The 57671-nt window shown below is 73.5% G+C and carries 46 protein-coding genes (2 of these 46 only partly in view); 12 read left to right on the forward strand and 34 right to left on the reverse strand.

Annotation, left to right across the window (positions count from 1 at the left end; translation table 11 throughout):
* The 7 genes from manA to ACIF6L_RS24080 all read right to left on the reverse strand — a co-directional run.
* A protein-coding gene (manA, locus tag ACIF6L_RS24050) for a mannose-6-phosphate isomerase, class I (RefSeq protein WP_396486603.1) crosses the window boundary here: on the reverse strand, window positions 1-566 show its start. Its footprint begins 691 nt before the window's first position; the window shows 566 of its 1257 coding nt (coding positions 1-566); the start codon lies at window positions 564-566; its stop codon lies beyond the left edge, outside the window.
* Window positions 567-599: 33 nt separating this feature from the next.
* The gene (locus tag ACIF6L_RS24055; RefSeq protein WP_396486602.1) at window positions 600-1589 is read right to left on the reverse strand and encodes an ROK family protein; all 990 of its coding nucleotides are present in this window, start codon (window positions 1587-1589) and stop codon (window positions 600-602) included.
* Between the two features lie 140 nt (window positions 1590-1729).
* Complete coding sequence (locus ACIF6L_RS24060) at window positions 1730-4780, reverse strand: glycoside hydrolase family 38 C-terminal domain-containing protein (protein ID WP_329486392.1); 3051 nt, start codon at window positions 4778-4780, stop codon at window positions 1730-1732.
* An 81-nt stretch (window positions 4781-4861) separates the two neighbouring features.
* A complete protein-coding gene (locus tag ACIF6L_RS24065) occupies window positions 4862-6175 on the reverse strand; it encodes a glycosyl hydrolase (protein ID WP_396486601.1) in 1314 nt (437 codons plus the stop codon).
* 67 nt (window positions 6176-6242) lie between these two features.
* Window positions 6243-7184, reverse strand: coding sequence for a carbohydrate ABC transporter permease (locus ACIF6L_RS24070; RefSeq protein WP_329486390.1), 942 nt, complete (start codon window positions 7182-7184; stop codon window positions 6243-6245).
* A gap of 4 nt (window positions 7185-7188) precedes the next feature.
* A complete protein-coding gene (locus ACIF6L_RS24075; RefSeq protein WP_359803926.1) occupies window positions 7189-8061 on the reverse strand; it encodes a sugar ABC transporter permease in 873 nt (290 codons plus the stop codon).
* A 248-nt stretch (window positions 8062-8309) separates the two neighbouring features.
* Window positions 8310-9596, reverse strand: coding sequence for a sugar ABC transporter substrate-binding protein (locus ACIF6L_RS24080; RefSeq protein ID WP_352295524.1), 1287 nt, complete (start codon window positions 9594-9596; stop codon window positions 8310-8312).
* A 132-nt stretch (window positions 9597-9728) separates the two neighbouring features.
* Between ACIF6L_RS24080 and ACIF6L_RS24085 the strand changes: the two genes are divergently transcribed.
* The 4 genes from ACIF6L_RS24085 to ACIF6L_RS24100 all read left to right on the forward strand — a co-directional run bounded on the left by ACIF6L_RS24085 (window position 9729) and on the right by ACIF6L_RS24100 (window position 18680).
* Window positions 9729-10805 (forward strand): LacI family DNA-binding transcriptional regulator, encoded by a 1077-nt coding sequence (locus tag ACIF6L_RS24085; RefSeq protein ID WP_396486600.1) that lies wholly within the window; start codon window positions 9729-9731, stop codon window positions 10803-10805.
* 378 nt (window positions 10806-11183) lie between these two features.
* Entirely contained in the window at window positions 11184-13631 is a 2448-nt protein-coding gene (locus ACIF6L_RS24090) for a discoidin domain-containing protein (RefSeq protein ID WP_396486599.1), read from the forward strand.
* 103 nt (window positions 13632-13734) lie between these two features.
* Complete coding sequence (locus ACIF6L_RS24095; protein ID WP_396486598.1) at window positions 13735-17955, forward strand: NEW3 domain-containing protein; 4221 nt, start codon at window positions 13735-13737, stop codon at window positions 17953-17955.
* Window positions 17952-18680: a hypothetical protein gene (locus tag ACIF6L_RS24100; RefSeq protein ID WP_396486597.1), complete on the forward strand. Its 729-nt coding sequence runs from the start codon at window positions 17952-17954 to the stop codon at window positions 18678-18680. Before ACIF6L_RS24095 ends, ACIF6L_RS24100 begins: the two co-directional genes overlap by 4 nt.
* A gap of 15 nt (window positions 18681-18695) precedes the next feature.
* Here ACIF6L_RS24100 and ACIF6L_RS24105 read toward each other — a convergent pair whose 3' ends face one another.
* Both ACIF6L_RS24105 and ACIF6L_RS24110 read right to left on the reverse strand, forming a co-directional pair.
* Entirely contained in the window at window positions 18696-19055 is a 360-nt protein-coding gene (locus ACIF6L_RS24105) for an SgcJ/EcaC family oxidoreductase (protein ID WP_359803931.1), read from the reverse strand.
* Window positions 19052-19354 carry a muconolactone Delta-isomerase family protein gene (locus ACIF6L_RS24110; RefSeq protein WP_329486382.1) on the reverse strand — a complete coding sequence of 101 codons (303 nt, stop codon included), beginning with the start codon at window positions 19352-19354 and terminating at the stop codon, window positions 19052-19054. Before ACIF6L_RS24110 ends, ACIF6L_RS24105 begins: the two co-directional genes overlap by 4 nt.
* A gap of 305 nt (window positions 19355-19659) precedes the next feature.
* Here ACIF6L_RS24110 and ACIF6L_RS24115 point away from each other — a divergent pair, with 305 nt between their 5' ends.
* Together ACIF6L_RS24115 and ACIF6L_RS24120 are read left to right on the forward strand one after the other, a co-directional pair.
* Window positions 19660-21228 (forward strand): APC family permease, encoded by a 1569-nt coding sequence (locus ACIF6L_RS24115; RefSeq protein ID WP_396486596.1) that lies wholly within the window; start codon window positions 19660-19662, stop codon window positions 21226-21228.
* A 118-nt stretch (window positions 21229-21346) separates the two neighbouring features.
* A complete protein-coding gene (locus ACIF6L_RS24120) occupies window positions 21347-21607 on the forward strand; it encodes a GlsB/YeaQ/YmgE family stress response membrane protein (RefSeq protein WP_329486380.1) in 261 nt (86 codons plus the stop codon).
* Between the two features lie 82 nt (window positions 21608-21689).
* Here ACIF6L_RS24120 and ACIF6L_RS24125 read toward each other — a convergent pair whose 3' ends face one another.
* From ACIF6L_RS24125 to ACIF6L_RS24140, 4 genes are read right to left on the reverse strand one after another with little or no spacing between them, the layout of a single operon-like run.
* On the reverse strand, window positions 21690-23030 hold the full coding sequence (locus ACIF6L_RS24125) for a GH1 family beta-glucosidase (RefSeq protein ID WP_396486750.1): 1341 nt from the start codon (window positions 23028-23030) through the stop codon (window positions 21690-21692).
* A 35-nt stretch (window positions 23031-23065) separates the two neighbouring features.
* Window positions 23066-23908, reverse strand: a complete 843-nt coding sequence (locus ACIF6L_RS24130) for a carbohydrate ABC transporter permease (protein ID WP_329486379.1) — start codon at window positions 23906-23908, stop codon at window positions 23066-23068.
* The gene (locus ACIF6L_RS24135) at window positions 23905-24825 is read right to left on the reverse strand and encodes a sugar ABC transporter permease (protein WP_329486378.1); all 921 of its coding nucleotides are present in this window, start codon (window positions 24823-24825) and stop codon (window positions 23905-23907) included. The genes ACIF6L_RS24130 and ACIF6L_RS24135 overlap by 4 nt, the downstream gene beginning before the upstream one ends.
* A 1-nt stretch (window position 24826) precedes the next feature.
* Window positions 24827-26140, reverse strand: a complete 1314-nt coding sequence (locus ACIF6L_RS24140; RefSeq protein ID WP_329486377.1) for an extracellular solute-binding protein — start codon at window positions 26138-26140, stop codon at window positions 24827-24829.
* Between the two features lie 145 nt (window positions 26141-26285).
* Between ACIF6L_RS24140 and ACIF6L_RS24145 the strand changes: the two genes are divergently transcribed.
* Together ACIF6L_RS24145 and ACIF6L_RS24150 are read left to right on the forward strand one after the other, a co-directional pair.
* Window positions 26286-27542 carry an ROK family protein gene (locus ACIF6L_RS24145; protein ID WP_396486595.1) on the forward strand — a complete coding sequence of 419 codons (1257 nt, stop codon included), beginning with the start codon at window positions 26286-26288 and terminating at the stop codon, window positions 27540-27542.
* Window positions 27543-27878: 336 nt separating this feature from the next.
* Window positions 27879-30446, forward strand: a complete 2568-nt coding sequence (locus ACIF6L_RS24150; protein ID WP_396486594.1) for a discoidin domain-containing protein — start codon at window positions 27879-27881, stop codon at window positions 30444-30446.
* Between the two features lie 113 nt (window positions 30447-30559).
* Here ACIF6L_RS24150 and ACIF6L_RS24155 read toward each other — a convergent pair whose 3' ends face one another.
* Window positions 30560-31876, reverse strand: coding sequence for a cytochrome P450 (locus ACIF6L_RS24155; protein WP_359803935.1), 1317 nt, complete (start codon window positions 31874-31876; stop codon window positions 30560-30562).
* Between the two features lie 312 nt (window positions 31877-32188).
* Window positions 32189-35383: a M28 family peptidase gene (locus ACIF6L_RS24160; protein WP_396486593.1), complete on the reverse strand. Its 3195-nt coding sequence runs from the start codon at window positions 35381-35383 to the stop codon at window positions 32189-32191.
* 308 nt (window positions 35384-35691) lie between these two features.
* On the opposite strand from ACIF6L_RS24160, the gene ACIF6L_RS24165 reads away from it, so the two are divergent.
* From ACIF6L_RS24165 to ACIF6L_RS24175, 3 genes are all read left to right on the forward strand, one after another.
* On the forward strand, window positions 35692-37107 hold the full coding sequence (locus ACIF6L_RS24165) for a helix-turn-helix domain-containing protein (RefSeq protein WP_396486592.1): 1416 nt from the start codon (window positions 35692-35694) through the stop codon (window positions 37105-37107).
* A gap of 104 nt (window positions 37108-37211) precedes the next feature.
* Entirely contained in the window at window positions 37212-37676 is a 465-nt protein-coding gene (locus tag ACIF6L_RS24170; protein ID WP_396486591.1) for a rhodanese-like domain-containing protein, read from the forward strand.
* A 314-nt stretch (window positions 37677-37990) separates the two neighbouring features.
* Window positions 37991-38398 carry a nuclear transport factor 2 family protein gene (locus ACIF6L_RS24175; protein WP_359803939.1) on the forward strand — a complete coding sequence of 136 codons (408 nt, stop codon included), beginning with the start codon at window positions 37991-37993 and terminating at the stop codon, window positions 38396-38398.
* Window positions 38399-38425: 27 nt separating this feature from the next.
* Here the strand turns inward: ACIF6L_RS24175 and ACIF6L_RS24180 are convergent, their stop codons facing one another.
* Window positions 38426-39457: a saccharopine dehydrogenase NADP-binding domain-containing protein gene (locus tag ACIF6L_RS24180; RefSeq protein ID WP_359833741.1), complete on the reverse strand. Its 1032-nt coding sequence runs from the start codon at window positions 39455-39457 to the stop codon at window positions 38426-38428.
* A 100-nt stretch (window positions 39458-39557) separates the two neighbouring features.
* On the opposite strand from ACIF6L_RS24180, the gene ACIF6L_RS24185 reads away from it, so the two are divergent.
* A complete protein-coding gene (locus tag ACIF6L_RS24185; RefSeq protein ID WP_359833739.1) occupies window positions 39558-40505 on the forward strand; it encodes a helix-turn-helix domain-containing protein in 948 nt (315 codons plus the stop codon).
* 39 nt (window positions 40506-40544) lie between these two features.
* Here ACIF6L_RS24185 and ACIF6L_RS24190 read toward each other — a convergent pair whose 3' ends face one another.
* From ACIF6L_RS24190 to ACIF6L_RS24275, 18 genes are all read right to left on the reverse strand, one after another.
* Entirely contained in the window at window positions 40545-42725 is a 2181-nt protein-coding gene (locus ACIF6L_RS24190; protein ID WP_396486590.1) for a molybdopterin-dependent oxidoreductase, read from the reverse strand.
* A gap of 48 nt (window positions 42726-42773) precedes the next feature.
* Window positions 42774-43562 carry a DNA alkylation repair protein gene (locus tag ACIF6L_RS24195; protein ID WP_329486364.1) on the reverse strand — a complete coding sequence of 263 codons (789 nt, stop codon included), beginning with the start codon at window positions 43560-43562 and terminating at the stop codon, window positions 42774-42776.
* Window positions 43563-43655: 93 nt separating this feature from the next.
* Entirely contained in the window at window positions 43656-44357 is a 702-nt protein-coding gene (locus tag ACIF6L_RS24200) for a hypothetical protein (RefSeq protein ID WP_352297866.1), read from the reverse strand.
* 129 nt (window positions 44358-44486) lie between these two features.
* Window positions 44487-46118 (reverse strand): MFS transporter, encoded by a 1632-nt coding sequence (locus ACIF6L_RS24205; RefSeq protein WP_396486589.1) that lies wholly within the window; start codon window positions 46116-46118, stop codon window positions 44487-44489.
* Between the two features lie 200 nt (window positions 46119-46318).
* Entirely contained in the window at window positions 46319-46918 is a 600-nt protein-coding gene (locus ACIF6L_RS24210) for a methyltransferase domain-containing protein (RefSeq protein ID WP_329486360.1), read from the reverse strand.
* Complete coding sequence (locus tag ACIF6L_RS24215; protein WP_329486359.1) at window positions 46915-47475, reverse strand: hypothetical protein; 561 nt, start codon at window positions 47473-47475, stop codon at window positions 46915-46917. Before ACIF6L_RS24215 ends, ACIF6L_RS24210 begins: the two co-directional genes overlap by 4 nt.
* 99 nt (window positions 47476-47574) lie before the next feature.
* A complete protein-coding gene (locus tag ACIF6L_RS24220) occupies window positions 47575-48231 on the reverse strand; it encodes an NADPH-dependent FMN reductase (RefSeq protein WP_329486358.1) in 657 nt (218 codons plus the stop codon).
* A complete protein-coding gene (locus tag ACIF6L_RS24225) occupies window positions 48228-48464 on the reverse strand; it encodes a ferredoxin (protein ID WP_329486357.1) in 237 nt (78 codons plus the stop codon). The genes ACIF6L_RS24220 and ACIF6L_RS24225 overlap by 4 nt, the downstream gene beginning before the upstream one ends.
* Before the next feature lie 150 nt (window positions 48465-48614).
* Window positions 48615-49238 (reverse strand): hypothetical protein, encoded by a 624-nt coding sequence (locus ACIF6L_RS24230; RefSeq protein ID WP_329486356.1) that lies wholly within the window; start codon window positions 49236-49238, stop codon window positions 48615-48617.
* Window positions 49239-49244: 6 nt separating this feature from the next.
* On the reverse strand, window positions 49245-50177 hold the full coding sequence (locus ACIF6L_RS24235) for a carbon-nitrogen hydrolase family protein (protein WP_359803945.1): 933 nt from the start codon (window positions 50175-50177) through the stop codon (window positions 49245-49247).
* Between the two features lie 4 nt (window positions 50178-50181).
* Window positions 50182-51210 (reverse strand): carbon-nitrogen hydrolase family protein, encoded by a 1029-nt coding sequence (locus ACIF6L_RS24240; protein ID WP_396486588.1) that lies wholly within the window; start codon window positions 51208-51210, stop codon window positions 50182-50184.
* Between the two features lie 126 nt (window positions 51211-51336).
* Window positions 51337-52101: a class I SAM-dependent methyltransferase gene (locus ACIF6L_RS24245; protein WP_329486352.1), complete on the reverse strand. Its 765-nt coding sequence runs from the start codon at window positions 52099-52101 to the stop codon at window positions 51337-51339.
* A complete protein-coding gene (locus tag ACIF6L_RS24250) occupies window positions 52088-53587 on the reverse strand; it encodes a coproporphyrinogen-III oxidase family protein (RefSeq protein WP_352291421.1) in 1500 nt (499 codons plus the stop codon). Before ACIF6L_RS24250 ends, ACIF6L_RS24245 begins: the two co-directional genes overlap by 14 nt.
* Window positions 53588-53602: 15 nt before the next feature.
* Window positions 53603-54292 carry a class I SAM-dependent methyltransferase gene (locus ACIF6L_RS24255; protein ID WP_396492572.1) on the reverse strand — a complete coding sequence of 230 codons (690 nt, stop codon included), beginning with the start codon at window positions 54290-54292 and terminating at the stop codon, window positions 53603-53605.
* Window positions 54289-55428, reverse strand: coding sequence for a BtrH N-terminal domain-containing protein (locus tag ACIF6L_RS24260; RefSeq protein WP_359803948.1), 1140 nt, complete (start codon window positions 55426-55428; stop codon window positions 54289-54291). The genes ACIF6L_RS24255 and ACIF6L_RS24260 overlap by 4 nt, the downstream gene beginning before the upstream one ends.
* Window positions 55425-56315 (reverse strand): NAD(P)-binding domain-containing protein, encoded by an 891-nt coding sequence (locus ACIF6L_RS24265; RefSeq protein WP_396486587.1) that lies wholly within the window; start codon window positions 56313-56315, stop codon window positions 55425-55427. The genes ACIF6L_RS24260 and ACIF6L_RS24265 overlap by 4 nt, the downstream gene beginning before the upstream one ends.
* The gene (locus tag ACIF6L_RS24270; protein ID WP_359803950.1) at window positions 56312-57646 is read right to left on the reverse strand and encodes an AMP-binding protein; all 1335 of its coding nucleotides are present in this window, start codon (window positions 57644-57646) and stop codon (window positions 56312-56314) included. Before ACIF6L_RS24270 ends, ACIF6L_RS24265 begins: the two co-directional genes overlap by 4 nt.
* On the reverse strand, window positions 57643-57671 hold the final stretch of the coding sequence (locus ACIF6L_RS24275) for a zinc-binding dehydrogenase (protein WP_396486586.1). Its footprint extends 1024 nt past the window's final position; only the last 29 of its 1053 coding nucleotides appear in the window; the start codon falls outside the window, past its right edge; it ends in the stop codon at window positions 57643-57645. The genes ACIF6L_RS24270 and ACIF6L_RS24275 overlap by 4 nt, the downstream gene beginning before the upstream one ends.

Below are 57671 nucleotides of genomic sequence, written 5' to 3' on the forward strand. Positions count from 1 at the left end.
TCCTCGGCCGGCCGGTGGCGCAGCGCGGTGACCCAGGGGGTGAGCAGCGGGACGGCCAGCGCGTCCAGCAGCCCGGCCGTGGCGGGCGCCGGTCGGAACCCGCAGAGTGCCTCGAAGTCGCCGAGGGCGCAGATCAGTTCGGGCTTGTGACCGCGGTCCCGGAAGATCCGCCGCGGGGCGTCCCGGGGGATGCCGCGGGCCTCCTCGGCGGCGAAGCCGGCCTCGGCCTGCGCCCGGGTCGGGTGCACCTGGAGCGAGAGCGCCCGGTCGGCGGCCAGCACCTTGAACAGGAAGGGGAGTCGCGGCCCGAACCGCTTCACGGTGTCCGGCCCGAGCTCGCCGTCCGGGTCCTCGGCGATCAGCCGGTCCAGCGGGCGGGGGCCCGCGTCCGCGCCGTCGTCCCGCAGCGAGGGCGCGGACGGGTGGGCACCCATCCAGAGCTCGGCCTGCGGTTCGCCGGTGGGCGGGGCGCCGGTGAGCGCGGGGATGGCGGTGACGGACCCCCACGCGTAGCCGCGGACGGGGTTGAGGAGCGGGGCGAACGGGGGACGGGTGGGTGTGGGCATGCGGGGCCTCTCCTGAGGGGGCCGACGGGGCGGCTACAGCGGGCCCGGGAGTGCCTGACACCCCGCCGGCGCCGGTCGGCAGAGCGCCGCCGCGCCGATCAGGCCCGCGTCGGTGCCGAGTTCGGCGCGGCGGACGTCGAGGCCCCGGACGTAGGGCAGCGCGGCGTACCGGTCGAGGTGGCGGGCGAGCGGGTCGAACAGCGGGGCGCCGGCGGCGGCGACCCCGCCGCCGATCACCACCCGGTCGAGGTCGACCAGGGCGGCGGTGGCGGCGATCCCGGCGGCCAGCGCCTGGGCGGCCCGGTCGAAGGAGGCGAGCGCGACCGGATCGCCGGCCAGCGCGTCGGCGGCGACGGCGCGTGCCGAGCGGTCCTCGCCCCCGTCCGACGGGCGCCAGCCCCGGGCCACGGCCCGCCGGGCGATCGCCGGACCGGAGGCGATCCCCTCCAGGCAGCCGCGCGAGCCGCAGGGGCACGGGTCGCCGTCCAGGTCGACGCTGATGTGACCGAGGTGGCCCGCGTTGCCGCTGGGGCCGGGCCGCACCGCGCCGTCCAGGACCAGCCCGGCGCCGACCCCGGTGGAGACCACCAGGCAGAGCGCGTTGGCGGCGTCGCGCGCGGCGCCGCGCCACTGCTCGGCGGCCGCCATCGCGACGCCGTCCCCGGCCAGCGCCACCGGGACGGCGGCCCCGGCCACGGCGGGGTGCGCGGCGACTTCGGCGACCAGCGGGAACGCCCGCCAACCGGGGATGTTGACCGGGCTGACGGTGCCGTGCCGGAGGTCCACCGGCCCGGCGCTGCCGATGCCGACGGCGGTCACCGCGGCCCAGCCGGGCGCGGTGGCGAGCCGGTCGAGCACCTGGTGCACCACGGCCAGCACGGCCGCGCCGGACTGCGCGGCGGGAGTGGGCAGTTGGAGTCGGTGGGAGAGCTCCCCGCGTTCGTCGACGAGCGCCCCGGCGATCTTCGTCCCGCCGATGTCGAGGGCGGCGAACAGCGGGTGGGCGGGCGGGGCGGCGGTCATCGCAGGGGCTCCAGAACCGGGGACGGGGCCCCCGCCCGGGCGGGCGGGGGCACAGGGGCAGGGTAGGTCCGGCCCGGGCGGCCCGCGGGACGCCCGGACGGACGGCGTCGGGCGGGCACCCGCCGGGCCGGACCGGGGCGTCAGCCCGCGGCGGCCGTCAGGCGCAGCGTGACCAGCTCGAACGGCCGCAGGGCCAGCTCGACGCCGTCGCCGCTCACCGTCACCGAGCCGCGGGTGCCGTCCCACGGCCGCTCCAGCAGGTCGCAGGGCACCGCCCCGGCCAGCGGGAACGAGGTCGTGAGCCGGCCCCGGGCGCGTCCGCCGTTGGCCTCGTAGACGCGGACGACCACGTCCCCGCTGCCGTCGTCGGCCAGCTTGACGGCGCTGACCACCAGGGCGTCCTCGTCCAGCTCCACCAGCGGCCGGACGGCGTCGGCGGTGCCGGTCACCCGCCGCTCGGGCAGGCTGATCAGGTAGCCCTCGCGGACGGCGTCGGCGATCCCGGCGCCCGGCACCAGGGCGTGCCGGAACCGGTGCAGGCCCTGGTCGGTCTGCGGGTCGGGGAAGCGCGGGGCGCGCAGCAGCGAGAACCGCACCGTGGTCGTGGTGCCGCCGTCCGCAGCGCGGACCGTGCGGGTGACGTCGTGGCCGTAGGTGGAGGCGGTGACCAGCGCGACGCCCCAGCCCGGCTCGTCCAGGTGGACGAAGCGGTGGTTGCAGGCCTCGAACTTGGCCGCCTCCCAGCTGGTGTTGGTGTGGGTGGGCCGGTAGAGGTGGCCGAACTGGGTCTCGGCGGCGTACCGCTCGGTGTGCACGTCCAGCGGGAAGGCCGCCTTGAGGAACTTCTCCGTCTCGTGCCAGTCCACCTCGGTGTCGATGTCCAGCCGCCGGGCGCCCGCGCGCAGGGTCAGCGTCTGGACCACCGTGGAGGAGCCGAAGGAGCGGGCCACCCGGACGGCGACCGCGTCCGGTGCGGCGAGCGACACGGTGAGCGCGTCCACCCCGGTCAGGTCGGTGACGGAGTTGCGGTAGAACTGGTCCACGTCCCAGGCGTCCCACATGTTCGGGAAGTCCGGGTGCAGCTGGAGCAGGTTGGCGCGTTCGCCGGGGGCCACCGTCTCGCGCCCGGTGGCGAGGTCCACCGCCGAGACGACCAGGCCCTCGGCGTCCACCGTGACGGACAGCAGGCCGTTCTCCAGCACGAACCCGCCGCCCGCCCGCGCGGTGACCGCGCAGCCGTCCGCGGGTGCCGCCGAGGCCGGCGCCGCGCCGCCGGCGGGCGCCGCCGAGCGGGTGTGCGGCGCGCCGTTGAACACCAGCTCGCGCCCGCCCGCCCGGTCCCCGGCCAGGGCCTGCTGGGCCCGCTCGATCAGCGCCTCCAGCTCCTCGCCGAGCGCCGCGTACGTCGCCTCGGCCTCCCGGTGGACCCAGGCGATCGACGAGCCGGGCAGGATGTCGTGGAACTGGTGCAGCAGCACCGTCTTCCAGATCCGGTCCAGCTCCTCGTACGGGTACGCCAGCCCGGTGCGCAGCGCGGCGGTGGCGCACCACAGCTCGGCCTCGCGCAGCAGGTTCTCGCTGCGGCGGTTGCCCTGCTTGGTCTTGGCCTGGCTGGTCAGGGTGGCCCGGTGCAGCTCCAGGTACAGCTCGCCGACCCAGACCGGCGGGTTCGGGTACTCGGCCTCGGCCTTCTCGAAGAACTCGGCCGGCCGCTCCCAGCGGACCGTGGCCGAACCCTCCAGGTCCCGCAGCCGGGCCGCCTTGGCGATCATCTCGCGGGTGGTGCCGCCGCCGCCGTCGCCCCAGCCGGTCGGGGCGATCGAGTGCCGGGCCACGCCCTTGTCCTTGAAGTTCCGTGCGGCGTGCGCGATCTCCTTGCCCTTCATGGAGCAGTTGTAGGTGTCCACGGGTGGGAAGTGGGTGAAGATCCGCGTCCCGTCGATGCCCTCCCAGAGGAAGGTGTGGTGCGGGAACTTGTTGACCTGGCTCCACGAGATCTTCTGGGTCAGCAGCCACTTGGAGCCCGCGTTGCGGATGATCTGCGGCAGCCCGCCGGTGAAGCCGAAGGTGTCCGGCAGCCACGCCTCCTGGTTCTCGACCCCGAACTCCTCCAGGAAGAACCGCTTGCCGTGGACGAACTGCCGCGCCATCGCCTCCGAACCGGGCATGTTGGTGTCGGACTCCACCCACATGCCGCCGGCCGGCACGAACCGGCCCTCGGCGACGGCCTTCTTGACCCGCGCGTAGACCTCGGGCCGGTGCTCCTTGATCCAGGCGTACTGCTGCGCCTGCGACATGGTGTAGACGAAGTCCGGCTCGTCCTCCAGCAGCGCCGTCATGTTGGCGGTGGTGCGGGCGACCTTGCGGACGGTCTCGCGCAGCGGCCAGAGCCAGGCCGAGTCGATGTGCGCGTGGCCGACCGCGCTGATCCGGTGCGCGGAGGGCACGGCCGGCGAGGCCAGCACGCCGGCCAGCTGCTCCCGGGCGGCGGCCGCGGTGCCGTTGACGTCCTGGAGGTCGATCGCGTCCAGGGACCGCTCGACGGCGCGCAGCACGTCCCAGCGGCGGGCGCCGTCGACCGGCAGCTCCTCCATCAGCTCGCCCAGCACCTCCAGGTCCATGACGAGCTGCCAGACCGTCTCGTCGAAGACCGCGAGGTCCATCCGGGCCAGCTTGTACTGCGGCCGGTCGCCGGCGGTGTCCTTGTCGCCGAGCTCGGTCGGCAGGAAGGGGTGGTAGTCGAGGATCACCGGGTTGGCGGCGGCCTCGACGTGCAGCAGCACCTGCTCGCCGCCGGCCGCGGGGGCGGCGATCCGCACCCACTGGTTCTGCGGGTTGAGGCCCTTCACCGGGCTGCCGTCCGGGCGGTAGACCAGGCCCTCGCACTGGAAGCCGGGCATGTTGGCGTCGAAGCCGAGGTCGATCAGCGCCTCGACGGTCCGCCCGGCCCACGCCTCGGGCACGGTACCCGCGACAGTGATCCAGCTGGTGCTCCACGGGGCGCCCCAGGCGTCGCCGACGGCGATCGGGGTGCGCGGCGCGGCGAGGCCCTCGGCGACCGGGACGGGCTCGCCGGGCGCGGTCCAGACCGTGACCTCCAGCGGGACGGACTCCGGGTAGAGCGCCGGTCGGATGCGCTCCTCCAGGACGCGCTTGAGGCGGGACTCGACCAGGCTGCGGTCATCGTGCATGTCAGCAGGCTCCGTTGCGTGACTGAGGGGTGGTGACGGGGAGTCGGGGTGCGGCTTTCGCGAGGTCCGGGCGGTGGTTCGTCAGCGTACGTCGTCCGGGTGGACGACCTCGGTGATGCCCCGGGCGGCCAGGTGGGCGCGGTCCTCGGCGCGCTCGGCGAGCACCGCGGTCGGCCGGGCGCCGGCCTCGGCGAGGCGCATGAACGCCTCGAAGACGGTGCCGCCCGGGCCGCAGACCGAGCGCTTGGGCGAGGTGACGTCGTCGCCGGTGGCGACCACCACGGCGGTGGTGCGCGGCCGGGGCGGCCGCCGGTCGGTGCGCAGGTCCGCGACGGCGGCGGCGAGCCGGGCGCCGGCCGGTTTGACCCGGCGGTCGGTGGTGAGCAGGCCGAGGCTGTACTCCAGCTCGGGGAAGTCGGCCAGCGAGCGGTCGACGTCGTGCGAGCACCACCAGGTGACGCCCCAGAGGTCCGGGCAGTCCAGCACGGCCGCCACCGTGTCGCCGGTGAACCGGGCGGCGTCCTCGGCGGTGATGTGCGGGGCCGGCGCGCCGACCTCCTGCAGCCAGACCGGGCGGTGCGGGTCGTCCGCCCAGGCCTTGGAGAGCTCGACCAGGTAGGCGGCGTGCTGGGCGGTGGCGGTGGAGTGCGCCCCGTAGCGCTGGGCGGTGCCGTTGAACACCCAGGAGTGCACGGCGGTGGCGGCGCCGAGCCGGGCCGAGTGCCAGGGGGTGAACGGGTGCTCGTCCAGGTACCAGGCGGCGTCGTAGGAGGCGTGCAGGTGGAGCCGGCCGGGCGCGCCCTGCTCGCAGGCGGCGAGCATCCGGCGCAGCCAGGCGTCGACCTGCCCGGGGGTGGCCCGGTCCGGGTCGGGGTGCGGGTCGCCGGAGAACTGGTTGACCTCGTTGCCGACCGTCATGCCGAGGAAGTTGGGCCGCTCGTGCAGGGCCGCGGCCAGGGTGCGCAGGTAGGCGGCCTGGCCGTCGATCACGTCCGGGTCGGTGAAGAGGTTGCGGCGGTGCCAGGTCTGCGTCCACGAGGGCTGGAAGTCGAAGCTCGACAGGTGGCCCTGGAGGCCGTCCACCGCGACGTCCAGGCCGCGCTCGCCGGCCGCGTCCACCAGCTCGGTCAGCTGCTCGACGGCGCGCGGGCGGATCAGCGTCCGGTTCGGCTGGAAGACGGGCCAGAGCGGGAAGACCCGGACGTGGTCCAGGCCGAGCGCGGCGATCGAGTCGAGGTCGGCGCGGACGGCGTCGAGGTCGAAGTCGAGCCAGTGGTGGAACCAGCCGGCGCTGGGCGTGTAGTTGACGCCGAAGCGCGGGGCGGCGGGGGCCTGGGTGCGGTCCCCGGCCCGGTCCTGGGCGCGGTCCTGCGGGCGGTCCTGAGCGGCGGTCATGCGCGGTGGGCTTCCTCGGTGGGTGCGGCCGTCGCGGGTACGGCGACGGGTCGGGCGGTTGGCGCGGCTACCCCTTGACGGCCCCCTCCTCGACGCCCTTGAAGAAGAAGCGCTGGCAGACGCCGAACACCACGACGATCGGCAGGAAGGCGATCATGGTGCCGGCCGCGATCAGCCGGGGGTTGGCGCTGAACGTGCCGTTGAGGTACTGGAGTCCGACGGTGAGCGTGTACTTCTGCGGGTCGTTGAGCACGATCAGCGGCCAGAGGAAGTCGTCCCAGGCGCCGATGAAGGTGAAGATGACGATCACGCTGAGCATGCCGCGCACGTTCGGCAGGCCGATGTGCCACAGGCGCTGCCAGACGGAGGCGCCGTCCACCAGGGCAGCCTGGTCGAGTTCGGGCGGGACGGCCGCGAAGGCCGTCCGCATCAGCAGCACGTTGAGCATGGCGATCGCGCCGGGCAGGGCGACGCCGGTCAGCGAGTCGGCCAGGCCGAGGCTGCGGACCGTCACGTACTGGGAGACGATGGTGACCTCGCCGGGCAGGACCAGCGTGGCGAGGAAGAGGCCGAAGACCAGGCGGGCGCCGCGGAAGCGCAGTTTGGCCAGGGCGTAGCCGGCCAGGGTGGTGCCGACCACGTTGCCGAAGATCGCGATCGCGGCCACGACCAGCGAGTTGGCCGCGTACGTCCAGACCGGGATGGTGTCGGCGACCTTGCCGTAGTTGGCGAAGGTGAGGTCCTGCGGGAAGAAGCTCGGGTGCTTGGTGTAGACGTCCTCGCCCGGCCCCTTGAGCGAGGTGGAGAGCTGCCAGAGGAACGGGCCGATCACCAGCAGCAGGACGACCAGCAGGAGCAGGTAGCGCAGCGCGGTCTGGGCGGGGGAGGGGGAGTTGAAGCTCCGGGCGCGCCGGGCGGCGGCGGGGCGGTCCGCGGGCTCGCGGGGAGCGGGGACCGGGGCCGTGGCGGGTGCCTGGGCGGGCCCGGTGGGGGTGGCGGGTCGGGTCACGGGGTCAGTCCGCCTTCCGGTTCAGGCGCGTCAGGAGCAGCATCGGGCCGAGGGTGATGACGAACAGCAGCAGGCTGAGCGCCGAGGCGTAGCCCAGGTGGCCGGTGAAGCCGCGGCTGTACATCTGGATCAGCATCACCACCGACATGTCCCGGCCGCCGGGGCCGCCGGTGCCGTTGGACAGCACGTACAGCTCGGAGAAGACGCGCAGTGAGGAGACCGAGATCAGGACCGAGATCAGCATCATGGTGGGGCGCACCCCGGGCAGGGTGACGTGCCAGAACCGGCGGAAGGCGCTCGCGCCGTCGACCGCGGCGGCCTCGTGCAGTTCGCGGCCGACGTTGGCCAGCGCCGACAGGTAGATCACCATGTAGTAGCCGAGGCCCTTCCAGGTGGTCAGGGCGATCGAGCTGAGCAGCAGCAGCCAGCGGTCGGTCAGGAACGCGACCGGGGAGTCGGCCAGCCCGGTCTGCTGGAGCAGGCCGTTGACCAGCCCGCGGTCGTCGAGCACCCAGCCCCAGATCAGCGCCACCACGACGGCGGAGGCGATCACCGGGGTGTAGAAGGCGGTGCGGAAGAAGGTGATGCCGGGCAGCTTGCGCTGCACCAGCAGGGCGAGCAGCAGCGGCAGGACGGTCAGCAGCGGGAGGCAGATCAGCAGGTAGACGATGCTGTTGAGCAGGGCGTCGGCCAACTGCTCGTCGCTGAAGATGCGTTCGTAGTTGGCGAGGCCGGTGAACCGGCCGCCGCCCAGGGGCTTGGCGTTGGTGAACGAGAGGATCACCGTGTTGATCGTCGGCCAGAGGTTGAAGACGACCAGCCAGATGATCGCGGGCCCGGCGAGCAGCCAGGGGGTGAACCAACGCCGGTGGGTCATACCGATGCCTTCCTGGGGCGGGGAGGGTGGGTCCCCGGGGGTGGTGCGGTGCGGGCCGGGGCCGTCGGGCCGGGGAGCCGCGGCGGGGGCTGCGGCCGGGGTGTCGCGGCCGGGTCCCGGCGGGCCGGGGGCGGTGCCGGCGGCCGGTGCGGGCGGTGCGGGCGGCCCCGGCGGGCGGCGGCTCCTGGGGGAGGACGCCGCCGCGCCACCGGTACGGGGTACTGCCGGGGGCTCGTCCGGGGGCCGGATCAGCCCTTGAGCAGCTGGTTGCAGCGCTCGACGGCGGTGTCCAGGGCCTGCTTCGAGGTCGCGTCGCCGCTGATCGCCAGGGCGATCTGCTGCTTGATGACGGTGCCCATCGCGTCGTCGACCTCGACCGGCTGGAGGATCTTCGCCTTGGCCAGCGAGGTGAACGCGACGACCTTGGCGTCACCGGCGTTGGTGCCGTCGCTCTTGCTGAAGAAGGGGTCGCCGGCGGATGCCTTGGTGGACGGGAAGATGCTGGTCAGGTGGGCGAACTTGGCCTGGTTCTCGGCGCTGGTGACCCAGCGGGCGAGGGCCACCGCGGCGGCCGGGTTCTTGCTGTTCCTCGGGACGGACAGGCCCTGGACGTAGAGCGGCGGCGTGCCCGTCGCGGGGGAGGAGACGATCTTCGGGGCGAGGGTCGGGTTGTCGGTCGCGACGCTGGTGATGAAGTTGGCGCCACCGGTGGTCCAGCCCGCGGTGCCGGCGTTGAAGAGCTTGGAGTTGCCGGCGTAGGTGTCGGTCAGGACGTCCTTGGGCAGCAGGCCCTCCTTGAACGCCGCGCGGTACTTGTCGAGCAGCGCGGCGGCCTCGGGGGTGTTGAAGGTGAAGGACTTGCCGTCGTCCGACATCACCTTGACACCGGCGTTGACCAGGTCGCCGAGTCCGGGCTTGCGGCTCATCAGATAGGTCGAGCCGTCCGACTTCTCCTTGAACACCCGGGCCTGGGCGATCAGTTCGTCCAGGGTGCCGGGAAGGGCCTTGGGATCCAGGCCGTTCTTCGTCAGCAGCTCGGAATTCCAGTAGTTCACATCGGTGTTGAGGTACCAGGGGTAGCCGTAGGTGCCGTCCATGCCACGGAAGCGGTAGGCGTCGACGCCGCCCGCGACGTACTCGTCGGCGAGCTTCGGGTCGGCCTTGGCGATGTCCAGCAGCTGGTTCTGCCTGGCCAGCGGGAGGGCGAAGTCCGGCGGGAGGTTGACCACGTCGGGGAGGCCGCCGGCCGCGGCCTGGCTGAGCACCTTGTCCGAGTAGCCGTCGCCGGGCTGGTCGAGCCAGTCGACCTCGACGCCCGGGTACTTCTGCTTGAAGCCGTCGATCACGCTCTGCATGTAATCGGTGAACTTCGGCTTGAGTGCCCAGGTCTGGAGCGAGACCTTGCCCTTGACGTCACCGGTGGCGGCCGCACTCGCCGCGGTGTCGTCGCTCTTGGTGTCGGAGCCGAGTCCGCAGCCGGTGAGCGTGGCGGTGGTGACCGCCGCCATCGTCAGTGCCGCCCAGATTCTTCGCATGAGGGTCTCCCGGTCCAGGGGGTGGGTGGGGGATTGTGCTGACGTACAGAACCTGACTTACTAAACCGGTCTAGCTGTTGCAGGGACTATGCTCCCGCCTAAACTTGGATGTCAAGAGAGGAGTCGGATTCTGTGGGCAGACCGACCATCGCCGACATCGCGCGCCAGGCCGGGGTCTCGAAGGGCGCGGTGTCCTTCGCGCTCAACGGGCGCCCCGGGGTGAGCGAGGCGACCAGGGCCCGGATCCTCCGGGTCGCCGAGGAGATGAACTGGCGGCCGCACAGCGCCGCCCGCGCCCTGGGCGGCGCCCGGGCCGACGCGGTCGGGCTGGTGATCGCCCGCCCCGCCCGCACCATCGGGGTCGAGCCGTTCTTCAGCCAACTGCTCTCCGGCCTCCAGGCGGTGCTCTCCGCCCACGCGGTCGCGCTGCACCTGATGGTGGTCGAGGACACCGCCGCCGAGATCGGCGTCTACCGGCGCTGGGCCTCCGAGCACCGGGTCGACGGCTTCATCGTGGTCGACCTCCAGGTGCGCGACCCGCGGCTGGAGGCGCTGGAGGAACTCGCCCTGCCCGCCGTGGTGCTGGGCGGCCCCGGCAAGGGCGGCGGGCCGCTGCGGATCTGGGCCGACGACCGGGAGGCGATGCTCTCGATCGTCGACTACCTGGCCGCGATCGGGCACCGCCGGATCGCCCACCTGGCCGGCCTGCCGCACTTCCAGCACACCCAGCGCCGGATCCGCGCCCTGCGCGACGCCTCCCGGCGGCTGGACCTGGAGGAGGCGGTCTCGGTGCCGACCGACTTCAGCGACGCCGAGGGCGCGGCCGCCACCCGGGCCCTGCTCTCCCGGCCCCGGCGGCCCACCGCGATCGTCTACGACAGCGACGTCATGGCGGTGGCCGGCCTGGGGGTGGCCGGCGAGATGGGCGTGGCGGTGCCCGGGGAGCTGTCGATCGTCTCCTTCGACGACTCGGTGCTCGCCCGGATCGTCCACCCGCCGCTGACCGCGCTCAGCCGGGACACCTTCGCGCTCGGCGAGCAGGTCGCGAGCAGCCTGCTCGCGGTGATCGACGGGACCGGCCCCGGCCGGGACCTGCAGATGCCCACGCCGCGCCTCACGGTCCGCGAGTCCACCTCACCGCCGGCCCCCGAATCACCCTCAGGGGTGGCTGTTGCCGCGGCCGTTGACAGTCGGTCTGAACCGGTTTAGCCTCGCAGCGCCGAGCCGGTCCGCTCGGCGCGCCACGGTGGGCGGGGAGTCGGGCGGCTCCCGGCCCCGGGCCGGGGCGGCGGGGGCGTCGTGCCCGTGCTGCCCCGTGTGCCCCCTGGGCGGGAGCCGGTGCGCGGCCGTTTCTGCCTTCCTCGTACCGCTGTTCCCCGTTCCGCTGTGCCTCGCACCGTCGGCCCCTCGGCCGTCCGGCACCGAGTGGGCCGGGGCCGGCCGGGCGGGGATTCCCCGCGATCGGCGCCACCGCACCCGCACCACCACGCCCACCCGGCACCACCGCACGTTCCTCGCACATGCACCCGGACCGCCCCTCGCGGGCGGCTCCGCCCCCACCCTCCTCCGCTCGATCGGAGCCACCGCATGTCACGACGTCTCCCCCTCCTGCTGAGCGCCGCCCTCGGGGCCGCCGTCCTCGGCGCCGCGCCCACCGCCCACGCGGATCCCGCTCCGGCACCGGCCACCCCGGCCGCCGCCGCGGCCGCCGGCACCCAGCCCTACGCCTCCTACTGGTACCCGAACACCATCCTGAACTGGGACCCGGCCACCGACCCGGACGCCCGCTTCAACCGGTCCCGCGTCCCGCTCCGGCCGCGCACCAGCGACCCGGTGCTCAAGGCCAACCCCAACGCCCGGGCCGGCGAGGGCAAGGTGGCCTCGCTGGTCTCCTTCGGCCCGACCTCCAACAACCCCTCCCAGGGCTCGGCCGACCCGAACTACTACGCCTTCGGCTACTGGCAGTACGTCGACAAGCTGGTGTTCTGGGGCGGCTCGGCCGGAGAGGGTCTGATCCTCGCCCCCAACCCGACCGTCATCGACGCCGCGCACCGCAACGGCGTCAAGGTCTACGGCACCGTCTTCTTCCCGCCCGCCGCCTACGGCGGCCAGCTCCAGTGGGTCCGCGACTTCGTCCAGAAGTCCGGCTCCCGCTACCCGGTCGCGGACAAGCTCACCCAGGCCGCCCAGTACTACGGCTTCGACGGCTGGTTCATCAACCAGGAGACCGGCGGCGGGGATTCGGCGTTGGCCGGCGAGGTGCGCAACCTCATGCAGTACACCAAGGCGCAGACCGGCACCGAGTACATGTGGTACGACGCGATGACCGAGTCCGGCTCGGTGTCCTGGCAGAACGCGCTGACCTCCGCCAACGACTCCTTCCTCCAGGACGGCGCCAAGCGGACCTCCGACTCGATGTTCCTGAACTTCAACTGGAGCTCCGGCGGGCTGGATTCGTCCCGCTCGCTGGCCCGGGGCCTCGGCCGCGACGAGTACGACCTCTACTCCGGGATCGACACCGAGTCCAACGGTTACAACACCGGCGTCGACTGGAACGCGCTCTTCCCGGCCGGCAAGGCGCACACCACCTCGCTCGGGCTCTACCGGCCCGAGTGGACGTGGAAGTCCGCCACCGACCGCGCCGACTTCTACGCCAAGGACTCCCGCTACTGGGTCGGCGCCAACAACGACCCGTCGAACACCGCCACTTCGTCGAGCTGGAAGGGCCTGTCGACCTACATAGCCGAGTCCTCGCCGATCACCGCGAAGCCCTTCGTCACCAACTTCTCCACCGGTCAGGGCGACTTCTACAACGCCGGTGGCGGCCGGGTCGCCACCGGCGGCTGGAACAACCTCTCGCTCCAGGACGTCCCGCCGACCTACCGCTGGCTGGTCGGTTCCAGCGGCACCAAGCTGACCCCGTCCGTCGACTTCACGGACGCCTACGAGGGCGGCTCCTCGCTGCGGCTCAGCGGCAAGCTGGACGCCACCAACACCGTGCGCCTCTACCAGAGCAGACTGCCGGTCGCGGCGGACAGCAAGCTCTCGCTGGTGCTCAAGACCCCGGCCGCCGGGGCGACCGGGCTGAAGGCCGCGATCTCCTTCACCGACGCACCGGGCACCTTCACCACCGTCGACGTCGGCGCGAACTCCGGTACCGGGTGGGAGCGGCACACCCTCGACCTCTCCGCCTACGCCGGCCGCACCATCGCCCAGATCGGCCTCCAGGTCGAAGGCTCGAACCCGGCCTATGACCTGAGGGTCGGTCAGCTCGCTGTCTACGACGGCGTGGTCGACGCGCCCACCGCGCCGAGCGGCCTCACCGTGCTCGGCGCCAGTGACGTGGTGGCCGGCTCCAGCCAGTCGCTGCGGCTCTCCTGGACGGCCTCGGCGAGCGGTTCGGTGCACCACTACGAGCTGTACCGGCGCAACGCCGACGGCAGCCGCAGCTACCTCGGCGCGACGCCGTCCGACGCCTACTTCGTCAACAAGCTGGAGCGGGCCGGGACGGAGAGCGCCACCACCGTCGAGGTGGAGGCGGTCTCCACCGAGTACGGCCGCTCCGCCGCCGCCACCACCACGGTCTCCTGGACGGGCACCCCGCCGGTCGGCGGCAACCTGGCACTGAACCGCCCGGCCACCGCCTCCGGCCAGTGCAACGGCAACGAGACCCCGGCCAAGGCCGTCAACGGCACCGTGAACGGTGGCAACGGCGACAAGTGGTGCACCACCACGTCGGCCAAGTGGCTGGAGGTGGACCTAGGTTCGGCCAAGCCGCTGAGCAGGTTCGTGGTGAAGCACGCCTCGGCCGGGGGTGAGAGCCCGGCGTACAACACCCGGGACTTCACCATCCAGGTGCGTGACTCCACGGCCGACGCGTGGAGCACCGTCGCCACCGTCACCGGCAACACCGCCGGGACCACCACCCACCCGGTGAGCACCACGGCCCGCTACGTCCGGCTCTCGGTGACCAAGCCCACCCAGGGCACCGACCCCGCCGCCCGGATCTACGAGTTCGAGGCCTGGGGCGCGTAGGGCTCCTCCGGTGATTCCCGCCGCGCGCTGATGCGACGGGAATCACCGGACAAGTCCCGGCCCCGGTTCCCGACCCGCTCCGTCTTCCGAAAGGACCCACCCCGTGCCGGTCACCATCACCGCCGTCGAGAGCACGGACCTCTTCACCGGCCCCGAGGACGCGCCGCGCCAGCTGCTGCGCGTGACCCTCGACGGCCCGCCCGCCCGGATCACCGTCACCGGCCCGGGCGTACGCGGCGAGGAGGCCGGCACGGGGCTGGTCGAAGTCCCCCTGGAGATCACCGGCGCCGAGCCCGGGGCCCGGATCCCGGTCCTGGTGACCGCGGCGACGGACGGCGTCACCGCGACCGCCGAGGCCGTCGTCGAGGCGGCCGAACCCGGCTGGACGATGTACCTGGTCTCGCACTTCCACTACGACCCGGTCTGGTGGAACACCCAGGCCGCCTACACCTCGCCCTGGGAGCTGCTCTCCGCCGACGCGACCACCCGGCCGCTCTGGGAGCGCAACGGCTTCGCGCTCGTCGACGCGCACCTGGACCTCGCGCTGCGTGACCCGGTCTACAGGTTCGTACTCGCCGAAGTCGACTACCTGAAGCCCTACTTCGACCAGCACCCGGAGCGCCGCGCGGCGCTGCGGCTGCTGCTGGAGCGCGGTCAGGTGGAACTGGTCGGCGGCACCTACAACGAGCCCAACACCAACCTCACCGGTGCCGAGACCACCATCCGCAACATCGTCTACGGCATCGGCTACCAGCGCGACATCCTCGGCGGCGACCCGCGGACCGCCTGGCAGCTGGACGTGTTCGGCCACGACCCGCAGTTCCCCGGTCACCTCGCGGCGGCCGGGCTCACCGGCAGCGCCTGGGCCCGCGGCCCGTTCCACCAGTGGGGCCCGATCCAGAAGAACTTCCGCGAGGCCAAGGACGACGCCCGGGTGATGCAGTTCCCGAGCGAGTTCGAGTGGATCGCGCCCTCCGGCGACGGCGTGCTCACCCACTACATGCCGCACCACTACTCGGCCGGCTGGTGGATGGACTCCTCCGCCGACCTCGCCACCGCCGAGCAGGCCGTCTACGAGCTGTACCGCAAGCTCAAGCCGGTCGGCGCGACGAAGAACCTGCTGCTGCCCGTCGGCACCGACTACACCCCGCCGAACAAGTGGGTCACCGAGATCCACCGCTCCTGGGCGCGCAAGTACCTCTGGCCGCGGTTCGTCTGCGCCACCCCGCGCGACTTCCTGGACGCCGTCCGCGCCGAGCTGGCCGCCACCGGCCGCCGGCCCAGCCCGCAGACCCGGGACATGAACCCGGTCTACACCGGCAAGGACGTCTCCTACATCGACACCAAGCAGGCCCAGCGGGCCGCCGAGGTCGCCGCCGTCGACGCCGAGAAGCTCGCCACCCTGGCCACCGTGCAGGGGCTGGGCCGCTACCCGGGGGCCGCGCTGGACAAGGTCTGGCGCCACCTCGCCTACGGCGCCCACCACGACGCGATCACCGGCTCGGAGTCCGACCAGGTCTACCTCGACCTGCTCGGCGGCTGGCGCGAGGCGTACGACCTTGCCGCCGACGTCCGGGACCGGTCGCTGGACGCGCTCACCGGCCGGATCGACACCGCCGGCATCGGTTTGGCCGTCGTCGTCACCAACACCCTCTCCTTCGACCGCACCGACCTGGTCGCCGTCCGGCTGCCGCGGGGGCGCTCCCGGGCCGTCCTCGTCCTGGACGACACCGGCGCCGTGGTACCCAGCGCCGTGGACCGGGGCACCCTGCGCTTCCTGGCCGCCGGGGTGCCCGCCCTGGGCTGGCGCACCTGGCGGCTGGTCCCCTCCGCCGACGGGGTCGAGGACACCGCCTGGTCGCGCGCCGAGGGCCACACCGTCGCCAACGCCCGCTACCGGGTGACCGCCGACCCGGCCCGGGGCGGTGGACTGACGTCTATTCAGGATCTCTTGCACGAGAGGGAGTTGATCCAGAACGGTCGGATCGGCAACGAGCTGCGGGTGTACGAGGAGTACCCGCAGCACCCCGACTTCGGCGAGGGCCCGTGGCACCTCGTCCCCAAGGGGCCCGTCCTCGGCTCCGGCGGGCAGCCGGCGAGCGTGCGCCGCGAGACCGGCCCGCTCGGTGAGCGGCTGGTGATCGCCGGCACCGTGGACGGCGTCCGGTACGAGCAGACCGTCACGCTCTGGCGGGGCGTCGACCGGGTCGACTGCCGGACCAGGGTGGTCGACTTCTCCGGCGCCGACCGCCTGCTGCGGCTGCGCTTCCCGGTCGACCTGCCCGGCGCGCTGCCGGTCAGCGAGGTCGCCGACGCGGTGGTCGGGCGCGGTTTCGCGCTGCCCGACGTGGACTCCGCCGAGGCGCCCTGGACCCTGGACAACCCGGCCAACACCTGGTTCGGCCTGGGCTCCACCGCCCGGGTCGCCCTCACCGACCCGGCCGGCGCGCCGCGCGGCGAACGCGCCCTCGGCGTCGCCGAGGTGATCACTCCCGGCCTCGACTCCGCCGCCGACGCCCGCGACCTGGTGGTCGCGCTCGCCCGGATCGGCGTCACCGCCACCACCTCCGGCGCCGACTGGGCCCGCTACGGCTGGCTGGACGTCGACTCCAACCTGCCGGACTTCCGGATCGTCCTCGGAGGTCCGGAGGTCAATGCCGCCGCCCGGGAGCTGATCGAGCGGGCGGGCGAGGAGTACGCCACCGTGCTCAAGACGCACGGCGCCGTCTGGGTGCCCGCGCTGACTCCGCTGGCCGAGGTCTGGCAGCCCGGCGCCGACCTGCGCGACCTGCGGGCGCTGCCCGCCCTGGTGGTGACCGACCCGGCCGCGCTGGTCCACGACCTCGCCGACGCCCGGATCACCGCCGTCTGCCCCGGAACGCTCCACCCGGCGGAGCGGCTCACCGACCACAGCGTCGGACTGCTGAGCTTCGGCCTGCCCGGTTTCGCGGTCGACGCCACCGGCGCGCTGCACCTCTCGCTGATGCGCTCCTGCACCGGCTGGCCCTCCGGCGTCTGGATCGACCCGCCCCGGCGCACCCTGCCCGACGGCGCGTCCTTCCAACTCCAGCACTGGACGCATGAGTTCAGCTACGCGCTGGTCGGCGGCGCGGGGGACTGGCGGGCCCAGGCGCTGCCCGCCCAGGGGCAGGAGTTCAACCACCCGCTGTACGCCCGGATCGCCCCCGCGCGGAAGGGGCCGCTGCCCGCCACCCTCTCCTGGCTGCGGGTCGAACCCGCCCGGGAGGTGCTGCTGGGCACCCTCAAGCCGACCGGCAACCCGATCGCGCACGGCTCGGCCGCCGCCCCGGGCGACGGCCGCCTCACCGTCCGGCTGGTCGAGTCCACCGGCCTGGGCCGCACCGCCACCCTCGGCGGCGCCCTCGGGCTGACCGACCCGCACCGCGCCGACCTGCTGGAACGGCCGCTGGACTCCGTCGACGGGGCCCTGGACCTCGCCGGTTCGCAGATCGCCACCGTGCTGGCCCGGCCGAGCGTGGCCGCCGACCCGGCCGGCCCGGTGCTCGGCGCGGTCGCCGAGGTCGCCCAGCCGGTCCACGCCCGCTACTGGCTGCACAACCGGGGCCCGGCGCCGCTCGGTTACCTCCCGGTGTCGGTCGGCGTCTCGCCCGGCCTGCTGCGGACGGCCGGGCCGGGTGAGCCGGTCGAGCTCTCCGTCGCCCTCTCCTCCCAGCTGCGGGACGCCGCGGTGGAGGGCGCCGCGCTGATCCTGCCCCCCGAGGGCTGGACGGCGAGCCTCGGCGCCCGCCCCTACCGCCTGGAGCCGGGTGGACACCTGCGCTTCCCGGTCACGATCACCCCGCCGGCGGCGGCCGAACCCGGGTTGTACTTCGCCGCCGTCCGGATCACGCACGAGGACCAGCGGATCGAGGACGTCGTCACCCTCGCCGTCGGGGAGCTCCCCGGCCTGCTGCCCGCCCCCGGGGAGACGCCCGAGGACTGGACCGCCGCCCAGGGCACCGAGTCCATGGACGGCCGCGACACCGGTCTCACCGTGACGGTGGCCGAGGAGCGGCTGCGGCTGACCCCCGGCGGCCGGGCCACCCTCGCCGTCCGGCTCGCCAACCGGACCCGCGGCGAGATCCGGGGCGAACTCCAGCTGGTCTCACCCTGGGGGACGTGGGAGGCGGTCGGCGCCCCCGTCCGCGGCTTCACCCTCGCCGCCGGCGCCACCGAGACCACCGCCTTCGAGCTCGCGGCTCCCGAGGACGCCGAGCCGGGTGCCTCCTGGGCGCTGGCCAAGGTGATGTGGTTCGGCCGCTGCCAGTACTCCCCGGCCGTCGCCCTGGTGGTGGAGCCGTGACCGCCGGGGCCCCGGTGGCCGGCGCCCTCGGTCTGCTCGACGGCCGCCCGCTGCCGCGCACCGAACTCGACCGCCGCCTCGCCGCCCTGCGGTCCGGCCCGCGCTCCGCCGCCCTGCCGCGGCCCGGCAGCTCCGAGGACCGCCAACTCGCCCGCTGGGTCGCCCAGGTGGTGCTGACGGAGGAGCTGTGCTCCACCGTGTGCACCGAGCGCGGGCTGCCGCTCGGCACCGGCACCCCCGCCCGGCTCGACCAGGAGGCCGCCGTCGAACTCGGCTCGATCACGGCCGCCGCGTACGAGGGCAGCGCGGCCGTCCGGGCGGTCTTCGAGGCCGTCACGGCGGACGTCCGGCCCCGGGCGGACGAGGTGGCCCACTACCGGGCGATGACCGCCGACCGCCCCGCTCCCGCCCTCTGGCGGCTCGGCTTCCCCGACGGCGGCGGCTGCGAGGCCGACCCGGCGACCCTCCCGCTCGCCCTCGCCGACGCCCTCCGCGCCGCCGGGCCGGGCGCCTGGGTCACGGCGGGCGGGTGGACGGCGGCCCTGCTCGCCGTCCACCCGCCGGGGGAGGCGGGCGGCGACCCGGCCCCCGCCGTCCGGGCCGCCGCCCGCCGCGCCGCCTTCGTCCGCTGGCTCGACCGCACCCGCGCCGCCCGGCTCACCCTGCTGCCCGGCCTCGAACACCCCGGCGATCCGGCCCAGCCCGACAACCACCACCGGCACTGACGCGGGACCGCGCCGTCAGGGCAGCAGCGAGACCTGGTAGTGGGCGATGGACCAGCTGTCGCCCGCCCTGCTCAGCAGGACCCCGAGGTTCACGGTCAGCGTCGGCCGGTCGACGAAGGCGAAGTCGACGGCGAGGTAGCCGAGCAGGAGGCCGTCGGTGAGCCGCCTGGTCTCCAGGACGCGGTAGTCGGCCGTCATCCCGGGCGGCTGGGCGGCGTAGTAGGCGGCGACGCCCGGCCGCCCGACGCTGTACGGGTGCAGGCCCTGGAAGACCGCGTCCTCGGTGAAGCAGGCCGCGACCGCCTCGGGCCGATGGGCGTCGACGGCCGCCTTCCAGCGGTCCAGCACGCCCCGCAGCACGGCGGTGTCGCTCATCGGACGCCCTCCGCCCCGGGGTCGCTCGGGTGCGGCGACAGCGGCGTGACGCGGTCGCGCCGCCAGACCCGCAGCGGCATCGAGGCCAGGAGCCGCTCCAGCCGCTCCGCGTCGGGCGCGCTGAACAGCCCCCAGGTGCGCCACTCGCCGGCCGAGAGCGGCGGCCGCCAGAGCCGCAGCAGGCTCCCCTGCGCGGCCAGCTCCCCGGCCCGGACGGCCTCCCGGGCCCGCATCCGCGCCACCTCCTCCTCGCTCGTCCCGTCGGGGACGGTGGTCACCATGTCGACCAGGAACTCCATCGGGAATCGGGATCCTCTCGCTCACCCCTCCGCCGTCGCTCGGCTGCTCGGAGTATCGGCGACCACCCCGACCGCACCCGGCACCGCCACGCGGGTCGGCGGCCGGGCCGCCCGCGCGGTGGGCGAGTGCCGGTCGGTGAGGGGTGACGCGGCGCCCCGGAGCGGGCCGGGGCGCCCCAGCTGGGCCGCAGGCGCGCAGCGAGCCGGGGACGGGTGGCGGCAGTATGGTCGGTTCAGGGTGATTTGTCTGACCCCGTGACCGGGCCCGAGGCACTCGGGTGGGTCAGGGGGAGGAGGTGGGACCCATGCCGCACTCCTCCGACGGCCCGGCCCCGGGCGTGGCGCCAGTGGCGACCGGCTCGGGTGCGGGCGAGAAGGGGCTGAAGACCGGTGCGCTCGGTCTGGTCTCCTCGGTCGCCATCGGGCTGGCCTCCACCGCGCCCGCGTACAGCCTCGCCGCGACGCTCGGCATCATCGTGGTGGGGGTGGGGTTCCAGGCGCCGATCGTCACCATCCTGGCGTTCATCCCGATGCTGATGATCGCGTACGCGTACAAGGAGCTGAACGCCTCCGATCCGGACTGCGGCACCACCTTCACCTGGGCCGCCCGGGCGTTCGGGCCGCGCACCGGCTGGATGGGCGGCTGGGGGATCATCGTCGCCGACATCATCGTGATGGCGAACCTGGCGCAGATCGCGGGCGTGTACGGGTTCCGGCTGGTGGGGCTGGACTCGCTCGCCGACAGCACGGTCTGGACGTCGATCGCCGGCGTGGTCTGGATCGTCGTGATGACGGCGATCTGCTACGTCGGGATCGAGATCTCCGCCGCCCTGCAGCGCTGGCTGCTGTCGATCGAGGTGGTGATGCTGGTCGTGCTGTCGGTCACCGCCCTGGTCAAGGCCTACGGCAGCGGTGCGCCCGCCACGGCGGCCCACGTCAGCGCCTCCTGGTTCAACCCCTTGGACATCCCCTCGGCCGGTGCCTTCACGGCCGGGATGCTCGCCGCGGTGTTCATCTACTGGGGCTGGGACACCGCCGTCTCGGTCAACGAGGAGACCGCCGACGCGAAGCGCACCCCGGGGCGGGCGGCCGTCATCTCCACCGTGCTGCTGCTGGTGATCTACACCCTGGTGTCCACCTCGGCGCTGTCGTTCGCGGGGATCGGCACCGAGGGCATCGGACTGGGCAACGAGGAGAACTCCGGGGACGTGCTGTCCGGCCTCGGTGACGCGGTGTTCGGTACGGCGGGCTTCGGCGGGTTCCTCAGCAAGCTGCTGATCTTCATGGTGCTGACCTCGGCGGCGGCCTCCACCCAGACCACCATCCTGCCCACCGCCCGGACCGCCTTCTCGATGGCCGCGCACAGGGCCGTGCCCGCCGCGTTCGGCCGGGTGCACCCCCGCCACCGCACCCCGACCTGGTCGACCGTCGGCATGGGCCTGGCGTCGATCGCCTTCTACGTCCTGCTGACCGCGATCAGCGGCAACGTCCTGGCCGACTCGATCGCCTCGGTGGGGCTCGGCATCGCCTTCTACTACGGCCTGACCGGCTTCGCCTGCGTCTGGTACTACCGGCGGGTGCTGACCAGGAGCGTCAAGGACTTCGTCTTCAAGGGGCTCGTCCCGCTGCTGGGCGGCGTGGTGCTGCTGTACTTCTTCTGCTACGCCGCGTTCGACGTCTACGCGGCCGCCGACTACGGGGCGACCTCGATCGATCTGCCGCTGATCGGCGAGACCGGCGGGGTGACCGTGATCGGCATCGGCGCCCTGCTGCTGGGCGGTGTGCTGATGCTGGTCCAGTGGGCCGTGCAGGGCTCCTGGTTCCGCCATCCGGACGTGCCGGTGAGCGCCGCCGACCCGGTCGACGCGCCGTAGCCTCCCCGGGGCGCGGCCGGCTCGCGGGCGACCCAGGAATGAAGCGGGGCCGGCGGGGCAGGCGGAGGGCGCCCCGGTCGACCGGCCGGGAGCCCGGCCCACAGGGAGGTTGTTCCCCATGACGCTGATCTGGGCGCTCGTCGTCGGACTCGTCGTCGGTCTGCTCGCCAAGCTGGTACTGCCGGGCCGTCAGCCCGTTCCGCTCTGGCTGACGGTACTGCTGGGGCTGGTGGGCGCACTGCTCGGCAATCTGCTCGCCTCGGCGGTCGGCGTGCGGCACACGGACGGGGTCGACTGGATACGCCACCTGCTCCAGGTGGCCGCGGCCGCCGTGCTGATCTCCGCCGTCACCCCGGCCTACCTGGGACGGCGCCACTGACGCGGCCGACGGGGCGGTGCGGGGGCAGGGGCGCACCCGAGGGGCGCGGACCGATTCGGCCCGCGCTCCTCGGGTGTCGGCGTCAGCGCCCCCGGTGGGCGGTGATCAGGTCGGCGTAGCGCCGGCCGCTGGTCTTGACCGTCCGCCGCTGGGTCGCGTAGTCGACGTGGACGAGGCCGAAGCGCTTGTCGTAGCCGTACGCCCACTCGAAGTTGTCCAGCAGCGACCAGGCGAAGTACCCGGCCAGCGGGGCACCCTGGGCGGTGGCCCGGGCGCAGGCGGCCAGGTGCTGCTCCAGGTAGGCGGTGCGCTCCGGGTCGTGGACGCTGCCGTCGGGGCCGACGGTGTCGCGGTAGGCGGAACCGTTCTCGGTGACGTAGATCCGCCGCGCGCCGTACTCGCGGGTGAGGCGCAGCAGCAGCTCCTCCAGCCCGGGGGCGTGCACCTCCCACGGCATCGCGGTCCGCTCGGGGCCGGGGCCGGGCAGCTGGCGGAAGTGCGGGGCGGGGCCGCTCGGGTCGTCGGCGACGATCTGGCGGAAGTAGTAGTTCAGGCCGATCCACTCCAGCGGGGCCCCGATGAGGTCGAGGTCGCCGTCGCGCACCGGCAGGTCGACGCCGTAGGCCCGCACCATGTCCTCCGGGTAGCCGCGGCCGAGGACCGGGTCCAGCCACCAGCGGTTGATGTGGCCGTCGGCGCGGACGGCGGCGGCCCGGTCGGCCTCGGAGTCGGTGGCGGCGGTCACCGGGCTGAGGTTGTTGACGATGCCGATCCGGGCCCCGGCGACGTTCTCGCGCAGCACCTGGACGGCCAGGCCGTGGGCGAGGTGCAGGTGGTAGGAGGCCCGGACGGCCGCGGTGAGGTCGGTCAGGCCGGGGGCCATCGCCCCGTCCAGGTGGCCGATCCAGGCGGAGCAGAGCGGTTCGTTGAGGGTCGCCCAGTCGGTCACCCGGTCGCCGAGCCGGGCCGCCACCGCGGCGGTGTACTCGGCGAAGCGCTCGGCGGTCTCCCGGACGGGCCAGCCGCCGCGGTCCTGCTGGGCCTGCGGGAGGTCCCAGTGGTAGAGCGTCGGGAAGGGCGTGATGCCGGCGGCCAGCAGGGCGTCCACGAGGCGGTCGTAGAAGTCCAGACCGGCGGTGTTGACCTTGTCGTCGGCGAGCGGCACCACCCGGGGCCAGGCGATCGAGAATCGGTAGGCGTCGAGGCCGAGCCGCTTCATCAGCGCGACGTCCTCGGGCCAGCGCCGGTAGTGGTCGCAGGCGGTGTCGCCGGTGTCGCCCCCGGCGACCTTGCCGGGGGTGTGCGAGAAGGTGTCCCAGATGGACGGTGCGCGGCCGTCGGCGTCCACCGCCCCCTCGATCTGGTAGGCGGCGGTGGCCGCGCCCCAGAGGAAGTCGTCGGGGAGGGCGCTGAGGTCGTTCACGGCGAGCCTTTCGCTCAAGGGGAGGTCGGGGAGGGTCACTTGACGGCTCCGGCGGTGAGCCCGGCGACCAGGTAGCGCTGGAGCAGCAGGAAGCCGGCGACCACGGGCACGCTCACCACCAGGGAGGCGGCCATCACCTGGTTCCAGTACACGTCGCTGAGGGTCGCGTAGCCGCGCAGGCCGACGGCGAGGGTGCGGGTCTCGTCGTTGGTGAGCACGGAGGCGAACAGCACCTCGCCCCAGGCGGTCATGAAGGCGTACACCGCGACCGCCACGATGCCGGGCACGGCCGCCGGGACGATGATCCGCAGCAGCGCCTGGACCGGCCCGCAGCCGTCGACCAGGGCGGCCTCGTCGAGGTCGCGCGGGATGGAGTCGAAGTAGCCGACCAGCATCCAGATCGAGAACGGCAGCGAGAAGGTGAGGTAGGTCAGGATCAGGCCGCCCCGGCTGCCGTACAGCGCCACCCCGGTCGCGTTGCCGACGTTGACGAAGATCAGGAAGAGCGGCAGCAGGAAGAGGATGCCCGGGAACATCTGGGTGGAGAGCACGGTGACGGTGAACAGCCGGCGGCCGCGGAAGCGGTAGCGGCTCACCGCGTAGGCGGCGAGGATCGCGACCAGCACCGAGAGCACGGTGGCGCCGCCCGCCACGATCAGCGAGTTCACCAGGTACCGGCCGAGCGGGATGGTGCGCCAGATGTCCAGGTAGGGCCGGAGGGTGACGGTGCTCGGGATCCACCGGAACGGTCCCTGGACGTCCTGCAGCGGCTTCAGCGAGCTGCTGAGCATCACCAGGACGGGCGCGGCCGCGAAGAGGGCGAGCGCGGTCAGCAGGATCCGGCGGATCCAGCGGAAGGACGCGGGCGGGCCGATCATTGCGCATCCCTTCGGCGCGAGGTGAGCAGCAGGTAGCCGGAGGTCACCAGCAGCAGGAAGAGCAGCAGCAGGACCGACATCGCGGAGCCCGCGCCGAAGTTCCAGGTCACGAAGGAGGACTGGTAGATGTGGACCGAGATCAGGTCCGCCGCCTCCGGCGCCGACCGGCCGAACAGCACGTACGGCGTGTTGAAGTCGTTGAACGTCCAGAGGAACAGCACCAGGACGAGCACCAGGTTGACCGGGCGCAGCGAGGGCAGGGTGATCCGGCGGATCTGCTGCCGGACGCCGGCGCCGTCCAGGGCGGCGGCCTCGTAGAGCTCGCGCGGGATGTTCTGCAGGCCCGCGGTGAGGGTGAGGAAGGCGAACGGCCAGCTGCGCCAGACCGAGACGGTGACCAGGGCGGTGAAGCTGTTGTCGCCGAGCAGCCAGAACGGCTTGTCGTCGACCAGGTGGAGCTGGTCGTGCAGCACATGGTTGATCAGGCCGGTGTCCCGTTGGAACATGAACGACCAGGTGATGACGGCGGCGTAGACCGGCAGCGCGTACGGGAGCAGGAACAGGGCGCGCAGCAGGCCGCGGCCGCGGAAGGTGTCCTGCATCATGATCGCGGCGGCGGTGCCGAGCAGCCAGGAGAGGCCGACGGCCAGGGCGGTGAAGGCGCAGGTCACCCAGAAGGAGTGCAGCAGGGCCCGGCCGACGGGGGCGTGGAAGTCCACCGCCATCCGGTAGTTGGCGAGTCCCGCCCAGGGGGCGGCGGTCCAGTCCCGGAGGAAGAACTGGGTGAGCTGTTTGAAGCTCATCACGATGCCGACCACCATCGGCACCAGGTGGATGAGCAGTTCGAGCACGAGGGCGGGGAGCAGCAGCAGGTACGGCAGCGCGCTGCGACGGGGGAGGAGGCGCTTGCGGATCACTTCACTTGGCCGGCATCTGCTGCTGGGCCTTGGTGAGTTCGGCCTTCACGGACTCGTCGGTGACGGCCTTGCCGCCGGCGGCCGCGGCGAGCAGGTTCTTCACGGCGGTGCCGACCAGGGTCTCGAACTGGCTCTCGTCGGCGACCTGCGGGAGCGGTTGGGCGCTCGTCGAGAGGACGTCGGTGAGGGCCTTGAGCTCGGGGGTGGCGAAGGCCGGATCGGCCTGGGCGTCCTTGACCGGCGGGATGGAGCCGTACGTCCGGTTGAGCTGGGTCTGCTCCTCGGTGCCGGTCATGAACTTGACGAAGGAGAGCGCGCCGTCGGTGTTCCTGGTGTTCTTGAACACGGCCAGGTTGATGCCGGCGACCATCGAGGTGGTGGCGCGTCCGCCGGTGGCGCCGGCCGGGACGGGGACAGGGGCGACGCCGTAGTCCTCGGGGTTCATGCCGTGGGACTTGAGGTTGGCGCCGGCGGCCTGCCACATCAGCATGGCGGCCTTGCCGGTGGCGAAGTCGGTGACGGACTGGTTGTTGGCGTACTCGGCGTTGCCGGGCGCGGCGATCTTCTCGGTGCCGAGCAGGCCGACGTACTGTTTGACGGCGGCGACGGCGCCCGGGCTGTCGAAGGCGGGCTTGCCGGCCGCGTCGAAGAAGTCGGTGCCCTGCTGCTTGGCGAGGACGAAGGCGTGGTGGACGTTCTCGGAGACGTTGCCGCCCTCCAGGGCGATGCCGTGGCGGTCGCCGGTGGTGAGCTTCTTCCCGTCGGCGACCAGCTCCTCCCAGGTGGCCGGGGGCTTGTCGAGGCCGGCCTCGGCGAAGAGCTTCTTGTTGTAGTACAGGCCGTAGGCCATCGAGTACAGCGGAACGGCGGCCGGGTCCTGGCCGGGGGCGCCGGCCGAGGCGAGCGCGGCGGGCAGGAAGCGCTCCTTGCCGCCGATCCTGCTGAGGGCGGCCGCGTCGAAGGGGAGCAGCGCGCCGGTGGCCTGGAGCGAGGCGGACCAGGTGTTGCCGATGTTCAGCACGTCGGGGCCCTGGCCGGAGCTGGTGGCGGCGAGGATCCGGTTGAGCAGGTCGGCCCAGGGGATGACCTCCAGCTTGACCTTGATGCCGGTCTGCTGCTCGAACTTCCTGAGTTCCGGCTCCAGGACCTGCCGGTCGTTCTCCAGACTGGTGCCCTGGTTGGAGGCCCAGTAGGTGAGCGTGCCGGGGCTGCTGTTGTCTCCGCCGCCGGACGTGGAACCGCCGCCGCAGGCGGTGGCGGTGAGGACCAGGGTGGCGACCAGGGCGGTGGCCGCAGCGACTCGGCTGATGGGCATGACCGATTGCCCCTCTCGGGCGGGGTGGGCGGGTTCGGGTGAAGTGCCTTGATGGAATGCTTACTTCAGGCCGTGATTTAACGTGTGAGAAAAGCTTCCGTCAAGGGTTCGGACAGCGATAGATTCGGATCAGGAGGGAGATGCCATGACCGTGCGAGGCAAGAAGACGGTGCGTGACCTGCGCAGGGGCAGCCGGTCGGCGCTGCTGCGGCGGCTGTACTTCGACGGGCCGCTCAGCCGGCAGGAGCTCGGCGTGATCACCGGGCTCAGTGCCGGTTCGATCAGCAACGTGACCGGCGAGCTGCTCGCCGACGGGCTGATCGAGGAGTGCGGCTCGGTGGAGTCGGACGGCGGCCGCCCCCGGATCCTGCTCCGGGTCGCCGCCGGGCGGGCCCGGCTGGTCGGTGTGGACGTCGGGGAGACACAGGTCAGGGTCGCCCTGTTCGACCTGGCCCGGACCGAACTGGCCGCCAGCGACCGGCCGCTCTCCGACTGCGGCCACGACGTGGACCACGTGGTGGAGCTGATCCTGTCCGGACTGGCCGAGGTGCTGGAGCGCACCGGCACCGATCCGGCGACCGTGCTCGGCGTCGGCATCGGCGTCCCGGGCATCGTCGACCAGGGCGACCCGGCCCCGGACGGCCTCGGGATCGTCGTGCACAGCCAGACCGTCGGCTGGGAGGGCGTCCCGCTCGGCCGGCTGCTGAGAGCCGGTACCGACCTGCCGCTGTTCGTCGACAACGGCGCCAAGACGCTCGGCCAGGCCGAGATGTGGTTCGGCGCCGGGCGCGGGGTCCGGCACGCGGTGATCGCGCTGTTCGGCTCCGGGGTCGGCGCCTGCGTGATCGCCGACGGCGTGCGCTTCCGCGGCGCCACCAGCAGCGCCGGCGAGTGGGGCCACACCAAGGTGCACGTCGGCGGCCGGCGCTGCCGGTGCGGCGCGCGCGGCTGCCTGGAGGCGTACGTCGGCGCCGAGGCGCTGGTCGAGCGGTGGGGCGCGGCGCCGCCCGGCGGCGGTGAGAAGGCCGGGCTGGCCGCGCTGCTGGCGGCCGCCGAGGCGGGCGAGCCGGCGGCCACCGGGCTGCTGGCCGAAGCGGCGGAGTACCTGGGCGCGGCGATCGCGGACCTGGTCAACCTGTTCAACCCCGAGCGGATCGTGATCGGCGGCTGGGCGGGGCTGCTGCTGGGCCCCCGGCTGCTGCCCGCGATCCGCGCCGCCGCCACCGAGTACGCGCTGCGGTTCCCCCGGGAGCAGACCTCGATCGTGCTCGGCATGCTCGGGCCGGAGGCGGTCACCGTCGGCGCGGCGACCCTGCCGCTGACCGACTTCCTGGACTCCGGCGGGGAGTTCCCGCGTCGCGCCGAACCCCGGGCCCGGGAGGTGCGGGCCACCCCCGCCTGACCTGGCTTCCTCCGCCGATTCGTTGGCACACCGGCGAGTTCACGGTGTGAGGAAAGTCGGCGGGAAGGGTTGACACCCCCGATCGGCAGCCCCGAGACTCCCGGTCGGGGGCGCTCCCCGAGCCCGGACGACGGGCCGGTGGCGCTCCGTCGGACCTCCGTCGGCCGTCCACCCGTGCCCGGCCGGCCACCACCTGCCGAGCCCGGCCGGCCGACCGTCGACCGCTGACCGCCCGGCCGCCCCGCCGTTCCCCCACGCCCGGTACCTGCGCCGCACCGGGTGCGGGCCCTGGCGCGCGCCCCCACACCCCACCCACCCCCACCGCAGGAGAAGCCCATGAGGCTCGCTTCAGCACGCCCCCGCAGGGCCCCGGCCGCACTGGCCGGCCTCGCCCTGCTCTCGGGCGCCGTCCTGGCGCTGCCCGCGCCGGCCGCCCACGCCGCCGACGCCCTGATCTCCCAGGGCCGGGCGGTCACCGCCTCGTCCACCGAGAACGGCGCCACCCCGGCCGCCTACGCCGTCGACGGATCCACCGGCACCCGCTGGTCGTCCGCGGCGAGCGACCAGCAGTGGCTCCAGGTCGACCTCGGCGCCAGTGCCGCGCTCACCAAGGTGGTGCTCACCTGGGAGGCGGCGTACGGCCGTGCGTACCAGATCCAGGTCTCGGACGACGGATCGAGCTGGCGGACGCTCTACAGCACCACCACCGGTACCGGCGGCACCGAGACGCTCGCCGTCTCCGGCAGCGGCCGCTACGTCCGGATGAACGGCCTGGCCCGGGGCACCGGATACGGCTACTCGCTCTGGGAGTTCCAGGTCTACGGCGCCTTCACCCCCGGCGGCGCCGACTGCGGCAGCACCGACGCCGCCCAGGGCCGGCCCGCCACCGCCTCGTCCGCGGAGAACGCCGGCACGGCGGCCGGCAACGCCGTCGACGGCGACCCGGGCACCCGCTGGTCCTCCGCGGCGAGCGACCAGCAATGGCTCCAGGTCGACCTCGGCTCGGTCCGCCCGCTCTGCCGGGTCGTCCTGAACTGGGAGGCCGCGTACGGGCGTTCCTACCAGCTCCAGACCTCGGACGACGGATCGAGCTGGCGGACGCTGTACGCCACCGCGACCGGTACCGGCGGCACCGAGACGCTCGCCGTCTCCGGCAGCGGCCGCTACGTCCGGATGAACGGGCAGGCCCGCGGCACCGCCTGGGGGTACTCGCTCTGGGACTTCCGGGTCAACACCACCGACGGGCCGACCGTGCCGCCGGTCCAGGGCGGCGGCGACCTCGGCCCCAACGTGCTGGTCTTCGACCCCGCCACCCCCGGGATCCAGGCCAAGGTCGACGCGGTCTTCCACCAGCAGGAGGCCAACCAGTTCGGCAGCGAGCGCTACGCGCTGCTGTTCAAGCCGGGCACCTACAACAACCTCAACGCGCAGCTCGGCTTCTACACCTCGATCGCCGGCCTCGGCCTGAAGCCGGACGACACCACCATCAACGGCGATGTCACGGTGGACGCCGGCTGGTTCAACGGCAACGCGACGCAGAACTTCTGGCGCTCCGCCGAGAACCTCGCGCTCAACCCGGTCAACGGCACCGACCGCTGGGCGGTCGCCCAGGCGGCGCCGCTGCGCCGGATGCACGTCAAGGGCGGCCTCAACCTGTCGCCCGACGGCTACGGCTGGGCCAGCGGCGGCTACATCGCCGACAGCCGGATCGACGGCACCGTCGGCAACTACTCCCAGCAGCAGTGGTACACCCGGGACAGCGCGGTCGGCGGCTTCTCCAACGGGGTCTGGAACCAGGTGTTCTCCGGCGTCCAGGGCGCCCCGGCGCAGGGCTTCCCCAACCCGCCCTACACCACGCTCGACAGCACACCGGTCTCCCGCGAGAAGCCGTTCCTCTACCTGGACGGCAACGACTACAAGGTGTTCGTCCCGGCCAAGCGGACCGACGCCCGCGGCGTCTCCTGGGACGGTACCCCGCAGGGCGGTTCGCGGCCGCTCAGCCAGTTCTACGTGGTCAAGCCGGGTGCCACCGCGGCGACCATCAACGCGGCGCTGGCCCAGGGGCTCGACCTGCTCTTCACCCCCGGCGTGTACCACGTCGACCGGCCGATCGAGGTGAACCGGCCCGACACCGTGGTGCTCGGCCTCGGCCTGGCCACCGTCGTCCCGGACAACGGGGTGACGGCGATCAAGGTGGCCGACGTCGACGGCGTCCGGCTCGCCGGTCTGCTGGTCGACGCCGGAGCGGTCAACTCGCCCTCCCTGGTGCAGATCGGGCCGGACAACGCCGCCGCCGACCACGCGGCCGACCCGACCACCCTCCAGGACGTGTTCATCCGGGTCGGCGGCGCCGGCCCCGGCTCCGCCACCGCCGGGATCGTGGTCAACAGTGACGACGTGATCGTCGACCACAGCTGGATCTGGCGGGCCGACCACGGCGCCGGGGTCGGCTGGACCACCAACCCCTCCGACTACGGCCTGCTGGTGCGCGGGGACGACGTGCTCGCCACCGGCCTGTTCGTGGAGCACTTCAAGAAGTACGACGTCGAGTGGTCCGGCGAGCGCGGCCGGACGATCTTCTTCCAGAACGAGAAGGCGTACGACGCGCCGAACCAGGCGGCCGTGCAGAACGGCGCGACCAAGGGCTTCGCGGCCTACAAGGTCGACGACGGCGTGACCACCCACGAGGGCTGGGGCCTCGGCAGCTACTGCTACTTCAACGTGGACCCGACCATCCGGATGGACCACGGCTTCGAGGTCCCGGTCCGGCCCGGGGTGCGCCTGCACGACCTGTCGGTGGTCTCGCTCGGCGGCAACGGCCAGTACGAGCACGTGGTCAACGGCACCGGTGGCGCGACCTCCGGCACCGCCACCGTCCCGTCCACCGTGGTCGCCTTCCCCTGACCGGTCCCCGACCCGACCCTGAACGCGCTGACGGTCCCTGACCTGACCGGCCCTGACCTGACCGTCTCCGACCGGCCGTCCCCGACGGTCGCCCCGAGGCCGGCCCGCCCCGGTCACGCTCCCGCGAGCGTGGCCGGGGCGGGCCCGTCGGGCCGGACGGTGATCCCGTACGCGGAGCCGGTGGGGACGGCGAGCAGCCGCGGGCTGTGCTCCAGCAGGAGTTCGACCAGGGCGGTGGTCTCCCGTACGGCGAACTGGGTGCCCAGGCAGGCTCGCGCGCCGAGCCCGAAGGGGTAGTAGGCGCCCAGGTGGGCGGGCTTGCGGCCGGGGGAGGTGAACCGGGCCGGGTCGAAGCGCTCCGGGTCGGGCCACAACTCCGCGTCCCGGTGGGTCAGATAGGGGCAGACCAGCAGGTCCGTACCGGCCTCGATCCGGTGGCCCGCCAGGGTGTCGGCCTCCGCCGCGTGCCGGGGCAGGATCCAGGCGGAGGGGTAGAGCCGCAGGGTCTCGCTGACCAGCGCCTGCACCGCCTCGCGCCGCCCGGCCGAGCCCTCGGGGCCGGCCGCCAGCGCCCACGCGCGGGCCCCGGGGTTCCCGTCGAGCAACAGGAAGAGCCAGGTCAATGTGGTGGCGGTGGTCTCGTGCCCGGCGACCAGCAGGGTCACCAGCTCGTCGCGGATCAACCGGTCGGTGTACTCGGGGTGTTCGTCGGCGGCCTCGACCAGCACCCGGAGCAGGCCGTCGCCCGCCGGGTCGCGCCGGGCGGCGTCGATCGCGGCGTGCGCGACGGCGTCGATCCTGGCCAGGTCCTCGGCGACCGCGTCCCGGGCGTCGGCGCCGTCCGCGGGCAGCGTCGGCAGCGCGGCCACCACCCGCGCCACCGAAGCGAGTTCGCGGTCGGTCCGGTCGTCCAGCGGGCGGCCGGTGAGGGCGCGCCAGATGGTGTCGAGGGCGAAGTGCCGCATCTCCTCGCCGAGGTCGAAGCGCTCGCCGGTGCGGGCGTACCCGGCCCAGCGGTCGGCGGCGCGGCGGGCGGCCTCGGCGATCCGCCGCTCGTAGCGGCGCATCCCCGGTCCGGTGAACTGGGACTGCAGCATCCGCCGTTGGCGCTTCCAGGCCTCTCCGGTGGCGGACAGGACGCCCTCGCCGGCCAGCATCCGGGCCCGGTGGGAGCGCTTGACGTAGCGGTCCGGGTGCCGCCCGAGCACGTGCTGCACCGCCTCCGGATCGGTGACCAGCACGGTGGGGGCCGGTCCGAGCCGGAACGCCGCGACGCCGCCCAGCTCCCGGTGGGCGAGCGCGAGCAGCTCGACCAGCTCGGACCCCTCGGCCCGCCACCGGGTGACGGCCTCGGCCGGCAGTTCGGGAACGGGCCGGGCGGCCCCGTCGGCGGGCGGCGGGACGGGGACGGGGTGGGCTTCGGTGGCCACGGCGCTTCTCCTCTGCCGGCACGGTCGACTGCTGGGCGGGGCACGGGCCCCGGCCTGACTGTACGTCAGCGCGTTCGCCGCGCGCCGCCCTGCCGCCGGGCGTACGTGTTGCGGGCCCCGGCCGCACCGCCGGGGCCCGCAACGACGGCGCGGTTCCGATCCGCCCGGACGGCAGTGCCGACCGGATCGGGTGCCGACCGGGGCCGCACCCCGTCGTGCGCCCGGTGACCCCCGCCGAACAGACGGCCGGGCCGCGGTTCGTCCCCCTCGACGAACCGCGGCCCGGCCCGGCCCGACGGCCTCCGGATCAGGTCAGATCTGCTGCCAGAGGGCCGGGACGATGTTGGGCTCCCAGCCGACCTGGGCGGTGTGGCCCTGGATGCAGCGGTAGCTGACACCGTTCCAGGTGACCACGTCACCCGCGCTGTAGGTGGTGCCCGGCGTCCAGGTGCCGCCCGGGTTGCCCGGGTCGGTGCCGACCACCAGCGAGTACGTGGTGCTGTGGGTGGCCGAGCCGGTACCGGTCACCGTGATGGTGTAGGTGCCGGCCTGGACGCCGGAGCCGACCGAGACGTTCAGCGTCGCGGAGGAGCCGGACTGCACCGAGGACGGGCTGACCGACACGGTGACCCCGCTGGGCGCGCCCGAGGCGGTGAGGTTCACCGTCTGGGCGGAGCCGGAGGTGGTGGCGGTGGAGACCGTGGCGCTGGTGCTCCCGCCCGGGAGGGCGTTGCCGGTGGTCGGGTTCACCGCGACCGAGAAGTCGTTGGTCGGGATGGGCCCGGTGCCGACCGAGGTCTTCCACAGGGTGTACGCGACGCCGTCGGCGCTGCGGTCCAGGGCGGTGGCGTTGATGTTGCTGGTGGTGTCGCACGCCTGGTGGTAGCAGGAGTCGTACGCCCGGTTGGCGGTGCCGCCCCACTTGGTCGCCTGGGCCGCGGTCTTGACGGCGCTGGCGCCGGCCGCGTAGCCGGAGGTGGGGATGCCGCCCTGCTGGAAGGAGTAGTCGTCGGAGCGGCCCTGGCCCTCGACGTTCTCCTCGGGCTGGATGCCCAGGGAGTCCCAGTAGGCCTTCATCGGGGCGGAGGTGGCGGAGCCGATGTTGTTGATGAAGTAGCCGGCGTTGGGCGAGCCGACCATGTCGAAGTTGTAGTAGCCCTTGATGGCGCTGCGCTGGGTGGAGCCCAGCTGGTTGACGTAGTGCTGCGAGCCCTGCAGGCCCTGCTCCTCACCCGTCCACCAGGCGAACCGGACGTGCCGGGTCAGGGTGGGGTTCTGCTGGGCGAGGGTCAGCGCGTTCTCCAGCAGGACGGCGGAGCCGGAGCCGTTGTCGTTGATGCCCGGGCCGGCGGCGACGCTGTCCAGGTGGGCGCCGAACATGGTCACCTGGTCGGCCGGGCCGCCCGGCCAGTCCGCGATCAGGTTGTTGGAGCTGTAGGTGCAGGAGGTGCAGGTCTGCTCGCTGACGGTGTAGCCGGCGGCCTGCAGCTTGCCCTTGATGTAGGCGAGAGACTGGCTGTGGCCGGCCGAGCCGGCCCGGCGGTTGCCGCCGTTCTGCGAGGCGATGGTGTTCAGCTGGGCGAGGTGCGCCTGGACGTTGGCGACGCTGACGTCGGGCACGCCGGGGTTGGGGTTCCCGTTGCCGACCGTCAGCGTGTACTGCGCGCTGTGGGTGGCGGAACCGGTGCCGGTCACCGTGAGCACGTAGGTGCCGGGGGTGGCCGAGGAGGAGGCCGAGACGTTCAGCGTCGCGGAGGAGCCGGCCTGCACGGAGGACGGGCTGACCGAGGCGGTGACGCCGGCCGGGGCGCCGGAGACGGCCAGGTTGACGGCCTGGGCGGTGCCCGAGGTGACCGCGGTGCTCACCGTGGCGCTGGTGGCGGCGCCGGGCTGCACGGAGCCGGCGGTCGGGTTGACCAGCAGCGAGTAGTCGTTGGTGCCGGACGGCGTGCAGGTGGGCTCACCGCTCTGGGCGGGGACGCTGATCGCGTCCCAGGCCGCCTTGGTGCGGGTGAACAGGCCGCAGCCGGGGTCGAGGCTCTTGGCCGCGGTCAGCGTGGTGACCCGGTACTTCTTGTAGGTCATGCCGCTGGTCTTGAGCAGCATGCCGCCGTAGAAGATCCGCCCGGCGTCCTTGATGCCGACGCCGGTCACCGAGGAGTTGTTGCAGGTCGGGCTGGTGGGCTTGCCGCCGCCCGGGTTGGAGCCCTCGGAGAGCAGGTAGAACCAGTGGTTCAGCGGGCCCGCCGCCGCGTGCACCTCGGTGCTCGGGATCGAGGAGGAGTAGCAGTTGGGGTTGTTGCCCACCAGCGAGGGGTTGTACATGTTGCGGATCGGCCCGCTGCCGACCAGGTTGATCATCTCGCCGACGGTGTAGTCCGGGTTGTCGTAGGGGGACGGCTCGTTGGCGTACGCCTCGGTCAGCGCGCCGAAGATGTCGCCGGTGCCCTCGCCGAGGCCGTTCTCGTTGTTGGCGCCGCCCGGCGTGTACTGGTCGATGCCGTGGCCGAACTCGTGGCCGACCACGTCGATGGAGGCGATCCACTCGTTGGCGTTGTTGTGGCCGATCGAGACGGAGGAGCCGTCCCAGTAGGCGTTGACGTCGTTCAGGCCCACCTTGACCGGCCAGCTGCCGCCGTTGCCGTTGTGGCCGTTGCGGCCCAGCCAGTCGCGGAGCATGTCCCATTCCTTCTGCGCCGCGAACATCACGTCGGCGCAGCCGGTCTCCTTGCTGGTCGGGTTGCCGGTGCCCCAGGAGTCGCTGGACTTGGAGAACACCTGGCCGGAGCTGTAGTCCGCACAGCTCAGCCCGGACCGGCTCGGGTCGCGCAGCGAGTAGGTGCTGCCCGAGGCGGTGGTGTTGATGGTGACCGGGGCCGGGCCGTTCCACTTGCTGTTGGCGGTACCGGCCTTGACGTCGTCGTAGCTGTCGATCACCTCGCCGGTGCGGGCGTCGACGAAGACGTGCAGCCGGCTCGGGGCCGCGCCGGTCCGGCCGGTGAGCACGGTCTCCCAGGCGAGCCGCCCGGTGCCGTCCTGCACCTTGACCACCAGGCGGCGGGTGTCGACGCCGTCCACGGCGGCCAGCCGGGTGCGTGCGGTCTTCTCCGCCTGGGCGGCGCTGATCGCGGCCTTGGTCGGGCCGCCGACCGGACCGGTGGCGGCGGACTGGAGGCCGCGGACCCTGCCCTGGCCGTCGGCTATGACGACGGCGTCGCCGCCGACCACCGGCAGGCCCTGGTAGGTGCGCTCGTAGGCCACGGAGTAGAGGCCGCCGAGCCACGGGGTGACGGACTGGCGCTCGTAGGTCTCGCCCGGGCCCTTGGCCAGGGCGTCCAGGCCCGCCGCGGCCGCCTGGTCGGCGGCGGAGACGGCGGCGGCCAGGGCGCTCGGCGGCGCGCTGACGGCCGGGCCGGGCTGGGCGGCGGCCTGTCCGACCGCGGTGGCGGTCAGCATGCCGGCCAGGACGGTCAGGGTGGTTCCCGCCGTCAGTAATCTGCGTTTCATTCCGAGGCTCCTCGAACGTGGGGGTGCTCGACCGCGGACGACGTGCCTGTCTGGCGCTCACCGCGGGGCCGCATCGGGGGACGGCCGTTGCGGGCGTCCGCGCTCGGGTGCCGGAACACTCACATGCCGTCATGCCCCGGTCAACGGCTGCGGCATGGCTTCCGTGCAGTTGGCAAGTTCTGTCAAGCTGCGGGTTTTGTGAAGAGGTTGAGACCAAGAGGTTGAGACCACCTCATGTACGGAGCCCGCCCGGTCCAGTACCGTCCTGTCCATCGGAAGGACCGGAACCGACTCGGGAGGGCAGCCCCGTGCACCGGAGCCACACCGACGTACCGTCCGTCGGTCCGCCGCCGGCCGACCCGCTCTGGCGCGCCTTCGGCGCCCGGCTGCGGCACTGGCGCCGCCGGGCCGGCCTCACCCAGGCCCAGCTCGGCGCCGAGATCGGCTACGACCACACCGCCGTCAGCAAGCTCGAACACGGCGCCCGCCGGACCACCCCGCGGATCGCCGAGCGGCTGGACGGTCTGCTCGGCGCCGGCGGCGAACTGCGCACCGCCTGCCTGCGGGCCGAGGAGGGGGACGCGGGGGAGTGGGACCAGCCCGCCCCGGCCGCCCCGCCGGCCCCGCCCGGACCGGCCGGCTGGGCCCGCCCGCCACTGCCCGGCAGCCCCGCCGCCCCGCCCGCGCCGCTGCCGCCGCTCGCGGCCGGCGGCCCGCCCCGCCGGCTCCCCGACTACGGGCTGCTCTGCCCGCTGCACGGCGCGGCCGGCTGCGCCGTCCCCGAGGCCGCCGAACTCGCCGCCCTGCACGCCGCGTTCTGCGCCGCCGACCCGGACACCGCGCCGCCGCTGGACGCCGACACCGCACACGCCCTCACCGGCCTGCTCGCCGCCCACCTGCGCGCCGGCGAGGCGCCCGCCGGACCCGGCACAGCCGCCGTCGAGGAGACCCTGCGGGCGATCCTGCGCCGGCTCGGCGGCACCACCGACGCCCGGGCCCGCCAGGCGCTCGCCCGGCTCGCCGCCGAGTACGCGCACGCGGCCGGTGGACTGCGGATGCAGCACGGCCGCAACGCCACCGCGATGGCCTGCTTCGACCGCGCGCTCACCTGGTCCGAACTGGCCGACGACCCGGCCACCCAGGTCGCCGCGCTGAGCGACATGAGCACCCTCGCCCGGCTCGACGGCGACCCGGCCGCCGCGCTCGGCTACGCCCGCGAGATCGCCCGGGCCGCGCCCGGCCGGCACTGGGCCGGCGCGATGTCCCAGATCGGCCAGGCCCGGGCGCACGCCCTGGCGGGGGACGTCCGCGCGACCGTCCGGCACATCGGCCGCGCCCGGCTGCACCTCGACCACATCGGCGAGCACGACGAGACCGACGCGCCCTGGCTCTCCATCGCCTCGATGCGGCTGCGGGTCGAGTCGGCCGCCGCCGCCGCACTGCGCGACGCCTCCGCGGCCGTCGGGGACCACCGGCTGGCGCTGCGCGCCGTGGACGCCGCCGACACCGCGCTGCGGCTGCTCGCCCCGGACCAACTGCCTTCCACCCGGCTGCTGTTCACCATCCGGATGGCCGACTGCCACCTGTGTGCCCATGACCCGCGAACCGCCGTGGAGCTGCTCGCCCCGGTCCTGGACGAGGCGACCGCGCTGCCCGCCCTCGCCCGCCACGAACTGCGCGGGCTGCGCATCCGGCTGGGCGCCCACGGGCTGGCGGTATCTTGACGAAGGCGGGCGATCACGCCGCTCGTGGGCGCCGGCCCCGCCGGGCGAGGATCGGACCATCGCCGAACAGGGCGGGCCCCGGTACGAGTGCGAGGAGCACCCCGATGACCGCCAGCGCCGTTCTCACCGTCCCCGCCGCCGACCCGGCCGTCGCCGCCGCGCACTTCCTCGGCCGGCTCTCCTTCGAGGCCGACGTCTCGGACGTGCACGCCGACCTGACCGCCGGCGTGCCCGGCGTGGTGGTGGTCGACTCCCGCAGCGAGGAGGCCTGGGCACAGGGCCGGATCCCCGGCGCGGTGCACATCCCCACCGCCCGGATCGCCGAACTCGCGCCGCTGCTGATCGACCCCTCGGCCACGGTCGTCACCTACTGCTGGGGTCCGGGCTGCAACGGCGCCACCCGGGCGGCCCTCGCCTTCGCCCGACTCGGCCACCCGGTCAAGGAGATGCTCGGCGGCTTCGAGTACTGGGCCCGCGAGGGCTTCGCCTACGACACCGACCACGGCAGCGAGCAGCGGCCGGTGGACGACCTGACCGCCCCGCGCTCCGGGATCTCCTGCGCCTGCTGAGGCCGGTACGCCCGGCGCCGGGCGGGTCGGCCGGCAGGCGGGTCGCAGTGGCGTTCCACGGGTCAATGTGGCGGCTGTGTTTCGCTCCTGTGACGTGCGGTTTTCGGAATGCCCCGAGGCCGCCGAATCCCCGGTCCGGCCGTTGAGAGATCGTCCCGGCGTTCCTAGAATCGGGCGGCGGAGAACGTCGGCCGCGGGCCCCGGCCGGCAGCCCCGTCACCGGGGTGCACTCCGCTGACGCGACGTCAGGTCACCGGTTCGGTCGAGGTCCGGGTGCCGGACCCCCGCCCCGACTTCCCTGCCGAGGAGACCGCATGGCCGCCGACCTGTCCCCGACCGACGCCGAGCAGATCCGCCAGCTGCTCGCCCGCTTCCCGCACGCCTTCGACAACGCCGACACCAGGGCGCTGGGTGAGGTCTTCACCGCCGACGGAGTGCTCGAACTCGCCCGCACCGGAGCGGTGTTCAGCGGACTGGAGAAGATCCGGGTGTTCAGCCGCGACCTCGGCAGCCGGTCCCCCGACCAGCACACCCTGGACAGCGTGCTCACCGTCGAGCCGGACGGCACCGTCCGGGGCCACAGCCGCTACCTGGCGATCCAGTTCGACGGGACGGTCCACAACGGGGACTGGTTCGACGTCTACGTCCGCACCGGGGACGGCTGGCGGATCGCCCACCGCCGCTCCGTCCCCCGCTACCCGCTGCGCGCCGGTGAGGCGTAGCGGGTAGCGGGGGACGGCCGAGCGGCGTCAGTGCGGGAGCTCGACCGAGAGGTGCGGGCCCAGCGCCCGCAGGAAGTCCGCCGCGTCGAACATCGCGCCGGCCGAGGCGACCCCGGTGGTGCGGCTCCGGCCGGTCAGCAGGCGCTCGACGGCCTCCACCGCCAGCGGGGCGGTGATCGCGTAGATGTCCCGGCCGCGTGCGGTGGCCCGGCGCCCGACCCCGCCGGACTCGATCAGGACGTCGACGACGAAGCTCTGGTCCGACCGGCCCAGGTCGTCGACCGCCTCCGGGGCCGGGGTGTCCGGGCCGGCGAGGTCGCCCGCGGCCTCGACGGTCATGTAGGTGCGGACCTCCGGCACGGCCAGGTGGCTGGGTACCGTGACGACGTCGGCCATGGTGAACTCCCCGAGCACCGCGCGGGTACCCAGCGGCGCGGGGAACGTCCACTGCTGCTCGGACGGCGCGTCGTCGTGGTACCGCAGCGCGCCGTCCGCGAACCTCACCCGGCGGCCCGCGCGGCGCTCGTGGGACACCCGGCCGGCCTCCCGGGTGCCCGGCGTGGGGTGCCAGCTGTCCAGCCCGTACGCGACGTGCACGAGGTCCGCCGAGGTCCACTCGCCCATCGCGGCGGTGACCAGCAGGTCGCCCAGGCCGCCGTAGAAGGCCATTGCCGGGACGACCGGGGTGCCGGCCTCCCGGGCGGCGTCCGCGTGGTCGGCGAAGGTCGCGGCGTTCGCCTCGATCTCCGCCGCGACGTCGACGTAGGGGATCCCCGCGCGGATCGCGGCCTCGACGACCGGGCCGCCGGTCACCGCGAACGGTCCGGCGCAGTTGACGACCGCCGCCGCCCCGGCGAGGGCGCGGTCCAGCGAGGCCGGGTCGTCCACGGTGGCCGGCCGGACCTCGGTACCGGGCCACTCGGCCGCCAGCGCCTCCAACTGGGCCGCGTTGCGGCCGGAGAGGACGGGGGCGAAGCCACGCCGTCGCAACTCGGCCACCATGAAGCGACCGGTGTGCCCCGTCGCGCCGTAGACCACCACTGCAGCCGTCGTACCCATCGCTGTTCCCCGTTCTCGTCGTCCTGTCGACCCTCAGTCTGGTCGCCGACGGGGCCCGGGTGTGATGGTCCGGAACGACAACACCCGTACACTTTCGGACATGCCCACTGTCGCGCTGCCGACCGCCGGAAACCTGCTGCACTTCGAACTGGGGGTGGCCTACGAGATCTTCGGCAATCCTCCGCGCGAGGCCGTGGACGGCTGGTACGACGTGGTGCTCTGCGGGCCCGGGCCGGTACGGGTCGGCCCGTTCGTCGTCGAGCCGGACCACGGGCTGGACCGCCTGGTGGACGCCGACACGGTGATCGTGCCGGCCTGGGCCGACGTCGACGAGCCGCCGCCCCCGGAGCTGGTCGAGGCGGTGCGTGCCGCGCACCGGGCCGGCGCCCGGGTGGCCTCGCTCTGCACCGGCGCGTTCGTGCTCGGCGCGGCGGGCCTGTTGGACGGCCGGCGGGCCACCACCCACTGGGCCCACACCGCTGAGCTGAGCGCCCGCCACCCGCTGGCCGTGGTCGACCCGGACGTGCTCTACACGGACAACGGCAGCGTGCTCACCTCCGCGGGCAAGGCGGCGGCCGTGGATCTCTGCCTGCACCTGATCCACCTCGACCACGGCGCCGGGATCGCCAACTCGGTCGCCCGTCGCCTGGTCATGCCGCCGCACCGCACGGGCGGTCAGGCCCAGTTCGTGGCCACGCCGGTGCAGGCGACGGGCGACCACCCGCTGACCCAGGTGCTCGCCTGGGCGCAGCAGCGGCTGGACCGGCCGCTGACCGTGACCGACCTGGCGCGGCGGGCGAACACCAGCCCGCGCAACCTCGGCCGGCAGTTCCGGTCGGTGCTCGGGCAGACACCGCTCCAGTGGCTGCTGAACCAGCGGGTCCGCCGGGCCCAGGAGTTGCTGGAGGCCACCGACGAGAGCGTCGAGGCGGTGGCCGTCGCCACCGGGATGGGGACGGCCACCACGCTGCGGCGCCAGTTCAAGCGGATCGTCGGCGTCCCGCCCAACAGCTACCGGGAGGCGTTCCGCAGCGCGAGGGCCGGCTGACCGGTCGGCGCCCGCCACCGGCCCGGCGGACGGCCGGGCTCACCGCCCCGGGGCCCGCGGACCCGCCGCGGCGGCGGCCGGTCCGCCCGGAGCCGGGGACTGGTCCGCCGCGCGGGTGACGGTGCAGCGCAGGCCGCGGAAGGTGGAGGAGCCCATCTCGGCGTTCTCGTCCTCGTTGGTGGTCAGCAGGTTGACGTTGGCCTCCCGCCAGCCGCCGTCGGCGCCGCGCTCCGGGTACCACCAGGCGGCGGGGGCCATCACCACCTCGGGGGCGATCCGGTCGGTGAGCAGGACGCGCAGCCGGATGCGGCCGGTGCGGGTGGCGAGTTCCGCCCACTCGCCGTCGGCGAGGCCCTCGCGGGCGGCGGCCTCGGGGTGCATCTCCAGCCGGGGCTCGGGCTCCTTGGAGCGCAGCGAGGGCAGGTCGCGGAACTCGGAGTTGAAGTAGAACGCCGAGTGCGCCGAGGTGAGCAGGTAGGGGCCGTCCTCCGGCCCGCCGACCGGCGGACCGGGGGTGGGCAGCGGCGGGTAGCCGAAGGCGCGCAGGGCGTCGCAGCGCAGCCCGACCTTGCCGCTGCGGGTGCCGAAACCGCGGCTGCGGTACTTGTGGTACTCCAGGGGGGTCGCCCGGTAGTGGAGTTCGGCCAGCTGCCGCCAGTCCATGCCGATCGGCTCCAGCCGGGTGTCCAGGGAGTCCGCGGCGTCCGGCCAGAAGTCGGCGGACAGGCCCAGCCGGTGGGCCAGTTCGGTGAGGATCCACTCGTCGGAGCGGGTGTCGCCGACCTTGGCGAAGGCCCGGCGGGCCGCGACGTAGTGGGCGTGCTCGACGATCTGGTCCCGCTCCAGCCAGCCGCCGACCGGGAGGACGACGTCGGCCATGGCGGCGGTCGGGGTGAGCCGCAGGTCGGCGACGGCGAGGAAGTCCAGCCGCTCCAGGGCCCGCCGGACGCGGTCCGAGTCGGCGTAGTTGAGCAGCAGGTTGCTGCCGTGCACCAGCATGGTGGTCACCGGGTGCGGGGCGTCGGGTTCGAGCACGGCGTCCCAGACGGAGCCGGGGTGGGCCCAGCCCGACATCGCCAGGATGCGGTGCCGGTCGCCGCCGAGGCGCTTGGCGGCCTGCTCGGGCGCCAGCAGCTCGGCGCGCGGGAAGGACCGGCGGCCGTCGATGCCGGGCGGGTCCCACAGGACGTCGCCGCCGGGCCGGTCCAGGTTGCCGCAGATCGCCGAGAGCAGCAGGACCGCCCGGCAGGTGTGGAAGGAGTCGCGGTGCTGCTGGGGCCCGGTGCCGAGTTCGATCGCGGCGCTCGGCGCGGCCGCGTAGGCGAGGGCGGCCGATCTGATCAGGTCGGCCGGCACGCCGGTCCGCTCGGCGACCGACTCCGGCGTCCAGTCGGCGACGTGGGCGGCGAGGTCCTCGAAGCCGACGGTGTACTTCTCGACGAAGGCGTGGTCGTAGGCGTCCGCCTCGATCACGGTGTGGATCATCGCCAGCGCCAGCGCCGCGTCCCCGCCCGGGCGGACCTGGAGGAACTGCTCGGCGCGGGCGGCCAGCGAGGTCCGCCGGGGGTCGATCACGATCATCCGGGAGCCGTCCCGGACGGAGGCGAGCAGCCGGGTGCCGATCACCCCGTCGCCGTGGGTGAGCGCCTTGTTGGAGCCCCAGACCAGGACCAGGTCGGGCCGGCCCTCGTAGTCGCAGAAGGTGAAGCCGCCCGCGGTGAGGATGCCGGCCATCACCCTCGGGTAGAAGCAGACGTGCGCCGGGCCGAGCACATTGGGCGTGCCGAAGCTGTTGGCGAACCGGAAGAGCCACTCCTGGTAGTTGCGGTCGGTGCCCTGGGCCAGCACCACCGCCTCCGGGCCGTGCTCGATCCGGGCCCGGTCGAGCGCGACGGCCGTCCGCTCCAGCGCCTCGTCCCAGCCGATCGGGCGGAACTCGCCGCTGCCGCGCGGCCCGGTGCGCAGCAGCGGCGTGGTCAGCCGGTCGGGGTGGTTGAGGTGCTCCAGCGAGGCGCGGCCCTTGGCGCAGAGGAACCCGTGGTTGTTGGGGTTCTCCGGGTCTCCCTCGATGGCGGTCAGCCGCCCCTGGTCGACGGTCACGACGGCGCCGCAGCCGCCGTGGCACATCCGGCAGATCGTCCGGTGCCGGCCGTCCTCGGCGAGCACCTGGACGACCGGGAGCGGCCGGCGGTGCCGGTCGGCGGGACTGTGCGTGGTCATGCGGGCCTCCGGGCGGTGTGCGGTGGCGGCCGGGCGCGGCGCGGGCGGTCAGCCGCGCGGTCGGCGCCCGCCGAGTTCGGCGTGCTCCTGCAGGAGGCTCCGGCAGGTGTCGTCGTCGATCGGCCGGATCGCCTCCCGCAGGGTGAGCCCGGAGACCCGGGGCAGGCGGGCGCGCAGCCAGTCGGCGACCTCCTCGGGGTGGTGCTTGGCGCCCTCGCGCAGGGCCCAGCCCAGCGCCTTGCGCACGAAGAACCGGGAGTCGGTCAGCAGCGGGTCGGCGAGTTCGCCGAAGGCGGCGAAGTAGTGCGGGAACTCGCCCCGGTCGCGCAGGGCCAGCAGGTAGGACAGGATGCCGCCGCGCCGTACCCACTGGTGGTCGTCCCGGCTCCAGCGCAGGAAGTCCTCGGCGGTCTCCGGCAGCCGCAGCAGCAGGGCGCCGGCGCCCTTGGGGGCGATCAGGTCGACGTGCGCCCAGGTCTCGCACTCGCGCAGCAGCTGTTCCAGGTAGCCGGTGTCCTCGCGGACCAGCAGGTCGGAGCGGCTCTCCAGGAGCAGCGCGGCGCAGGAGCGCGATTCGTGGACGGGCGGGGCCCAGAGCTCCTCGGTGAGCTCCAGGAGGGTGTCCCGGTCGATCCCGGGGTGGCGGCGGACGAAGTTGCGCACCACGGTGCGCATGGCGGGCAGCGGTACGCCGATGTGCTCCAGCCTGCTCTTCAGGTAGGCCTTCTCGCCGTCGGCCCGGCCGGGCACGGCGCTGTCCTCCAGCTCGGACCTGAGCCGGTCGGCCAGGACGGGGGCGGGCGGGGTGTCGAAGGTCTGGGGGGTCTTGCGGGTCACCGAGGAAGCTCCGGTCGGACGGGGCCGGACGGGCCGGGGGCGGCGCCCCGGCCCGTCCGAACGCTGATGGTTCTCTAAGGTGTTGACGTTACGTCAGTCGGCGTCGTGGTACGGGTAGCGGAGCTCGCCGGCCCACAGGTACTCGGAGGCGGGGCGGCCGCTGCGGCCCTCGGTGTAGCGGAACACGTCCTGCCAGATCGCGCTGACCTTGTCGTTGCGGTACGCGATGCTGGGGCCCTGCTGGTCGTACCAGCGGACGATCTCCAGGAAGAACGGGCCGGTGGCGTCCTCGCCGAAGTAGACGACGGCGCGGTCGCCGGTGGTCAGCTTCTCGTCGCGCAGGGTCGGCCAGTCACGGGCCATCAGCTCGTGGAACTCGGCGACCTTGTCCGGGCGGACGAGGTAGTGGGCGAGCCCGGTGTAGGCGTCCTCCTCGGGGAGGTCGGGCTCGTCCTGGAAGTAGCCCATCCGGTGCACGATCGGGTAGTCCACCGGCGGCCGGCCCTCGCGGGCCTCGGTGATCGCCGCCATCTCCTGCCAGATCGCGTTGACGTCCGGGGTGTTGAAGGCGCGGCTGACCGCGTTCTCGTCGACCCAGGTGACGATCTCGAAGAAGACCGGACCGTGCTCGCTCTCGCTGTGGTAGACGGTGGCGGGCTCGTCGGTGACCAGGCCGTGCGCCTTCAGGGTGGGCCAGTGCCGGGCGATGATGTCACGGGCCTGCTCGGCGCAGCCGGGCTTGACCATGTACGTCGCCATCATGTGCGTGGACAGCACCACGGGGGACTGGGACATCGGATGACTCCTCGGTTCTGTTCGTTCCGCCGGTGCGGACCGGTCGGATGCGGTTCGGATCGGTAGGTGGTGGGTGGATGGTGGACGGGGGACGTCGGTCGGTGGCGCGGAGCCACCGGTCCGGTGGCCTCAGGCCTTCTCGGCCGCCGCCGGGGCGCTGCCCGTGGCCCTGGCGGCGGGCGGTCGTGGAGCTCCGAAGGCCGGTGCCGGGACGTCCCGGATGAGGAGCAGGGCGGCCACCCAGCCGATGGCCAGCAGGCCCACTGGCAGGAGCAGCCCGCTGTGCATGGCGCTGGTGAAGGCCTCGGCGAAGGCGTCCTGGACCTTGGCCGCCTGCGCCGGGTCGGCCCCGGCCAGGGCGGGCGGCGGACCGCCGCTGCCGATCTTCAGGGCGCCGTCGGTGAGCGGGGCGAACGCCCGCTTGAAGCCCTCCCGGGCCTCCGGCGGCAGTGCGAGCGCCTGCTCGTTCACCCAGCCGCGCAGGCCGCTGGAGAGCCGCAGCGACAGGATCGCGCCGATCGCCGCGCTGGCCAGCAGGCCGCCGATCTCCTGGGCGGTGTTGACCAGTCCGGAGGCCACCCCGGCCTGCGGCGGCGGGACCTGGCGCATGCCGACGCTGAACAGCGGCGAGAACACCAGGCCCATGCCGAGGCCGGCCAGCACGAACGGGCCGATCAGCTGGAGCGTGCCGGTGTCCGTCCCGGTGACCAGGATGAACGAGCCCAGCCCGGCGGTGAAGCAGGCCAGCCCGGTCAGGATGACGGCCTTGCCCGAGCCGCGGTCGGAGAGCTTGCCGCCGACCCCGGCGACCAGCGCCGAGGTGAGCGGCATCGCGGCGATGGTGAAGCCGGCCCGCAGCGGGGACATCCCGAGCACGGTCTGGAGGTAGAGCGAGATCGGCAGGAAGGCGCCGAGCATCGAGAAGCCCATGATCGCCGCGATGATGTTGGCGGACGCGAAGTTGCGCAGTCGCAGTAGGTCGAAGGGGAGCAGCGGGCCGGACCGCTGGTGCCTGCGCTGGTCCAGGACGAAGTACGTCAGGACCATGAGCCCCGCCGCGATCGCCGCCCAGGCGGTGGCGTTCCACTCCAGGCGTTCGCCCTCGATCAGGCCGAAGGCCAGCGCGGTGAGGCCGAGGACGAGCAGGGCGGTGGGCAGCACGGCGAGCGGCTGGCGTTTGCCCGGCCGGTAGTCGTGGACGTGCCGCAGCACCAGGTAGGCGGTGGCGATGCCGATCGGCAGGTTGAGGTAGAAGATCCACCGCCAGTCCAGGTAGCTGACGATGACCCCGCCCAGGGTCGGCCCGGTGAGCACCGCGAGCCCGGAGAGCGCGCCGGTGAACCCGAACGCCGCGCCCCACTTGGAGGGCGGGAAGACCATGGTGACGATCGGCAGGATCTGCGGGGCGAGCATGGCCCCGCCGATGCCCTGGACGGCCCGGGCCGCGATCAACACGCCCGCGTTGGGGGCGACCCCGCACACGCAGGAGGCGACCACGAACACCGCCAGGCCGTACAGGTAGACCCGGCGGGGGCCGAACAGGTCGCCGAGCCGGCCGGCGACGATGAGCAGGGTGGCGTAGCCGAGGATGTAGGCGCTGAACACCCACAGGCCCTCGTCCAGCGAGGCGTGTACTCCGGTCATCACATGGGGCAGCGCGATATTGACGATCGTCATATCGAGCAGCGTCATGAAGAAGCCCATACTGAGCACGCCGAGGATGAGCCAGGGACTTTTGTCCCGGCTTTGCGGGGTGGGCATAGGTGGCTCATTTCTTGGAGCGCCGGAAGCCGTCGGACGAAGCGGGCATCGGGCTCCGGAAACGGGGAAGCACGGAATGTCCGCCGGTCTCGGTCAGGCCGGCGCGAAACGGATCGCGAGGGGTGGTCGCGGCGGTCCGCCGCGAGGGTGGCGGGCGCGCCGCACGGGCGCGCCGGCGGGCGGCGGGGGCCGCCCCGGAGTCAGTCGGCGCGGCGCAGGACCACCGCGTTGGCGTCCAGCTGGAGGACGTCGGTGTGGAGCTGGAAGGGCATCAACGGGCCGGTGCTGAACCGGTCCGAGGGAAAGTGCCGGGCGAGCGAGGCGGCGTCCACCGGCTTGAAGGGGAACATCTCCTGCCGGCTCCCGCGCAGGTAGAGCAGGCCGCCGGGGGCCAGCAGCCGGGCCACCTCGGCCGCGTAGCGGTCGCGGTCGTCCGGGCCGAGGTGGTGGAAGCAGCCGCGGTCGACCAGCAGGTCGAACTCCTCGTCCGGCAGGTCGAGTCCGCGGACGTCGCCGACCGACAGCTCGATCTCCAGGCCCAGTTCGGCGGCGCGCGCGACGGCCATGCCGACGGCCTCACCGCTGATGTCGACCCCGGTCGCGCGGTACCCGGCCCGGGCCAGCGCGACGGTGTCCCAGCCGGTGCCGCAGCCGAGGTCCAGGGCCCGGGCGCCGGGCGCGGGCGGGGTGGCGGCGAGGAAGCCGACCAGGTCGGGGGAGGGGGCGCTGAGCTCCCAGTACTGGTGGTGGTCACCGGCCTTGTAGGCCCGGTCCCAGTTCATCGTGGTCGTCGTGGTCATGGTCGTTGACCCCTTCCGGAGGCGCGCCGGACCGCACCGTACGGCCGGCGGGGCACGCCGGTGGCGGGCGTGCGCGGGGGGAGGTGGCTGCCGCCCACGGCGCCGGCCGAGGAGGCCGCGGTGGCGTACCAGCCGATCACCTCGGGGTGCCCGGGCGTGAGCACGGGCGAGCCCCGGTAGACCTCGTAGCGCGGCCAGTTGGCCCGCAGCGGGAGGTCGGCGGCCGGTGTGACGTGCCGGTGGCGGACGGGCGGTTCGGCCTGGGCCGAACCGCCCCGCCAGAGCATCAGCCGTTCGCTCAGGACGGGCAGCACGCGGATGCCCAGGCTGTCCCGGCGGGGATCGAGCAGGGACAGCCCGGCGACCCGGTCCCGGGGCACCGACAGGCAGGCGTCGAAACGCCGCCGGTCGGGCGCCGTGGACTCCGGATCGTCGTACAGGACTTCGATACCGACGGTGCGGTCGTCGGAAATCCCGCGATTGAACAGAAAGGCGGTGAGGCGAAGCCAGGTCGCCTCCCGCGGAGTTCCGTTGGAGGGATGGCGGAGACTGATCACGAGAAGTGGTCTGGGGTGCACCGGGAACCATTCTCCGGCCCCCTGGAAATGCGCACCCAATGTGTGCGTCTTATTCACAGGGGTGACGCTACCAACGGGTCAGCTCCCGCGTTTGACTGTCCTGGACACGTTCGGAACTTCTTCCGGGACGGCCGGTCCCGGCCGGACCGACCCGACGACGGCCGGACCGCCCGCCCCGGGCCGCAGCAGCGCCGCCGCCCGGGCCACGCTGCGGGCCAGCTCGTCCACCCGCGCACCGAGCTCGGGATCGGCCGGCTCGCCGCCCGGCAGCGCGCCGCGGGCCTGCGGGACGGCGACCTGCTCGGGCACCATCCAGGCCCGGTACCAGCGGGCCACCAGGCGCAGGTGGTTGAGCGCGTTGGAGTTGTTGCGCCCGCCGAGCGCGCAGATCGCCCCGAAGACCTTCCCCTCGACGTGCTCGAAGTCCAGCAGGTCCAGGGCGTTCTTCAGGGCCCCGCCGATGGTCCCGTGGTACTCCGGCCCGGCCAGGATGACGCCGTCGGCGGCGCGGAACTCCTCGCGCAGCAGCTTGACGTCCGGGCGGCTCGGCCACGGGTCCTGCTTGTCGCCGTTGCAGAACGGCAGGTCCAGCTCGCGCAGGTCCAGCAGGGAGGTCCGGCAGCCGTCGGCGTCCAGGACGGCGAGGGCGCGGCGCAGCAGCAGCTGGCTGGTCGAGCCGGGGCGCAGCGAGCCGCCGAGGCCGAGGATCCTCGGCCCCGGCGGACGGGGGCTCACTCGTCCTCGCAGATGGCGTCGGCCGGGCAGCAGTCCATCGCCTCGTACACCAGCTCCTCCTCGTCCTCGTCGGCCGGCTGGCGGGCGACGAAGGTGTAGCCGGCCTTGTCGTTGCGGACGAAGGAGTCCGGGGCGATGCAGCGGCAGGTGTCGCAGTCGGTGCACTCCGCGTTGACGTAGAACCGCCCGGGCACGTTCTCCGGCAGCCGGGCCGGTACCGGGAACCCGCTCATGCGCCCGCCTCGCTTCGCTCGGTGGCCGCTTCGCGGAAGGCGCGGCACTGGATGATGACCTCGCTCCGCTCGCTCATGCGCCCGCCTCGCTTCGCTCGGTGGCCGCTTCGCGGAACGCGCGGCACTGGATGATGACCTCGCTCCGCTCGCTCATGCCTGGCTCCGTCCGGCGTGCACCAGCTCCAGCACCCGGTCGGTGTCGGTGCGCAGCAGGTGTCCGTAGGTGTGGCCGAGTTCGTCCTCGGGGGCGTAGGCCAGCACCTCGACGCTGTCGAAGCCGGCCAGGTAGTCCAGCACCCGGCGGACGTGGTCCGGGGTGTCGACGCTGAGTCCGAGGTGGGACATCAGCGCCCGCTTGCGCTCCGGCGGCTCGTCGGCCCAGGCCCCGTAGGCGCGGCAGGTGAAGAACTCGACCTCGGTGCCGCGTTCGGTGGTCAGGTTGATCCAGTGCCCGGGAGTGCCGTGCACCCGCGGCGCGATGTGCGAGGGGCCGGCGGACACCCGGCCGAGTCCCGGGTGGGACCGGACGGTCTCCAGCCAGGCCTCGTACTCCTCCTCGGTGCGGTAGTCGCCCAGGTAGACGGCGACGTGGTGCAGGCCGGTCAGCCGCAGGGTGCGCGGGTCCAGCGGCTGGCCGAAGAAGGCGAGCAGTGCGTCGGCGGTGTTGGTGGCGGCCGCCCGGTCGGCCCAGTCGAGGACCTCCTTCAGGGCGGGCTCGCGGTCGGCGCCGGTGGGCAGGTGGTCGGCGGCGGGGTACAGCAGGCTGGGTGCCATGGCGAATCAGCTCCGTCGGGCGGTGAGGTAGTCCGTGATGAGGGTCTCCAGGTCCTGGTGGCCGGCGTACGGCTTCAGCAGGTCCTGGTACAGCTCGGGCCGACGGCCGTGCAGGCAGAAGTAGAGGCTCTTGCGGAACGACAGGTCGACCTCCCGCAGTTCGCGCACCCGGTCCAGGTCGAGCTCGGCGATCAGCACGCCCTCCTCCTCGTCCAGCGAGCCGACCAGGTGCTCGGGCGAGGCGACGGTGCTGTGGCCGGCCACCGAGATGGTGACGGTCCGTCCGGCGCGCTCGCCGGTCACCTCGCCGACGGCGCTGGCCAGCAGGGTGTAGCAGACGTTGAAGGAGGAGTTGGCCTGGATGCACGGCCGGGTGATCTGGATGTTGCCGCGCAGCGCCGCCCCCGGCACCGCGATGATCTCGGCGCCGCGCATCGCCAGCGTCCGCGGCACCTCGGGGATCCAGAAGTCGGAGCAGACGCAGATCCCCAGGCGGCCGAACGGCGTGTCCACGATGACCAGTTCGTCGCTGGGCGAGACGGTGACCATCTCGGCGGCGAACCGGTGGGTCTTGCGGGCCTTGGCGGCGATCCGGCCCTGGTCGTCCAGCAGGACGGAGGTGTTGTAGTACCGGTCGCCCTCCCGCTCCACGACGGTGCCGCAGAGCAGGTAGCAGCCCTTGGCGCGGGCCACCTCGGCGAGCTGGTCGAAGAGCGGGCCCGGCACCGGCTGGTCGATCACGCCCTTGAGGTGGGCGCGGCCGGGGAAGTAGAAGGGCGGGCCGAGGAAGAACTCCGGGAGGATGATCAGTTCGACGTCCTGGACGGTGTCCAGCAGGGCGAGGGTCCGGGCCAGGTTGACTTCCGGGTCCGGGTCCCAGAAGGACTGGATCAGCGCGACCCGGGGCCGGCTGGTGGCGAGCGAGCGTTCGACGGTCATCTGGTCAGGCTCCATCCGAGGCGAACGAGGTGTCCGGGGCCGCCGAGGTGTGCGGGGCCGCCGGGGCGTCGGGGGCTTCCGGGGTCGCGGCGTCCGGGGTGTCCGAAGCGGCATGCGGTGCGGTGTGCGGGGGGAGGGCGGCGGCGGCCCAGTCGGGCAGCGGCCCGTCCGGGTGGGTGGCGGCGGTCAGCGCCAGGCCGAGCGGCGAGCGGCGGAAGTCGGCGGCGAACGGCGCCGCCTCGCGCATCCGGCGCAGCTCGTGCAGGTCCAGGTCGGCGGTCAGCAGTACCTCCTCGCGGTCGGCCTCGGCGAGCACCGGCTGCTGCTTGCGGAAGTCCCGCGAGTAGGCGCCGATCGCCAGCGGGCTGCGCAGGATCGCGCTGCGGCCCATGTAGGTGAGCCCGGCGAGGGTGTTCTCGCCGGTCGCGCTGGCGAACAGCACGTAGGCGCAGTTCTCGGCGGCCCGGGCGAGCAGCATCTGCCGCACCGGCTCGGCGAACGGCCGCAGCAGGACGGAGGGGGCCACGATGATCTCCGCCGAGTCGGCGAACAGGCCGCGCAGCACCTCCGGGAACTGCACGTCGTAGCCGAGCGCGAAGCCGATCCGGCCGAGCGGGGTCGGGAAGACGCGGGCGCCGGTGCGGCCCGTGATGAAGTGCGCCTCCAGGTCGTAGACCATGGTGCGCCGCGCGGTGCCGACGAGCTCCCCGGTGTCGTCCAGCAGGACGGCGGTGCTGTGCACGTCGTCCCCGGCGCGCTCCAGCACGCCGGCGGCGATCCAGACGCCGAGTTCGCGGGCCAGGCCGGCCAGCCACTCGGTGAGCGGCCCGGGCACCGGCTCGGCGATCTCGTGGCTCTTCGGCAGGTTGAGCGCGGTGGCGAACACCTCGGGCAGGACGACGAGCCGGCAGTCGTCGTCGGCCGCGGCGCGCACCAGCTTCTCGGCCCGCGCCAGGTTCTCCGCACGGCGGTTGGTGGCGACGGACAGCTGGACGACGCCGACCCGGTACCGGCGAAGATCGGCGGTGGGCATGGTCGTGCTCCTTCCGGGGACGGGCGGTGGCGCGGGCGGGGTGGTCCGGGGGTGGTCCAGGGGTGGTCCGGGTGGGGTGCCCGCCGCTGCGGCGGGCACCCCACCCGGACCTGGGGACGGGGACCGTCAGTCGAAGATCCGCTCGTAGATGCCGGGCTCGCCGACCGTGTACCCGGTGTCCCTGGCCCGGGAGGAGACCACCAGGTTGATGCCTTCCTTGGTGACGCTCCAGTCGTTCAGGCCGACCTGGTCGAGCAGCTCGCGCATCTCCTCGGTGGAGTACGAGGCCCGCAGCGAGGTCATGAACGCGTTGGCGTCACCGCCGGCGTACTGCAGCACGAACGAGACCATGCCCTCGTCGGCGTCCCGGGCCAGGTCGTACAGCAGGACGGCGCCGCCGGGGCGGCAGACCCGGGCCAGCTCGGGCAGGATCCGGGCGGGCTTGTCCCACCGGTTGATCGCGCAGAAGCTGAACACCACGTCGAAGCTGTCGTCCGGGTACGGCAGCCGGCTGTACCGGGCCCAGTCGCAGGCGAAGTCGCCGCCGTAGGAGACCAGGTTGGCGAAGATGGTGTTCTCCCGGGCGACCTCCAGGAAGGCGTCGTTGCTGTCCAGCCCGGTGAAGGTGGAGTCGCGGTGCTGGGCGGCCAGGCGCAGCGACAGCAGGCCGCTGGCGCAGCCGATCTCCAGGACGTCCTTGTCCGGACCGCAGTCCGGCCCGATCAGCTTCATCATGTGCTGCATCGGGATGATCATCGAGGTGCGCACGCTGCGGTCGTAGGCGCGGCACTCCTCGGCGGTCTCGAACGGGTCGCCCTGCGGGGCCCGCTCGGCGAGGTCGAAGATCCGCCCCCGGCGGGAGCGGCGCGCGGTGGTCTCAGAACTGGACAAGGGGGAGCCCCTTCCGGCCGTCGGTGCGGTCGATCTGCCACTTGAGGATCTCGGTGCTCGCCGAGGTCGGCTGCGGGAGCCGGTAGTTGGCGTCCGAGTAGAAGCTCTTGGAGATGTTGTCGATGTAGTACCAGCCCTTCGGGTAGGTGACCTGGATCGCGTCGGCGTCGACCTCCAGCAGCCCCTTGGCCACCAGGTCGTCGATCTTGTCCTTGAAGTACTCGTACGGGTCGACGCCGTGCCGCTCGCGGTAGACCGAGCGCTTGACCCGCAGCAGCTTCAGCCCCAGGACGAGGCTGCGGCAGCGCTGCTCGTGCTCGTCGGTGTAGGCGCCCATCACCACCGGCAGCCGGCCCTCGTTGCACCGGCTGATGTACGACTCGATGTCCGGCTCGTTGAGGTACATGTGGTTGTTCAGGTACCCGTAGGCGCCCGAGCCGATGGCCACCATGTCCCCGCACCGGCCCCAGATCTGGGACAGGTGGTCGGTCAGGTAGAAGGTGTCCGTCTCCAGGCCGCGGTACGGCTTGCTGCCGTCCTTCACCACCGGGTACGTCTTGACCCCGGCCGCCTCCCACTCGGGCCGCATCGGCTCGATGAAGTCGTTGTAGGTGAGCGCCAGGTAGCCCGCGTCCATCAGCGTGGTGTGCAGGTACTGGTACATCTCGTCGGCCTCGCGGGTGCTCGGGCAGGGCGGCGTGGCGCCGCTCTGCAGCGCGAAGAACACCTCCGAGCCGGGCATGACCGCGTAGTTGTAGACCGAGAAGGACGTCACCGGGAGGTCCATCAGGGTGCGGATGTCCTGCGCCCACAGCTCGGGGGTCTGGCCGGGGATGCCGATCATGTAGTCGATGCAGAGGTTCTCCAGGCCGCTGCGGTCGATCAGCTCGATGGTGCGGGTGGCGGACTCGCCGGTGTGCGCCCGGGCCCGGCCGAGGTAGCGCAGCAGCGGGTCGTGGAAGGTCTGGACGCCCAGGCTCATCCGGTTGACGCCGTGCTTGAGCAGCACGTCCAGCTTCTGCTGGTCGACGTCGACGGGGGTGGACTCGATGGTGACCGAGCAGTCCGGGCTGAAGTTGAGCCGCTGCTTCATGTAGCCCAGCAGGTCGTCGAGCTCCTCGGCGCGCAGCGTGGTGGGCGTGCCGCCGCCGAAGTAGCCGGAGGTGAAGACGGTGTCCCGGACGTGCGGCAGCTGCGAGTAGAGGTCGATCTCCCGCTTGAGCGCCTGGATGTAGCGCTGGGTGAGGGTGTTGCGGGTGGAGAACTTGTTGTACGGGCAGCTGGTGCAGACCTGGTTGCAGAACGGGATGTGCACGTAGAACGACGTGGTCTTCGGGAACTTCTCCCGGGTGGCGTAGATCTGGTCCGCCGACAGCGGCTTGACGTCGCACGGGTACCAGCGGACGAACTCGATGTCCCGCTCCGGGTAGTCGCGCCAGAAGCTGGGGGTGTCGAGGAAGTTCCGGGTGATCGCTTCTTGGGTCATGTGCCTCTCCGGTCGTCAGGTGGCGCGGTGGTGCTCGACGGTGAGTGCCATCGGGCCGTCCGGGCCGACCGCCCAGTCGGCCATCCCCGCGGCGTCGAGCAGTTGACGCAGTTCGGCGCCGGTCCAGGCGCCGCGCAGGGAGTCCAGGTAGGTGCGCAAGCGGTACTGGCCGTCGGGCGAGTCGTCGGCGGCCATCTCGCGCAGGGTGTATTCGAGGATGAACGGATCCGGGTCCCGGCGCAGGTCGTTGACCAGCAGCCGGCCGCCGGGGGCCAGGGCCCGCGCCGCCCCGCGGAGCAGGGCGGTGGGGTCGGTGCACTCCCCGAGCGCGTGCACGCTGTAGACCAGCGGGTGGCGCCCGGCGAGGGGGGCCGGCAGCGGGGCGCCGGCCGGCCAGTGGTCGACCGGCACCGCCGCGCCGAGCCGCTCGCGCAGCGGGGCGACGGCGCCCGGGTCGGTGCAGAGCACCCGCAGGTCGACCGGGCGGCGGGCCAGCAGCAGGGCGGCGAACCCGCCGTAACCGGGGCCGACCTCCAGCACCGGGCCGTCCGTGCAGGCGCTCTCCAGCAGGTCGAGGAACTCCTCCTTGTACTGGTTGCGGGCGGCCACGTACCGGTCGTACGCCAGGCGGTCGGCCTCGTCGGAGAGCCGGTGGCGGGTCGGCGTCCGGACGGCCGGCAGCAGGCCGGTGGACACCCCGCTCACACCTCCCTCAGCAGGGCGAACAGCTCCCGCTCGGTCTCGGCGACGGAGGCCAGGGCCGCCCGCAGCTCCCCGGCGAGGCGCTCGCGCACCGGGGCGAGCCCGGCGGCCGCGGCGGCCCGCAGGTCGGGCAGCCGCTCGCCGAGCAGGGCGGCCCGGGCGAGGGCGGCGGCGCCGCCGTCCAGCAGCTCGGCCTCCCGTGCCCGGTAGGCGGCGCCGAGTTCGGTGAACGCGGGCGTCCAGTCGGGCAGCAGCAGGGCGATCACCCGCTCCCAGCGCCCGGCGCTGTCGGCGCAGAGCAGGGCGGCGTCGGCCAGCCGGTGGTCCCCGGTGAGCTCGGCGGCTTCGGTCAGGAAGGTCCGGAACAGGTTGCGGAAGGCGTTCCCCCCGGTGCCGGCCAGTTCGAAGTCGACGTAGGCGCCCGCGAGCTCGTCCACCACGGCGGCGGCGGGGGTGTCGCTGAGCAGCAGGTGCCGCAGACCGGCGCCGTAGGAGTCGAGGCCGCGCAGCCCGAAGCTGGGCACGGGCGGGTGCAGCATCGCGCGGCAGGACCAGCGGATGCCCTGGCGGATGTCGTCCTCGGTGGGGTACCGGGCGGCCTTCCAGTCGGCGCGCAGCAGGGCGTGCCGGGGCGGGAAGGGCTGGTGGCCGGAGGCCCGGGCGGTGGCGAGTTCGGCCGTGGTCAGGGTCTGCGCGCGGGCCGGGCGGTCCGAGACGGTGACGGTGTCGTTGTCCCGGTCGTGGCCGACGACGACGATCGCGTGGCCGCCGAAGTGCCGGGTGGCCTGGAAGTACGGCAGGTGGAAGAGGTCCGCGTAGACCACCGCCGGGCGGCCGAGGTCGAGTTCGGCCAGCAGGTCGCCCCAGGCGCGCTCGGGGTCGTCGGTGACGGCGACCTCCAGGTCGAGGCCGACGCCGGCCGCCATCCGCCGGGTGAACTCGGGGAACGGGCCGTTGCGGCCGCCGGTGAAGCCGCGTCCGCCGGGCGGGGCGGGCATGTGCATGAAGTTGATGCCGCCGGCCACGCCGAACAGCATCGCCTCGCTGATCGGCAGGTCGTGCGCGGCCAGTTGCTTGCGCATCGACGCGGTCTCGCAGTGCGCGCCGCCGTGCGGGACGTCCGGCGGGGTGGTGGTCATGCGGGTCCTCCCGGGGTGACGGGGCGCTCGGCCCAGGCGGCCCAGCCGAGCGCGTCCGGCGGGACGAGGTCGGTGGGCGGCAGGACGGTCGGTGGCCGGACGGCGGCCCGCGGCCCGGCCGGTGCCCGGTCGGCGGCGGGCGACGCGGCGCCGCCGGCCTCGGCGGCCTCGCCGGCGATCTCCTCCAGCACCGAGCGGGTGTAGGGGTTGGCGTCCGAGGGCGGGTAGTCCAGCGCCGTCCCGACGAAGACGTTGCGGATCGCCGCCCGCACGATGTCGGTGGGCAGGCCGCGGCCGGTCAGTTCGGCGGCCAGTTCGGCGCAGGCGCGCAGGGCGGCCTTGGTGGCGGCGCGGTTGGCCGGGCCGACGCACGCCTCCGGTCCGAGCACCACCTCGCCGAGGTCGGCGGCGAGGGTCCGCAGCAGGCCGATCCGGCGCGGTGCGGAGGTGACCAGGACGGTCTTGAGGCCGAGGGCCACGGCGGTGAACTGGCAGACCGGCTTGAGGCCGACCACCTCCACGCCGAGGTCCGGCAGGTCCTCGGTGGGCACGCTGGTCGCCATGTTGACGAACAGCGCCCGGCGGCCGACCTGTTCGGTCAGCGCGGCGAGCCGGCGCAGCGCGGCCGCGGTCTCCTGCGGCGGGACGCAGAGCAGCACGGTGTCGGCGGCGGAGAGGATCTCGCGCTGGTCCATGTCGGGCAGCGACAGCTCGGCGGCGACCCGCCGGGCGACCGCGGGGTCGCTGTCGTTGAGCAGCACCGGGAAGCGCTCGGCCAGCCGGTCGGCCAGCACCGAGCCGAGCCGGCCGAGGCCGACCACGGCGATCGTGCCGGGGTCGTTGTGCCGGGGTTCGGCGGGGTTGCCCGGGCGCAGGCCGAGGGTCATGAGACCGCCTCCAGGTCCTCGATGGTGAGGCTGCCGGGCTTGAGCATCCGGTCCATCGCCCGCCGCACCTGGGCGCGGTCGATCGGGGCGACCGAGGCGGGCACCGCGAACTCCGCGGTGACCCGCTCGGCGACGGCCGCGCAGAGCGCCGCCGGGTCCTCGACCTCGGCCTCGACCCGGATCTCCAGGTGGTCCCCGGAGACGCCGGCCGCCCAGTAGAGGCCGGCGCCCTCGGTGGCGAGCACGGTCTGCTCCAGCGCCAGCTTGTTGATCCGCTGCCCGCCGACGGTCAGCTGCTCGCTGACCCGGCCGTGGTGCGAGAGCACCCGGCGCGGGCTGCCGCAGGCGCAGGGCTCGGCGGAGACGGTGACGAAGTCGCCGCTGCGGTAGCGCAGCAGTGGCATGGCCCGGCCGGCCAGGGCGGTGATGACCAGTTCGCCGGCGGTGCCGTCGGGGACGGGGTCGGTGGTCTCCGGGTCGATCACCTCGAACAGGTGCCGGTCCTCGGTGAGGTGCAGGCTGCCCCGCTCGCAGACCAGGCCGAGCGAGTTGGTCTCGGTGGAGCCGTAGGCGTTGGAGAGCCGGACGCCCCAGAGCGCGGCGATCTTCTCCAGCTTGGCGGGGGAGCAGGTCTCGCCGACGTAGAGGAAGGTCTTCAGCCCGATCTCGGCCGGGTCGCGTCCGGTGTCCTTCAGCATGTCGTAGAGGCGCAGCGCCCGGCTGGGCGTGCAGACCAGGGCGGTCGGGCGGACGGTCCACATCATCTCGACCATCCGCTCGAACGGGCAGACCAGGCTGAGCGTGCCGACCGGCACCACGGCCGCGCCGTTCTGCTCCAGCGCCCGGTCCAGGTCGTAGGAGGCGAAGGCGAGTTCGTAGGGGATGGCGATGAAGACGAGGTCGCCGGGGCCGAGCACGTGGCCGACGGACTGCTCGACCGCGACGTTGCCGCGGATCCAGTCCTCGTAGGTGATCATCGAGGAGGTGGGGCTGCCGGTGGTGCCGGTGGACTCGCCGTAGCGGATCAGCTCCTCCCGGCCGACGGCCAGCAGGCCGAACGGGTAGGCGCCGCGCAGCTCGGCCTTGGTGGTGAAGGGCAGGGTCCGCAGCTCCTCGGCACTGGTGGGCCGCAGAGAGCCGTGCCGCCCGGCCCAGCGCTCCCGGTAGAACGGCGAGTTGGCGAAGGCGTGGTCCAACTGGCGGCGCAGCAGCGCGAACTGGTGGTCGGGCACCTGGTCGGGGCTGAGCTTCTCGAACGCGGCCAGGTCGGCCAGCGCGGCCTCCCGGATCTCCGGATAGCGCAGGTGCGGGGGGCGGTCGGCGGTGGTCACCGGGCATCCTCTCCAAACATCAGCT

It is taken from the genome of Kitasatospora sp. NPDC086009 (assembly GCF_044540385.1).
Taxonomy (GTDB): Bacteria; Actinomycetota; Actinomycetes; order Streptomycetales; family Streptomycetaceae; genus Kitasatospora.

What these genes read in the sequence shown, in the direction of transcription:
- ACIF6L_RS24060 (WP_329486392.1), bottom strand. Translation starts at nt 4,780, where the DNA reads ATGCACGATGACCGCAGCCTGGTCGAGTCCCGCCTCAAGCGCGTCCTG.
- ACIF6L_RS24130 (WP_329486379.1), bottom strand. Translation starts at nt 23,908, where the DNA reads ATGATCGGCCCGCCCGCGTCCTTCCGCTGGATCCGCCGGATCCTGCTG.
- ACIF6L_RS24150 (WP_396486594.1), top strand. Translation starts at nt 27,879, where the DNA reads ATGAGGCTCGCTTCAGCACGCCCCCGCAGGGCCCCGGCCGCACTGGCC.
- ACIF6L_RS24075 (WP_359803926.1), bottom strand. Translation starts at nt 8,061, where the DNA reads ATGACCCACCGGCGTTGGTTCACCCCCTGGCTGCTCGCCGGGCCCGCG.
- ACIF6L_RS24120 (WP_329486380.1), top strand. Translation starts at nt 21,347, where the DNA reads ATGACGCTGATCTGGGCGCTCGTCGTCGGACTCGTCGTCGGTCTGCTC.
- ACIF6L_RS24250 (WP_352291421.1), bottom strand. Translation starts at nt 53,587, where the DNA reads ATGACCCAAGAAGCGATCACCCGGAACTTCCTCGACACCCCCAGCTTC.
- ACIF6L_RS24185 (WP_359833739.1), top strand. Translation starts at nt 39,558, where the DNA reads ATGCCCACTGTCGCGCTGCCGACCGCCGGAAACCTGCTGCACTTCGAA.
- ACIF6L_RS24180 (WP_359833741.1), bottom strand. Translation starts at nt 39,457, where the DNA reads ATGGGTACGACGGCTGCAGTGGTGGTCTACGGCGCGACGGGGCACACC.
- ACIF6L_RS24140 (WP_329486377.1), bottom strand. Translation starts at nt 26,140, where the DNA reads ATGCCCATCAGCCGAGTCGCTGCGGCCACCGCCCTGGTCGCCACCCTG.
- ACIF6L_RS24080 (WP_352295524.1), bottom strand. Translation starts at nt 9,596, where the DNA reads ATGCGAAGAATCTGGGCGGCACTGACGATGGCGGCGGTCACCACCGCC.
- ACIF6L_RS24105 (WP_359803931.1), bottom strand. Translation starts at nt 19,055, where the DNA reads ATGAGCGACACCGCCGTGCTGCGGGGCGTGCTGGACCGCTGGAAGGCG.
- ACIF6L_RS24090 (WP_396486599.1), top strand. Translation starts at nt 11,184, where the DNA reads ATGTCACGACGTCTCCCCCTCCTGCTGAGCGCCGCCCTCGGGGCCGCC.
- ACIF6L_RS24170 (WP_396486591.1), top strand. Translation starts at nt 37,212, where the DNA reads ATGACCGCCAGCGCCGTTCTCACCGTCCCCGCCGCCGACCCGGCCGTC.
- ACIF6L_RS24235 (WP_359803945.1), bottom strand. Translation starts at nt 50,177, where the DNA reads ATGACCGTCGAACGCTCGCTCGCCACCAGCCGGCCCCGGGTCGCGCTG.
- ACIF6L_RS24065 (WP_396486601.1), bottom strand. Translation starts at nt 6,175, where the DNA reads ATGACCGCCGCTCAGGACCGCCCGCAGGACCGCGCCCAGGACCGGGCC.
- ACIF6L_RS24055 (WP_396486602.1), bottom strand. Translation starts at nt 1,589, where the DNA reads ATGACCGCCGCCCCGCCCGCCCACCCGCTGTTCGCCGCCCTCGACATC.
- ACIF6L_RS24115 (WP_396486596.1), top strand. Translation starts at nt 19,660, where the DNA reads ATGCCGCACTCCTCCGACGGCCCGGCCCCGGGCGTGGCGCCAGTGGCG.
- ACIF6L_RS24190 (WP_396486590.1), bottom strand. Translation starts at nt 42,725, where the DNA reads ATGACCACGCACAGTCCCGCCGACCGGCACCGCCGGCCGCTCCCGGTC.
- ACIF6L_RS24265 (WP_396486587.1), bottom strand. Translation starts at nt 56,315, where the DNA reads ATGACCCTCGGCCTGCGCCCGGGCAACCCCGCCGAACCCCGGCACAAC.
- ACIF6L_RS24205 (WP_396486589.1), bottom strand. Translation starts at nt 46,118, where the DNA reads ATGCCCACCCCGCAAAGCCGGGACAAAAGTCCCTGGCTCATCCTCGGC.
- ACIF6L_RS24240 (WP_396486588.1), bottom strand. Translation starts at nt 51,210, where the DNA reads ATGCCCACCGCCGATCTTCGCCGGTACCGGGTCGGCGTCGTCCAGCTG.
- ACIF6L_RS24175 (WP_359803939.1), top strand. Translation starts at nt 37,991, where the DNA reads ATGGCCGCCGACCTGTCCCCGACCGACGCCGAGCAGATCCGCCAGCTG.
- ACIF6L_RS24225 (WP_329486357.1), bottom strand. Translation starts at nt 48,464, where the DNA reads ATGAGCGGGTTCCCGGTACCGGCCCGGCTGCCGGAGAACGTGCCCGGG.
- ACIF6L_RS24160 (WP_396486593.1), bottom strand. Translation starts at nt 35,383, where the DNA reads ATGAAACGCAGATTACTGACGGCGGGAACCACCCTGACCGTCCTGGCC.
- ACIF6L_RS24210 (WP_329486360.1), bottom strand. Translation starts at nt 46,918, where the DNA reads ATGACCACGACGACCACGATGAACTGGGACCGGGCCTACAAGGCCGGT.
- ACIF6L_RS24110 (WP_329486382.1), bottom strand. Translation starts at nt 19,354, where the DNA reads ATGGAGTTCCTGGTCGACATGGTGACCACCGTCCCCGACGGGACGAGC.
- ACIF6L_RS24200 (WP_352297866.1), bottom strand. Translation starts at nt 44,357, where the DNA reads ATGTCCCAGTCCCCCGTGGTGCTGTCCACGCACATGATGGCGACGTAC.
- ACIF6L_RS24230 (WP_329486356.1), bottom strand. Translation starts at nt 49,238, where the DNA reads ATGGCACCCAGCCTGCTGTACCCCGCCGCCGACCACCTGCCCACCGGC.
- ACIF6L_RS24145 (WP_396486595.1), top strand. Translation starts at nt 26,286, where the DNA reads ATGACCGTGCGAGGCAAGAAGACGGTGCGTGACCTGCGCAGGGGCAGC.
- ACIF6L_RS24260 (WP_359803948.1), bottom strand. Translation starts at nt 55,428, where the DNA reads ATGACCACCACCCCGCCGGACGTCCCGCACGGCGGCGCGCACTGCGAG.